60 protein-coding genes (2 of these 60 only partly in view) are annotated in these 55336 nt (G+C 65.0%); 13 read left to right on the top strand and 47 right to left on the bottom strand.

Translation table 11 applies throughout. The features are described 5' to 3' along the window. The 7 genes from AC2FNY_RS13275 to AC2FNY_RS13245 form a co-directional block, all read right to left on the bottom strand. On the bottom strand, window positions 1-306 hold the start of the coding sequence (locus AC2FNY_RS13275) for a peptidoglycan-binding domain-containing protein (RefSeq protein ID WP_496802744.1). Its footprint begins 972 nt before the window's first position; the window shows 306 of its 1278 coding nt (coding positions 1-306); the start codon lies at window positions 304-306; its stop codon lies beyond the left edge, outside the window. A gap of 146 nt (window positions 307-452) precedes the next feature. Further along, a complete protein-coding gene (locus AC2FNY_RS13270) occupies window positions 453-1529 on the bottom strand; it encodes a diguanylate cyclase domain-containing protein (protein ID WP_496802743.1) in 1077 nt (358 codons plus the stop codon). Then, window positions 1526-2113 (bottom strand): heme NO-binding domain-containing protein, encoded by a 588-nt coding sequence (locus AC2FNY_RS13265; protein ID WP_234138999.1) that lies wholly within the window; start codon window positions 2111-2113, stop codon window positions 1526-1528. The genes AC2FNY_RS13270 and AC2FNY_RS13265 overlap by 4 nt, the downstream gene beginning before the upstream one ends. An 87-nt stretch (window positions 2114-2200) precedes the next feature. Next, window positions 2201-3976, bottom strand: coding sequence for a hypothetical protein (locus tag AC2FNY_RS13260; RefSeq protein ID WP_496802742.1), 1776 nt, complete (start codon window positions 3974-3976; stop codon window positions 2201-2203). A gap of 85 nt (window positions 3977-4061) precedes the next feature. After that, window positions 4062-5621, bottom strand: coding sequence for a trimethylamine methyltransferase family protein (locus AC2FNY_RS13255; protein ID WP_234169468.1), 1560 nt, complete (start codon window positions 5619-5621; stop codon window positions 4062-4064). A 116-nt stretch (window positions 5622-5737) separates the two neighbouring features. After that, window positions 5738-6427: an HAD family hydrolase gene (locus AC2FNY_RS13250; RefSeq protein WP_496802741.1), complete on the bottom strand. Its 690-nt coding sequence runs from the start codon at window positions 6425-6427 to the stop codon at window positions 5738-5740. Between the two features lie 24 nt (window positions 6428-6451). Further along, window positions 6452-6733, bottom strand: coding sequence for a DUF3572 domain-containing protein (locus AC2FNY_RS13245; RefSeq protein WP_234143516.1), 282 nt, complete (start codon window positions 6731-6733; stop codon window positions 6452-6454). A 96-nt stretch (window positions 6734-6829) separates the two neighbouring features. On the opposite strand from AC2FNY_RS13245, the gene AC2FNY_RS13240 reads away from it, so the two are divergent. Beyond that, on the top strand, window positions 6830-8218 hold the full coding sequence (locus AC2FNY_RS13240; RefSeq protein ID WP_234166108.1) for a diguanylate cyclase: 1389 nt from the start codon (window positions 6830-6832) through the stop codon (window positions 8216-8218). Window positions 8219-8231: 13 nt separating this feature from the next. Here AC2FNY_RS13240 and AC2FNY_RS13235 read toward each other — a convergent pair whose 3' ends face one another. From AC2FNY_RS13235 to AC2FNY_RS13220, 4 genes are read right to left on the bottom strand one after another with little or no spacing between them, the layout of a single operon-like run. Then, window positions 8232-8702, bottom strand: a complete 471-nt coding sequence (locus AC2FNY_RS13235) for a periplasmic heavy metal sensor (protein WP_234138993.1) — start codon at window positions 8700-8702, stop codon at window positions 8232-8234. Further along, window positions 8703-9068, bottom strand: a complete 366-nt coding sequence (locus AC2FNY_RS13230) for a hypothetical protein (protein ID WP_234138992.1) — start codon at window positions 9066-9068, stop codon at window positions 8703-8705. Then, a complete protein-coding gene (locus tag AC2FNY_RS13225) occupies window positions 9058-9660 on the bottom strand; it encodes an RNA polymerase sigma factor (protein WP_496802740.1) in 603 nt (200 codons plus the stop codon). The genes AC2FNY_RS13230 and AC2FNY_RS13225 overlap by 11 nt, the downstream gene beginning before the upstream one ends. Window positions 9661-9665: 5 nt before the next feature. Further along, window positions 9666-10154 (bottom strand): EF-hand domain-containing protein, encoded by a 489-nt coding sequence (locus tag AC2FNY_RS13220; protein ID WP_234143513.1) that lies wholly within the window; start codon window positions 10152-10154, stop codon window positions 9666-9668. Window positions 10155-10388: 234 nt separating this feature from the next. Here AC2FNY_RS13220 and AC2FNY_RS13215 point away from each other — a divergent pair, with 234 nt between their 5' ends. Together AC2FNY_RS13215 and AC2FNY_RS13210 are read left to right on the top strand one after the other, a co-directional pair. Next, complete coding sequence (locus AC2FNY_RS13215) at window positions 10389-10781, top strand: DUF983 domain-containing protein (protein WP_234138989.1); 393 nt, start codon at window positions 10389-10391, stop codon at window positions 10779-10781. Between the two features lie 23 nt (window positions 10782-10804). Further along, window positions 10805-11512, top strand: a complete 708-nt coding sequence (locus tag AC2FNY_RS13210; protein ID WP_234138988.1) for an NUDIX hydrolase — start codon at window positions 10805-10807, stop codon at window positions 11510-11512. 82 nt (window positions 11513-11594) lie between these two features. Here the strand turns inward: AC2FNY_RS13210 and AC2FNY_RS13205 are convergent, their stop codons facing one another. The 32 genes from AC2FNY_RS13205 to AC2FNY_RS13050 all read right to left on the bottom strand — a co-directional run bounded on the left by AC2FNY_RS13205 (window position 11595) and on the right by AC2FNY_RS13050 (window position 40978). Continuing rightward, a complete protein-coding gene (locus AC2FNY_RS13205) occupies window positions 11595-13262 on the bottom strand; it encodes a ribonuclease J (RefSeq protein WP_496802739.1) in 1668 nt (555 codons plus the stop codon). Continuing rightward, a complete protein-coding gene (locus AC2FNY_RS13200; RefSeq protein WP_234138986.1) occupies window positions 13259-14038 on the bottom strand; it encodes a type III pantothenate kinase in 780 nt (259 codons plus the stop codon). The genes AC2FNY_RS13205 and AC2FNY_RS13200 overlap by 4 nt, the downstream gene beginning before the upstream one ends. Window positions 14039-14051: 13 nt before the next feature. Then, window positions 14052-14801 (bottom strand): biotin--[acetyl-CoA-carboxylase] ligase, encoded by a 750-nt coding sequence (locus AC2FNY_RS13195; RefSeq protein WP_234143511.1) that lies wholly within the window; start codon window positions 14799-14801, stop codon window positions 14052-14054. A gap of 57 nt (window positions 14802-14858) precedes the next feature. Beyond that, the gene (gene nuoN / locus AC2FNY_RS13190; protein ID WP_234138984.1) at window positions 14859-16301 is read right to left on the bottom strand and encodes an NADH-quinone oxidoreductase subunit NuoN; all 1443 of its coding nucleotides are present in this window, start codon (window positions 16299-16301) and stop codon (window positions 14859-14861) included. Window positions 16302-16316: 15 nt separating this feature from the next. Then, entirely contained in the window at window positions 16317-17858 is a 1542-nt protein-coding gene (locus tag AC2FNY_RS13185; protein ID WP_496802738.1) for an NADH-quinone oxidoreductase subunit M, read from the bottom strand. After that, window positions 17858-20002: an NADH-quinone oxidoreductase subunit L gene (nuoL, locus tag AC2FNY_RS13180; protein ID WP_496802737.1), complete on the bottom strand. Its 2145-nt coding sequence runs from the start codon at window positions 20000-20002 to the stop codon at window positions 17858-17860. Before nuoL ends, AC2FNY_RS13185 begins: the two co-directional genes overlap by 1 nt. Before the next feature lie 6 nt (window positions 20003-20008). Further along, complete coding sequence (gene nuoK, locus AC2FNY_RS13175; protein WP_011048465.1) at window positions 20009-20314, bottom strand: NADH-quinone oxidoreductase subunit NuoK; 306 nt, start codon at window positions 20312-20314, stop codon at window positions 20009-20011. A gap of 78 nt (window positions 20315-20392) precedes the next feature. Beyond that, window positions 20393-20995 carry an NADH-quinone oxidoreductase subunit J gene (locus tag AC2FNY_RS13170; RefSeq protein WP_496802736.1) on the bottom strand — a complete coding sequence of 201 codons (603 nt, stop codon included), beginning with the start codon at window positions 20993-20995 and terminating at the stop codon, window positions 20393-20395. Continuing rightward, window positions 20992-21411 carry a carboxymuconolactone decarboxylase family protein gene (locus AC2FNY_RS13165; RefSeq protein WP_011048467.1) on the bottom strand — a complete coding sequence of 140 codons (420 nt, stop codon included), beginning with the start codon at window positions 21409-21411 and terminating at the stop codon, window positions 20992-20994. The genes AC2FNY_RS13170 and AC2FNY_RS13165 overlap by 4 nt, the downstream gene beginning before the upstream one ends. Continuing rightward, on the bottom strand, window positions 21408-22277 hold the full coding sequence (locus AC2FNY_RS13160; protein WP_234138979.1) for a hypothetical protein: 870 nt from the start codon (window positions 22275-22277) through the stop codon (window positions 21408-21410). Before AC2FNY_RS13160 ends, AC2FNY_RS13165 begins: the two co-directional genes overlap by 4 nt. Next, the gene (gene nuoI / locus AC2FNY_RS13155) at window positions 22274-22768 is read right to left on the bottom strand and encodes an NADH-quinone oxidoreductase subunit NuoI (protein WP_234138978.1); all 495 of its coding nucleotides are present in this window, start codon (window positions 22766-22768) and stop codon (window positions 22274-22276) included. Before nuoI ends, AC2FNY_RS13160 begins: the two co-directional genes overlap by 4 nt. Window positions 22769-22770: 2 nt before the next feature. Beyond that, the gene (gene nuoH, locus AC2FNY_RS13150) at window positions 22771-23808 is read right to left on the bottom strand and encodes an NADH-quinone oxidoreductase subunit NuoH (protein WP_234143507.1); all 1038 of its coding nucleotides are present in this window, start codon (window positions 23806-23808) and stop codon (window positions 22771-22773) included. Between the two features lie 6 nt (window positions 23809-23814). Continuing rightward, on the bottom strand, window positions 23815-24201 hold the full coding sequence (locus AC2FNY_RS13145; RefSeq protein WP_164128686.1) for a YNQ4 family lipoprotein: 387 nt from the start codon (window positions 24199-24201) through the stop codon (window positions 23815-23817). Continuing rightward, a complete protein-coding gene (nuoG, locus tag AC2FNY_RS13140; RefSeq protein WP_496802735.1) occupies window positions 24198-26222 on the bottom strand; it encodes an NADH-quinone oxidoreductase subunit NuoG in 2025 nt (674 codons plus the stop codon). The genes AC2FNY_RS13145 and nuoG overlap by 4 nt, the downstream gene beginning before the upstream one ends. A 3-nt stretch (window positions 26223-26225) precedes the next feature. Next, a complete protein-coding gene (locus AC2FNY_RS13135) occupies window positions 26226-26630 on the bottom strand; it encodes a DUF5333 domain-containing protein (protein ID WP_496802734.1) in 405 nt (134 codons plus the stop codon). 98 nt (window positions 26631-26728) lie between these two features. After that, window positions 26729-27103 (bottom strand): hypothetical protein, encoded by a 375-nt coding sequence (locus AC2FNY_RS13130; RefSeq protein WP_234138973.1) that lies wholly within the window; start codon window positions 27101-27103, stop codon window positions 26729-26731. Between the two features lie 5 nt (window positions 27104-27108). Next, the gene (gene nuoF / locus AC2FNY_RS13125; RefSeq protein ID WP_234138972.1) at window positions 27109-28407 is read right to left on the bottom strand and encodes an NADH-quinone oxidoreductase subunit NuoF; all 1299 of its coding nucleotides are present in this window, start codon (window positions 28405-28407) and stop codon (window positions 27109-27111) included. A 9-nt stretch (window positions 28408-28416) separates the two neighbouring features. After that, window positions 28417-28644: a DUF5337 domain-containing protein gene (locus AC2FNY_RS13120; RefSeq protein ID WP_044028549.1), complete on the bottom strand. Its 228-nt coding sequence runs from the start codon at window positions 28642-28644 to the stop codon at window positions 28417-28419. Window positions 28645-28665: 21 nt separating this feature from the next. Further along, window positions 28666-29130 (bottom strand): hypothetical protein, encoded by a 465-nt coding sequence (locus AC2FNY_RS13115; RefSeq protein WP_496802733.1) that lies wholly within the window; start codon window positions 29128-29130, stop codon window positions 28666-28668. A 22-nt stretch (window positions 29131-29152) separates the two neighbouring features. Further along, window positions 29153-30385: an NADH-quinone oxidoreductase subunit E gene (locus AC2FNY_RS13110; protein WP_496802732.1), complete on the bottom strand. Its 1233-nt coding sequence runs from the start codon at window positions 30383-30385 to the stop codon at window positions 29153-29155. Between the two features lie 26 nt (window positions 30386-30411). Then, window positions 30412-30723 (bottom strand): hypothetical protein, encoded by a 312-nt coding sequence (locus tag AC2FNY_RS13105; RefSeq protein WP_496802731.1) that lies wholly within the window; start codon window positions 30721-30723, stop codon window positions 30412-30414. After that, a complete protein-coding gene (locus AC2FNY_RS13100) occupies window positions 30720-31934 on the bottom strand; it encodes an NADH-quinone oxidoreductase subunit D (RefSeq protein WP_234139054.1) in 1215 nt (404 codons plus the stop codon). The genes AC2FNY_RS13105 and AC2FNY_RS13100 overlap by 4 nt, the downstream gene beginning before the upstream one ends. Before the next feature lie 78 nt (window positions 31935-32012). Continuing rightward, window positions 32013-32150 (bottom strand): hypothetical protein, encoded by a 138-nt coding sequence (locus tag AC2FNY_RS13095; protein WP_496802730.1) that lies wholly within the window; start codon window positions 32148-32150, stop codon window positions 32013-32015. Window position 32151: 1 nt separating this feature from the next. Further along, a complete protein-coding gene (locus tag AC2FNY_RS13090) occupies window positions 32152-32325 on the bottom strand; it encodes a hypothetical protein (protein ID WP_234138966.1) in 174 nt (57 codons plus the stop codon). 3 nt (window positions 32326-32328) lie between these two features. Then, the gene (locus AC2FNY_RS13085; RefSeq protein ID WP_496802729.1) at window positions 32329-32931 is read right to left on the bottom strand and encodes an NADH-quinone oxidoreductase subunit C; all 603 of its coding nucleotides are present in this window, start codon (window positions 32929-32931) and stop codon (window positions 32329-32331) included. A gap of 12 nt (window positions 32932-32943) precedes the next feature. Continuing rightward, the gene (locus tag AC2FNY_RS13080) at window positions 32944-33477 is read right to left on the bottom strand and encodes a NuoB/complex I 20 kDa subunit family protein (protein WP_030003237.1); all 534 of its coding nucleotides are present in this window, start codon (window positions 33475-33477) and stop codon (window positions 32944-32946) included. Further along, window positions 33468-33833: an NADH-quinone oxidoreductase subunit A gene (locus AC2FNY_RS13075; protein ID WP_011048485.1), complete on the bottom strand. Its 366-nt coding sequence runs from the start codon at window positions 33831-33833 to the stop codon at window positions 33468-33470. The genes AC2FNY_RS13080 and AC2FNY_RS13075 overlap by 10 nt, the downstream gene beginning before the upstream one ends. Window positions 33834-34024: 191 nt before the next feature. After that, window positions 34025-34807, bottom strand: a complete 783-nt coding sequence (locus AC2FNY_RS13070) for a crotonase/enoyl-CoA hydratase family protein (RefSeq protein WP_234138964.1) — start codon at window positions 34805-34807, stop codon at window positions 34025-34027. Between the two features lie 66 nt (window positions 34808-34873). Next, window positions 34874-35728 carry a hydroxymethylglutaryl-CoA lyase gene (locus tag AC2FNY_RS13065; protein WP_496802728.1) on the bottom strand — a complete coding sequence of 285 codons (855 nt, stop codon included), beginning with the start codon at window positions 35726-35728 and terminating at the stop codon, window positions 34874-34876. A gap of 65 nt (window positions 35729-35793) precedes the next feature. Then, complete coding sequence (locus AC2FNY_RS13060) at window positions 35794-37731, bottom strand: acetyl/propionyl/methylcrotonyl-CoA carboxylase subunit alpha (protein WP_496802727.1); 1938 nt, start codon at window positions 37729-37731, stop codon at window positions 35794-35796. Window positions 37732-37844: 113 nt separating this feature from the next. Continuing rightward, window positions 37845-39449, bottom strand: a complete 1605-nt coding sequence (locus AC2FNY_RS13055; protein ID WP_496802726.1) for a carboxyl transferase domain-containing protein — start codon at window positions 39447-39449, stop codon at window positions 37845-37847. Beyond that, window positions 39446-40978 carry an AMP-binding protein gene (locus AC2FNY_RS13050; protein WP_496802725.1) on the bottom strand — a complete coding sequence of 511 codons (1533 nt, stop codon included), beginning with the start codon at window positions 40976-40978 and terminating at the stop codon, window positions 39446-39448. The genes AC2FNY_RS13055 and AC2FNY_RS13050 overlap by 4 nt, the downstream gene beginning before the upstream one ends. Before the next feature lie 167 nt (window positions 40979-41145). Between AC2FNY_RS13050 and AC2FNY_RS13045 the strand changes: the two genes are divergently transcribed. Further along, window positions 41146-41751, top strand: a complete 606-nt coding sequence (locus tag AC2FNY_RS13045; protein WP_234138959.1) for an OmpW/AlkL family protein — start codon at window positions 41146-41148, stop codon at window positions 41749-41751. 60 nt (window positions 41752-41811) lie between these two features. Here AC2FNY_RS13045 and AC2FNY_RS13040 read toward each other — a convergent pair whose 3' ends face one another. The 3 genes from AC2FNY_RS13040 to AC2FNY_RS13030 form a co-directional block, all read right to left on the bottom strand. After that, window positions 41812-42975 carry an isovaleryl-CoA dehydrogenase gene (locus AC2FNY_RS13040; RefSeq protein ID WP_496802724.1) on the bottom strand — a complete coding sequence of 388 codons (1164 nt, stop codon included), beginning with the start codon at window positions 42973-42975 and terminating at the stop codon, window positions 41812-41814. Between the two features lie 154 nt (window positions 42976-43129). Further along, window positions 43130-44320 carry a DegT/DnrJ/EryC1/StrS family aminotransferase gene (locus AC2FNY_RS13035; protein WP_496802723.1) on the bottom strand — a complete coding sequence of 397 codons (1191 nt, stop codon included), beginning with the start codon at window positions 44318-44320 and terminating at the stop codon, window positions 43130-43132. Between the two features lie 73 nt (window positions 44321-44393). Further along, the gene (locus AC2FNY_RS13030; protein ID WP_496802722.1) at window positions 44394-45056 is read right to left on the bottom strand and encodes an HAD-IA family hydrolase; all 663 of its coding nucleotides are present in this window, start codon (window positions 45054-45056) and stop codon (window positions 44394-44396) included. Between the two features lie 119 nt (window positions 45057-45175). On the opposite strand from AC2FNY_RS13030, the gene glmU reads away from it, so the two are divergent. Both glmU and AC2FNY_RS13020 read left to right on the top strand, forming a co-directional pair. After that, entirely contained in the window at window positions 45176-46528 is a 1353-nt protein-coding gene (gene glmU, locus AC2FNY_RS13025; protein WP_496802721.1) for a bifunctional UDP-N-acetylglucosamine diphosphorylase/glucosamine-1-phosphate N-acetyltransferase GlmU, read from the top strand. Between the two features lie 76 nt (window positions 46529-46604). Further along, window positions 46605-47291: a DNA alkylation repair protein gene (locus tag AC2FNY_RS13020; protein WP_496802720.1), complete on the top strand. Its 687-nt coding sequence runs from the start codon at window positions 46605-46607 to the stop codon at window positions 47289-47291. On the opposite strand, the gene AC2FNY_RS13015 is transcribed toward AC2FNY_RS13020, so the two are convergent. Then, window positions 47279-47731: a hypothetical protein gene (locus tag AC2FNY_RS13015; RefSeq protein ID WP_238904408.1), complete on the bottom strand. Its 453-nt coding sequence runs from the start codon at window positions 47729-47731 to the stop codon at window positions 47279-47281. The two genes, AC2FNY_RS13020 and AC2FNY_RS13015, sit on opposite strands and share 13 nt — an antisense overlap. 91 nt (window positions 47732-47822) lie before the next feature. Between AC2FNY_RS13015 and moaA the strand changes: the two genes are divergently transcribed. From moaA to AC2FNY_RS12980, 7 genes are all read left to right on the top strand, one after another. Next, window positions 47823-48830 (top strand): GTP 3',8-cyclase MoaA, encoded by a 1008-nt coding sequence (moaA, locus tag AC2FNY_RS13010; RefSeq protein ID WP_496802719.1) that lies wholly within the window; start codon window positions 47823-47825, stop codon window positions 48828-48830. 2 nt (window positions 48831-48832) lie between these two features. Then, window positions 48833-50131, top strand: coding sequence for a 3-deoxy-D-manno-octulosonic acid transferase (locus tag AC2FNY_RS13005; RefSeq protein ID WP_496802718.1), 1299 nt, complete (start codon window positions 48833-48835; stop codon window positions 50129-50131). After that, the gene (locus tag AC2FNY_RS13000) at window positions 50131-51186 is read left to right on the top strand and encodes a glycosyltransferase family 4 protein (RefSeq protein WP_496802717.1); all 1056 of its coding nucleotides are present in this window, start codon (window positions 50131-50133) and stop codon (window positions 51184-51186) included. Before AC2FNY_RS13005 ends, AC2FNY_RS13000 begins: the two co-directional genes overlap by 1 nt. Before the next feature lie 128 nt (window positions 51187-51314). Next, entirely contained in the window at window positions 51315-52304 is a 990-nt protein-coding gene (locus AC2FNY_RS12995; protein ID WP_234138949.1) for a BMP family protein, read from the top strand. A gap of 41 nt (window positions 52305-52345) precedes the next feature. After that, window positions 52346-53863: an ABC transporter ATP-binding protein gene (locus AC2FNY_RS12990; protein ID WP_496802716.1), complete on the top strand. Its 1518-nt coding sequence runs from the start codon at window positions 52346-52348 to the stop codon at window positions 53861-53863. Then, window positions 53863-54933 (top strand): ABC transporter permease, encoded by a 1071-nt coding sequence (locus AC2FNY_RS12985; RefSeq protein WP_430539560.1) that lies wholly within the window; start codon window positions 53863-53865, stop codon window positions 54931-54933. Before AC2FNY_RS12990 ends, AC2FNY_RS12985 begins: the two co-directional genes overlap by 1 nt. After that, window positions 54933-55336, top strand: the start of a protein-coding gene (locus AC2FNY_RS12980) for an ABC transporter permease (RefSeq protein ID WP_496802765.1). Its footprint extends 538 nt past the window's final position; only the first 404 of its 942 coding nucleotides appear in the window; its start codon is at window positions 54933-54935; its stop codon lies beyond the right edge, outside the window. The genes AC2FNY_RS12985 and AC2FNY_RS12980 overlap by 1 nt, the downstream gene beginning before the upstream one ends.

Genomic DNA, 55336 nt, shown 5'->3' with positions numbered 1-55336 from the left:
ACCTGCCCGGCTGCGGCGGCCCAGAGACCCGTCAACGGTGCCGACATTATAACCGAAATAGTTCAGCGCGGTCTGCACTTCGCGGTTCTGCTGGCGCTGCGCCGAGGAGACACCGCTCGATTGATAGGTCTTGCGCGTGGTCTGCTGGCGCTGGCGCTGCTTGTTCTTGTGAACCTCGTTCACGATCAGGCCACCCAGCAGGGCGCCCCCGATCAGCGCCGCAGCCTCATCGGCTGCAGCCCGCTGGGCCGGTACCACCACCATGCTGGCAGCCACGAAAGATGCACATAGGCGTCGCTTCATCATGTCAATGACCTTTCCCTCTTGCCATTGACCGCGCGTAGACGGGCGCGCAACGGCCCGGTTTCGAAAATGACCTAAACTGGATCAATGCGACCAAACCCGAAGCACAAAGTCAAGGTCGTTGTGCTGCGGCGCACCTCCGCGGGGCATCAACTTGCCAGATTGCGGGCGGCGCCTTGCCCGGCCGCCGCCTCTTCCTGCGGGCTTGGCGTGGCCGCCCGCTCGAGCGGCTCGACCGAGGTTGAGGACTGGCCGGCCTCATAGAAGCGATGCGTCGCACGCCCGGCGCGCTTGGCAGCGTAAAGCGCCAGATCGGCGGCATGCAACAGGGTCGAGGCATCGGGCCGCGCGAATTGGCTGGACAGGACCGTGCCGACACTGGCCGAGATGTGGCACTCCTCACCGTTGAAGGGGATCGGCTCCTCCAGCCGGTCGATCAGTCGCCGGGCGATGCTGTCGAGCCGTTCACGCTCTTGCAGGTGGTTGAATATCAGCACGAATTCATCGCCACCGATCCGCGCCACGGTATCGTCGCCGCGAGTCTCTTCGACCATCACGCGAGCCACATGTTGCAGCACGTGGTCACCAGCGGCATGGCCCAGCGTATCATTGACCGACTTGAAATAGTCGAGATCCAGATGCATGAGCGCAAACGGTGTCGTCCCGGCCAGCAGCCGCGACAGGATATGATCCATCGCGCGGCGGTTCTTGAGCCCGGTGAGCGTATCGGTAAAGGCCTGCTCCTCGGCAGCGATCATCGCGCCCTGAAGCCGCAGGTTCAGCTTGCGCGAGGCCTCCATCGCCGCCGATTTCGCCTCGACCAGATAGAGCAGTTCGATGGCCAGATCGGTGCCCGAGAAATCGGCGCTGGTCAGTGCATAGTCACGCACCGCGTCCAGGATCGAGATGCCGAAGGACAGGTTGACGATGGCCCCCTGTTCGCCCGGCAGAGGCACGATCAGCCCCTTGAGCGCGGTGCGCGGTTCGTCCCGCAGGCTCAGATGCAGCTTGGCCCCGGAACTGGCCATCAGCGCCGGTACCGTCGCCACCGACCGGGGGCGCAGCAATTCGAAGGTCTCCAGAAACTTCTCGCCCTGCATCGGTTGCTCCGGACGCAGTTTCTGCAAGGTGGGCCCAACGCGGATCATCCGGCCAGAGCGGTCCAGCAGCACAAACATCGGACAGAGCCGTTCCAGCAGAAAGGCAAGGTCTTCCAGGTCAATCATCCCGCGCGCGCCCCCAATTCGAAACTGCGCCCCTCGGCAAAGGCGGTTTCGATCAGCGTGATCTCGATCACCTCGGCCTTGCCTCGGGTACCGGAGTGCTCCAGCATCACCAGCGCGCCGTAATCGTCAGCCATGGCGCGCAATACCCCCATCATCACATTGGCATAGCCCGGCAGACCCGTATGGCAGGTCAGGCTGAACCGGCCGCCCGATTCTTCGCGCAACTCCAGCGCAGGCAGATGCAGATCCGAGACCGCCAGCCGCGCCCGGTCGGGCAGATCATCCAGCGAATGCAGGAATTCCAGATATGTCACGCCGCCGAACCGCAACAGACGGCGCAGCGCCTCGGTATTCGGGTTGGACACCAGATAAGTGCCCAGATCCTCGAGCACCTCTCGCTGCGGGCGGCCCAGTTCCAGGCACAGTTCCTGCAAGACCCGCAACGAGGTCTCGTCATCATAGACAAGCATCGCCTCAAACTCGATAAAACCGAGATGTGCCGCCTCCGTGATCCGGATCCAGCGGCTCTGCCCATAGGTGTTGCATACAAAAGATTGTATGGCCCTGTTGATCAGCCCATGCATGGATGGTCCCCTAACGCTTGTCGGCACTGTCGCATCCGAAACATTAACAAAGCGCCAATAGCGCCCGGTCTTTACCTCGAATTGCTCCTATTCTTGGGGTGATATCAGCGAGCCACCGATATCCAGTGCCCGCTGACCGGAGGGTACGATGGAAAAATCGCCGTCCAGCGCCCGCATCAGCAGCGCCTGCTCGGCAGCGAGGTCATCGCCCTTACGCGGGTCACCTGCCGGGCGCAGAAATAGATCGCCCGCGGTGTTGCGTCGCAGATGGGTGGCGCGGACCAGTCCCAATTCGTCCAGATAAAGCACGATCGCCTGGTTCTCGGCCGATACGACCGGGCTCAACGCGCCGCGTATCAACACGCAGCCCGCCCGCCCGTCAGGCAGAGGGCGGGCGCAACCGTCACGCCAAATTTGCAGTTGATGCTGGGGAACACCATCCAGGTCTGCCTCGCTCAGCCCTTCCTCCTTTGGACGCACCTGCATCCGCGCCACCAATTCCGGCACAAGATCAGCGTTCAGCGGCAGTTCCGGCGTCTCGAAGAGATAGCGGCTGTCCACCTCGCGGGCGCGGTCCAGTGCGCGGATCAACCCGGCATCCCCCCGCGCAACCGCCAAATCGCGCAACTGCGCTAGCCCGGCCTGCCCGGCATGGCCCCAATCATGGGTCATCTCCCAGATCGGCAATTCAGCGCGCTCGGCGCGTGCGTCGGCATAACGCGCAACCTGGCTTGCCGTCGAAATGCGCAGGCTGTCCAAAAGCGGCGTCAGCCACAGGGCGGCGGACACAAGCACCAGAACGGCCATGGTCACGTTGAAACGGCGCAGGCGCGCGGTCCAGTCGCCACCGCGCAGCGCCAGCAGGCAATAGCCCAGGCCATAGATGGCCATCAGCCCCGCGCTGAGCGCCGCGAACAGGCGCGCGGGTGTCCAGCCGTAACCGACCACCCGAATGCCCAGCGCCCAGATCGCCAGCGCGATCGGCAGCGGCAGCAGGATGGCCAGCACCCGCGTGCTGGCCCGCAACCCGGGCGAAGCCACCGCATGCGCCTCATCCCGGTCAAGCGCAGTCGAGATCAGCGTGATCGCAGCGGCGGTGGTAGCCAACAGGATCGCCGCCGAGGACAAATCGCCGAACAACCCGTTCAACCCCCGAAGCGGCAGCGCCGCCAGAAACAGCGCAATCACCGTCAGTAGCAGCGGCAACAGCAGCCGCAACAGCCGCAACACCGGATAGGGAGAGACCCTGCCTCTGACCTCATGGATAACCGCAAGGGCAAAACCCAGCACCGCGCCGCTGAGCGCGTAAAACAGCACCGCCTTTTCCAGGATCAGGTCGATCACCCCGACCCCAACAAGGTCAAGCAGCGCATCCGAGAGCAGCAGCACACCCCAGAACAGGCCGACGAACACCCAGGCCAGCACAAAGCGCAGGGCGGTTTCCCAGGTGGCGGCAAACAGGCTGGCATAGTCGAACACGCGGCCCCGCCCTTCGGCCCGAACCACCAGGAACGGCAGCGCGACAAAGACGAAGCCCGCCAGCGCCAGCACCAATTGCGGATGCTGCAACAGGCGCGAGGCCGGGTCGAACCGGCTGGCCACCGACCAGGTCAGCAGGGTCGCGGGCAGCGACAGCCACAGGCTCATGACCGCGCCCCGCATCAGGCCCACCGGCCCCGCCAACGCCAATGTGGCGCCCGATTGCACCAGAACCAGGCTCAGCAGGCAGAGCCAGACCCTTTCGGGCAGCACCTCGCCACCCCAGACCTCGGCCAGCGCCCAAAGCGCCAGCGCGGCCAGCGTCCCGGCGGCGGCCTGCGCCAGCCGGTCCCGTATCGCAACCGTCACGTCCAGATCCGTCATGCCCGCCTCTTGCACCGCCTGCCCTGCCCCAGTCTACGGGGCGCACGCGGCGAATGCCAACGGCAAAGACGTCCGGGCAACCTGGTCAGAAATCCGTGGGCGCGCCGCCCTCGGCCTTGCGGCGGGCCACGAAATCGGCCAGTTCCTCGCGGATCCCTTCGTCCATCTCCGGCGCCTCGAAACTGCCGATGATCTCCTTGAACAGGTGATGGGCGCGCTCGGGCGTCCAGATGGCCCCTGCCGCCTCCCAGCCCTCGTAATTCTTCCAGTCGCTCAGGAAAGGCTGGTAGAACGCGGTGGTATAGCGGTCCTGGGTGTGCTGGATACCAAAGAAATGCCCGTCATTGCCCACCGCGCGGATCGCCTCCAACGCGATATCGTCCGGCGTGGTGGCATAGGTCGCGGGCTCCATATAGCGCTGGATCTGCTGGAGCACCTCGCAATCCATGATGAACTTCTCGGGGCTGGCGATCAACCCGCCCTCCAGCCACCCGGCGGCGTGATAGACCATGTTGGTCCCCGACTGCACCGCCGCCCAGAGCGAATTCGACGTCTCCCACATGGCCTGGCCATCGGGCACATTGGCGGCGCAGACCCCGGAGGACCGCACCGGCAGGCCGTAGAACCGCGCCATCTGGCCGGTCATCTGGGTGGCGCGCATGTATTCCGGCGTGCCAAAGGCGGGCGCACCGGATTTCATGTCCACGTTCGAGGTAAAGGTGCCGATCACACAGGGAATGCCCGGCCGCACATATTGGAACAGGGCAATGGCGCAAAGCGCCTCGGCCAGCGATTGCGCTACGGCGCCCGCCATGGTCACCGGCGCCATCGCACCCGCCAGCGTAAAGGGCGTAACCACGATCGCCTGGCCGCGCCGGGCCAGCCGCAGGCAGCCGTCGATCATCGGATGGTCGTGTTTCAACGGCGAGGTAGAGTTGATGTTGGTATACATCCGCGGCGTCGCCTCGAACTCCTCGTCACTGAGGCCTCCGGCGATGCGCACCATCTCCATCACGTCCTCGACCCGCTCCTTGCCCAGGCTATAGGCGTGCATGACCTTGTCCGAGATCGTGAGCTTGTCATAGAGCACGTCGAGATGGCGGACCGAGGCGTGGATATCCACCGGCTCGACCGGATAACCGCCCGCGAAATGGATACAGTTGAAATATTGCGTCAGTTTCAAAAGGTTGCGGCATTGCTCGCGATTTCCGGGCACCTTGCGACCGATCTCCATATCCCAATAGTTGGGCGGTGAGGAGACATTGCCGAACAGGATCACATTGCCGCCGATCCTGAGCGTGCGGTCAGGGTTGCGCGGGGTCAGGGTGAACTCGCGCGGCGCCTTGGCCACCATCTCCATCACCCAGTCGCGGCCCATGCGGACGATCTCGCCATCCACGCTGCACCCGGCCTCGCGGAACAGCGCCAATGCCTCTTCGTTGTAAAACGCGACGCCGATCTCTTCGAGGATGCGCATGGCGCCATCATGGATCGCCTCGACCCCCTCGGGGGGCAGCGGCTCGGTCGGGCGGTCGGTATTGACCGGCAGGCGCCACGGCATCTGTTCGATGACGGCCTTGCCCCTGCGGGCGGCGGCGCCGGCGCGGCCTCCGCCGCGGCGTTTGCGGGTATCGGTATCAGCCATGGAACCCTCCTGACATTTTGGTCAGGTTCCCATCTTGTCGGGGCAAAGCCGCTCTATCCACGACACGTCATGTCGCTTTTGGTCAGCGCAGCGGCGTATTGACGCAAATTTTCGCGTCAGTGCCCCAACCAGTCGCCGATATGGCCAATATGGGGCAGAACGACATCGGCATGAGGGGACAGATCCTCGGCCCCGGCCAGACCGGTGAGCACTGCCACCGTGGTCATGCCCGCCGCGCGCCCGGCCATCATGTCATGGGTGCTGTCGCCCACCATCGCCACCCGCGCCGGGTCGAGCCCGATCCGGTCGGCAAAGGCCAACAACTGCCCCGGCCCCGGCTTTGCCCCATGGCCGCTGTCGAACCCGGCGATGAAATCGAACCGGTCCGCCACCCCGACCGAGCCCAGATGCGCCCGCGCCGGGGCCTCGCCATCGTTGGTGGCAACGCCCAGCCTGAGGCCGCGCGCGCGCATCGCATCGAGAAAGGGCGCCAGCGGCACCGCCTGAACCTGCGGCGCGCGGGCGCTTTCCTCGTTGATCATGTCGACCAACGCGCCGTGGCTGACCCCCGGAAGCTCTGGCAGCAAAACCTCTGCGATCTCGCCCGGCGTGCCTGCGATCACCACACTGTCACGGGCATAGCGCGCGGCATCGAAATCGAAACCGATCATGGCGCCCAACTGCGCCGCACGTGCCGCATCGCCATCGCCGATGCGGATCAGAAAGGCACGCCCGAAGGCCCCCCAGGTGGCGGCAAAGTCAAAGAGTGTTCCGTCCTTGTCGAACAAGAGCGCGTCGATCGGCATGTGATATGGCTCCGTCTGTCTGGGTCAGGTCCAATGCATCTCGCCACCACCCAGAACGGCGCGCGCCTGCATCGGCTGATCATAAGCAATGCCCTGTTCATCGCAAAAGGCAATGACCCAGGCGTCGTCCATCGTCAGGAAATCCAGCACCGAGGCCAGAAACTGCCTGTCTCCCGCCCGCGCGCGCAGATCGCCGATATCGGCGCCGGTCGACCCCAGAAACACAGGCAACAGCTCGTCATTGGTCACCAGCCAGGTCAGCGCCTGCAAGGCCAGCGTTTCGGCGGCATCGGCGGAAATTCGCATGCAAGCTCCGGCTGGGAGAGGGTTGGAAAGGGTTTGTTAACCTGTCTCATAAACACTTTGACAAGAATTGGAAACAATAGTCGAAAGGCTGGGACCGTGCAGGGAACGATACTGATCCTCGACGGTGTCTCCACAAACCGGATCATGCTCAAGGTGCAGCTGTCGGCTGCCTGGTACCATGTGGTGCAGAGCGACCGGCTGGAGGGGATAGGCGCGTTGCTGCGCCGGGTGCGCCCGGATCTGATCCTGTGCGCGATGACCCTGCCGGACGGCACCGCGATGGATGCCAAGCGCGCACTGCTGGCAGATGAGAGCCTGGCAGGTATCCCGATGATCGCCATCGCCGGGCACAACGACCATACCGCCCGCCTGCGCGCACTGGAGAGTGGAATCGAGGACGTGCTGTCCCAACCCTATGACGACGTGGTCCTGCTGGCCCGGGTCCGCAGCCTGGTCCGCGCCTATACTGGGATCGAGGAATTGCGCCAGCAAAGTGGTGCGCGCGACATTGGCTTTGCCGAAGGCACTACGACGTTCCGCGGCCTGCCCCGGATCGCCGACATTGCGCTCGTCACCCAGACCCCCGGCACCGGCGCCATCTGGCGCAGTCGCCTCAAGGATCAGGTGGCGCATCGAATCGACCTGCACCGGATGGAGGATATTCAGCACCTGCTGCGCGACCGTGAACCGGATGTGATCGTGGTCGAGCTGAGCGACGGCGTCACCGGGCTGCGCCTGCTAGCCGATCTGCGCGCACGCGGCGCCACCCGCAATGCCGCGATCCTTGCGATTCCCAATCCAGCCAACGCGCACCTGGCCGCCGATGCGCTGGACCGGGGTGCCGATGACGTGATGCCCGGTGGCTTCGCCCTGCGCGAACTGGTGCTGCGGCTGGAAACGCTGCTGCGGCGCAAGGCCCGCTTGGACCGCTACCGCTGCACGCTGAATGCGCGGCTTCAGGCGGCGCTGACCGACCCGATGACGGGGCTTTGGAATCGCCGCCATGCCCTGCCCGAGCTGGATCGCATCCTTCACGAGGCCGGTTTGACCGGAGAACCCTATGCGGTGATGTTAGCCGATCTGGACCATTTCAAGGGCATCAACGACCGTTTTGGCCATCCCGCCGGCGACGCGGTGCTTATCGAGACCGCGCGGCGCCTAATCGGTCAGATGCGCGGCGGTGACCTGCTGGCCCGTATCGGGGGAGAGGAGTTTCTGATCGCGCTGCCCGGTGTCTCGCAAACCCAAGCGCTTGGTGCCGCCTCGCGGCTTTGTGCCCGCATCAATGGGGAACCCTTCGTGGTGCCGGGTCAGGCCCAACCGATCACGGTCACCACCAGTATCGGGCTTGTCACCGTCACCCCCGCCGGGACCGAACCACCGCTCAGCCCCGGCGAATTGATCGCACAGGCGGACCGGGCGCTCTATCGGGCCAAGGATACCGGGCGCAACCGGGTGTCGCTGGCCGATGCCGCAGCGGCCTGAACCACCCTTCGCCCTAATTCCGGTCGCGCCGGGGATGTCCGTGCATCCGCATCCGTTCGATGCGGTCGGCATAGGCGGCACGCGCACCGGTATCCATCGCGGCGATCCGGTCGATCAATGCCGCGCGCATGACCTCATGCCCCTCGGCCCGCCGCATTTCATGCTGTTCCAGAAGCGCTGCGAACCGCGCGGCGTCGAAGGGCGAAGCCCTGAGTGCCGCCGCCAGTTCGGCCATATCCTGCGCGCGGCGTGACTGCCGGGCATCCAGCCGCCCATGCGCATGCTGGCGCAGATAGTCGCGGTCGGCATCCGGCAAGGCCCTGTACAGCGTTGCCGCCATCGGCAGCGGTGGCCGATGACCATGATCGCCGCCAAAGCGCCAGATGGCCCCCACCGCCAGACCGATCACCAGCAGGTTGAGGGCCAGCGAGCCCAGCAACAACAGGCGGAGCGGCCAGCCCAGCGTCTTTTTCTCCTCTGTCATTCACCCATCCTCGCTGATGATGTCGGCCAGGTCGTAGAACCCCAGCGTCTCGGTTTCGGTCTGCGCACCCAGCACCAGCTGCGCCGGATCCGGCAGGAATTCAGGCGGTGCGACGCCGATCCAGACCCCCGCCGCGCAGGCGGTGGCCAGCCCGCCCATGCCGCGCCAGCCCCCCAGCGCCGCCAGCAGAGCACGCCAGGCGCCATGCGCATGCAGATCGCGCCCCGGCACGGGTCGTGGGGTCAGGCTGGCCTGTACCCCGGCCGCGTCGGCCAGCATCCGCTGCGCCAGCGCCTCGGGCAGGTCGTCCCGCCCGGCGCGCGCCGCGTGCAGCATCCGGTCCAGATCGGTCATGTCATCCGTCATCGTCATACCCCAAAGCTGCGCGCTGACCGGCCAGTTGCCCGGCAAGCGCCCGTTTCCCCCGTGCTGTCAGGCTTTCCACCGCCTCGACCCCGATCCCCATGATCTCGGCGATCTCGGGGTTCGCGAGTTCCTCGATATGGCGCAGGACCACCGCCTGCCGCTGCCGGTCCGGCAGGTGCATCAATGCCGCCTGCAACGCATCGACCCGCGCCGCCTGTTGCAGCACCTCGATCGCTGGTGGCGCGTCGTCGGGCGGTTCGGGCACGGTGTCCAGATCGACCGCCTGCGCCCGCCGCTTGCGGTCAAGGCACAGGTTCAGCGTCACACGGTAGAGCCATGTACTCACCCGCGCCCGGCCCGGCTCCCACTCGGGCGCCATCCGCCACAGGCGCAGCATCGCCTCTTGCGCCACGTCCTCGGCCTCGGCCCGGTTGCCCAGCACCCTGAGCGCCACGGAGAAGGCCCGAGGCCCCAGGCGACCGGTCAGATCCCGCGCCGCCTGGGGATCGCCCTTGGCAAACAGTCGCAACAGCGCCTCGTCCGCCGGGCCGGCGGCCTCTGCCGGCCCGTCTGTCGAAGCGCGTCGCTCCATCGGTCTCAGTTTTTCCGTTTACCGTCGCAACCGTGTTTCATGCCATGGCCGCCATGGCGGTCATGCCCCCGAGCCTGCATTTCCGAGAACTCCTGCTCCGAGATCGCCCCGTCGCCATCGGCATCCATATGTTCGAACATACGCATCGATTTGCCCTCTTTCTGGTGCTTAGGCATCTCGTCCTGGCTCAGTGCTCCGTCCTTGTTCGCATCATGCCGCTCCAGCATCCACGCGACCCGCGCCTTGGCATGGGCCATGGCCTGCGCCTCTAGCTCGGCCTGGCTCAGCTTGCCGTCGCCATCGGAATCGGCACCGGTGAACATGGCGGCACGGTGGCCTTGCATCTCCTCTGGCGTGATCTTGCCATCGCCATCGGCATCGATCTCGGAGAAGTTATGGCGCATGCCGCCCCCCGGACCCATCGCCAGCGCCGAGGTGGCGGTGACCGCGACACCGGTCAAAAGGAGGGCTGCGATAAAGCCTGCATGTTTCATATCGGTTTCCCTTGCTCGCCAGCGGCCCCGTGCCGCCGTTCGTATCCTTGTAACGGCCGGGCGGTGAAACTCCGTCGCGGGCGGCGACAATATTTTGCCATTGCTGGCGCGCCGGGGTAAAGATGCCCTGAGCCCGCCCCTTTTTGCGACATGCCGACGCAAGGCCCGCAAGTGGCCTTTTCCCGGCGACGAAACAGGCCCAGATTGACGGGCAATCCTAGACCGAGAGACCCCATGACCGATCAAGCCCTCTGCGCCGAGACCGACCGCCCGACCTGGCCCGCCATCCTGACGGGTTTTCGCGGGCGTTGCCCCAATTGCGGCGAGGGGCGGCTGCTGCATTCCTATCTCAAGGTGAACGACCATTGCAGCGAATGCGGCGAAGAATACATGCATCACCGTGCCGATGACGGCCCGGCCTATCTGACCATCCTGCTGGTGGGCCACCTGATGGCACCGCTGTTGCTGGTGGTCTTCGAGACCTGGCGGCCCAGCCCGATGACGCTGTTCACCATTTTTGCGCTTGGATGCCTGAGCCTCTCGCTCTACCTTTTGCCTCGGCTGAAGGGGATGGTGGTCGCCTATCAATGGGCACGCCGTATGCACGGGTTCGACAAGAACCGCTGATCCCCGGCCCGGCAGGAGGGGACATGACAGAGCAGCAGGACAAGACGGCAATCCGCAATGCGGCCACGGTAATCGTGCTGCGCGACCGGCTGGACAATCCCGCCATCCTGATGGGGCAGCGTGGCGCCAAGGCGGCGTTCATGCCCAACAAGTTCGTATTCCCCGGTGGCGCGGTGGATGCAGAGGACGCGCAGGTTCCGCTGGCAAGCCCCCTGCCACCTGTCTGCGCCGACCGGCTGACCGAAAAGGCGCCTCAGGGCTTGGGTCATGCGCTGGCGGTGGCCGCGGTGCGCGAGTTGTGGGAAGAGACCGGCCTGATCCTGGGCCGCCCCGGTGACTGGCCCGGCGCGGTGCCCGCCGATTGGCAAAGCTTTGCGGCGACCGGCCACCTGCCGGCGGCCGAGGCGCTGCAATTCGTGTTCCGGGCTCTCACCCCACCCGGCAGACCGCGCCGGTTCGACGCGCGGTTCTTTCTGGTCGATGCCGGGGCGATCTCGGGCGACCTGGACGATTTCACCCATGCCTCGGACGAGCTGTCACACCTGCAATGGATCCCGCTGAAAGACGCGCGCCGGTTCGATCTGCCCTTCATCACCGAAGTGGTGCTGGCAGAGGTCGCGGGCCGGGTGGCCGACCCGGAACCGCCCGCCTCGGTGCCCTATTTCCACAACAACGAAGAGGCGAGCCTGTTCCTGCGCCTGCGCGGCTATCCGATGCCCGAGACCGGGTAACCCGGCCTTGGCCTGGCGCGGCAAGATTTGAAGTCAAATCTTGCCCACAAGGTCTTTTTCAAGACCTTGTCCCGCGCCCGGCTCAGCGCATCCGGCTGATTACCACCGTCACTTCCGGCTTCTTGCCGATCTCCGCCTGAGCAGTCTGGCGTGCGATGCGGCGCAGCGCCTCTTCCAACCGATCGTCGTCGCGCAGCGTCTTCTGGTTCGAGCGCATGAGGAACTGGTTCAGGTCCTCCTCCAACACATCGACCAGCGGCGCCTTGGAGCTGCCGATCTCGGGCAGACCCATGATGTCGCACCAGGGTTCGCCCAGCGGTTCGTCCTCTTCGTCCAGGATCACCGTGACCGTCACATGCCCGTTCAGGGCCATCCGGATCCGGTTGCGGATCACCCCGTCCAGCGCGCCCACCTGCACCGTGCCGTCCAGATAGGTGCGCCCGGTCTCGATATGGGCGGCGACCACCGGCGCATTGCCGCTGAGGTCCAGCATGGTACCGTTCACCGCCACCACGCCCTGACGTCCGCCCGCCTCGGCCACGCGCGCATGTTCGCGCAGATGCCGGTGCTCGCCATGCATCGGGATCACCATCTGCGGGTCGATCAGCGCATGTACCCGCTCCAGATCAGGTCGGTTGGCATGGCCCGAAACGTGATACCGGCCCGAGCTGTCGTCGACCACGTCCACGCCCTTTTCGCTGAGCTGGTTGATGATACGGATGACTTCCTTTTCGTTGCCCGGGATGGTCTTGGACGAGAACAGGAACAGATCGCCCTCGGCCAGTTCCAGCCCGCGATACTTGCCGCGCGCCAGCTGCGCGCTGGCGGCGCGCCGTTCGCCCTGACTGCCGGTCACGATCAGCATCAGGTGATCGCGCGGGATGTCCTGCGCCTCTTCCGGGCTGATCACAGGCGGAAACTCGGTCAGCACGCCGGTTTCCATCGAGGCCTCGATCATCCGCCGCATCGCGCGACCGAGCAGCACCACCGAGCGCCCGGCCCGGGCGCCCGCCTCGGCCAGGGTCCGCACCCGCGCCACGTTCGAGGCGAAGGTGGTTGCCACCACCATGCCGGTGGCGCCCGCCACCAGTTTCTCGATCTCGGGGCCGACTTCGGATTCCGAGCGGCCCGGATTGGGCGAGAATACATTGGTCGAGTCGCAGACCAGCGCCCGCACCCCGCTTTTGCCCACCGAGCCCCACAGATCGGGGTCAAAGGCCTCGCCCACCACCGGGCTGGGGTCGAGCTTGAAATCGCCGCTATGCACGATCCGTCCTGCCGGCGTGTCGATGACCAGCGCGGCGCTTTCCGGGATCGAATGCGACACCGGCAGGAACCCGACGGTAAAGGGTCCGGCCTGCACCTGCTCGGGCCAGGCCGAAACCGTCTGTACCGCCTCCTCGGGCAGGCCCAGTTCGGACATCTTGCGCCGGGCGATATTGGCGGAAAAGGCGCGCGCGTGGATCGGTTTGCGCAACTGGTCATAGGTATGGGCGACCGCGCCCACGTGATCCTCATGCGCATGGGTGATGAACACCGCCTCAAGCCGGTCGACATTCTCGCGCAGCCACGAGATGTCGGCCCAGATCAGATCCACCCCCGGCGTGGTGTCCATATCGGAGAAGGCAACACCGATATCGACCAGGATCAGCCGCTCCTTCCCCGGCTGGCCATAGCCATAGACATAGGCGTTCATGCCGATCTCGCCGGCGCCCCCCAATGGAAGGTAGATCAATCTCTCACGGCTCATACGGTTCCGTTTTCCTTGTTATAGCGATGGATCACGGTCAGCCCGTGCATCGTCAGATCGTCTTCGAAGATATCGAACAGAATTTCGCTTTGCTGAAACAGCGCCGCCAGCCCACCGGTCGCGATCACCTGCATATCCCGGTCGCGTTCACCCTTGATCCGGGCGCAGATCTCCTTGACCAGACCGACATAGCCCCAGAACACGCCCGATTGCATGCAGGCGACCGTATTGGTGCCGATCACCGCCTGCGGCTTGGCGATATCCACATGCGGCAACGCCGCCGCCGCCATATGCAGCGCCTCGAGGCTGAGGTTCACGCCGGGCGCGATCACGCCACCCACATAGGCGCCATCGTCATCGACCACGTCGAATGTGGTGGCGGTGCCGAAATCGACCACGATCTTGTTGCCGCCATGCCGGTCATAGGCACCGGCGGCATTGACCAGACGGTCGGGGCCGACGGCGGTGCCCGCATCGACGCGCGGTTGAACCGGCAACAGGCAGTCGGGCTTGCCCACCACCAGCGGACGGCAGCCAAAGAACCGGTCGGCAAAGACGCGCAGGTTGAACACCACCCGCGGCACCGTGGACGAGATGATCACATCGGTGATGTCGGTCTCGATCCCGTAATGTTTGATCAGGGTGGAATACCAGGTGAAATAGGCATCCGCCGTGCGCGCGTGATGGGTCGAGGTCCTGAGCGTGCACAGGAATTTCTCGCCATCCCAGATCGAGAAGACGGTATTGGTATTGCCGCAGTCAATGGCCAGAAGCATGGCCCTGTCTCCCCTAGAAATAGACCTCTGCCGCCGGGATGCTGACCCGGCCCTGGGCGGTGTTTAGGACAAGGTTGCCGTCCGCGTCCACCGTTTCAAAGGTGCCCACGGTTTGCGACGTTGCGGTGCGGGCGGTGATCACCTCGCCCAGGCGCGCGGCGCGGGCCAGCCAGGCACTGCGGATGGGGGCAAAGCCATAGGTCAGGAATTGAGCCTCGTAGCGGGCAAAGGCGGCGGCCAGTTCGGTCAGGAACAACTCGGGCTCGACCTGCGCACCGGTCTCTGACAACAGCGAGACCGGGCGGACAGCGCCCGGCTCGACCGCGTCGGCGCCGGGGGCATCGGCCAGGTTGACCCCGACACCTATGGCCAGGTGCGCCACACCACTGCCGTGGCCGGTGCTTTCCAGCAGGATACCCGCCAGCTTGCCGCCGTTCAACAGCACGTCATTGGGCCATTTCAGCGACAGCCCCTCGGCCCGTCCGGTCACCGCCACACAGGCATCGAACAGCGCCAGCGCCGCGACAAAACTGCGCAGCGCGGCCTGCTTGGCCTCGCCCACCGGGCGCATCACCAATGTTGCCGCCAGATTGCCCTGCGCTTGCACCCAGGCCCTGCCCCGCCGCCCTCGGGCGGCGGTCTGGCGCCGCGCCATGATCCATTCCGGACCCGACAGCGTGGGCGCGATCCGGCCTGCCTCGTTCAGGGTACTGTCGACCTCGTCCAGCACCCGCTTGCCATAGCCTTGGGGCCAATCACTCATTGCGCAAAAAGGCCCGGTCCACGGACCGAGCCCCCCTTTGTCGGTTGTGTTGCAGGATCAGTTGACAAGCGTCGCCGCCGCGGCGGCAGCCGCCCCTTCGACGCCGAACTGATAGAACAGCCCCACCAGCATCATCGCGGCAGACCCCATCAGTGCCACCCAGAGCACGGGCGAGGAATGGGTGTCGATCGGTTCCTCGTTCTCGGCCCCGAAATACATGTAGAACACAATGCGCAGATAGTAGAAGGCACCAATGACCGACGCGATGGCCGAGGCCACGACCAGCCCCATCAGCCCGGCATCGATACCGGCCTGCCAGACGCCCAGCTTGGCGAAGAAGCCCAGCATCGGCGGCACGCCCGCCAGGCTGAACATCAGGATCAGCACCGCCAGCGCCTTGCCCGGATCACGACGCGAGAACTGGCGCAGGGCGTCGATATCCACCACCGGCTGGCCGTCCCGCTCCATCATCAGGATAAAGGCAAAGGTGCCCACGTTCATGGTGACGTAGATTGCCAGATAGACCAGCATCGCCTGAACACCCGCCTGGGTGCCCGCCGCCAGACCGATCAGGGCATAGCCCATGTGCGCGATGGACGAGAACGCCATCAGCCGCTTGATGTTGCGCTGGCCGATCGCGGCAACCGCGCCCAGGAACATGCTGAGCACCGAGAGCACCACCAGAACCTGTTGCCAGTCGCTGACCGCGTTGCCGAAGGCATCGAACATCAGCCGCGCGAACAGGCCCATCGCCGCCACCTTGGGTGCGGTGGCAAAGAAAGCTGTGATCGGGGTGGGCGAGCCTTCGTAGACGTCGGGGGTCCACATGTGGAAGGGCACCGCCGAGACCTTGAACGCCAGACCCGAGATCAGGAAGATCAGGCCAAAGAGCAACCCGATCGAGACCTCGCCGTGATGGGCGCTGGTCAGGATGCCCGAGAACAGCGTGGTGCCGGTATAGCCGTATACCAGCGAGGCGCCATAAAGCAGCAGGCCGGAACTCAGCGCACCCAGCACGAAGTATTTCAGACCCGCCTCGGTCGATTTCACGCTGTCGCGACGCAGCGAGGCCACGACGTAGAGCGCCAGCGATTGCAGTTCGAGACCCATGTAGAGAGACATCAGGTCGCCGGCGCTGACCATCATCATCATGCCGACAGCGGCCAGCGCCACCAACAGCGGATATTCGAACCGCAGCAATCCGCGCCGCGCCATGTAGTCCTGGCTCATCAGCAGGACGGCACCGGCCGACAGCAGGATCGCCACCTTGGCAAAGCGGGCAAACGCGTCATCAACGAACATGCCGCCGAATGCCACGCGGGTGCCGCTGTCCTGGGTCGCGATCCAGATCGCCAGCACCGCCATCAGTGCCGCCGTGGCCCAGACCAGCGCCGGGCCCATCCCGTCCTTGGTCGTATAGACCGCCCCCAGCAACGCCGCCATCGCATAGAGCGCCAGAACGATCTCGGGCAGGATAATGTACAGATCAGCCTGGATCATGTTCCCAAAGCTCCCTTAATGCGATGCGACCTGGGTCGCGGCTTCAGCCGCGGCCAGGGCCGTGTCAAAGTTCGAAATCAGCGCGGCGGTCGACGGCCCGATGATATCGGTGACCAGCGCGGGGTAGACCCCCAGCAGGATGGTCATCACGATCAGCGGCGCAAAGATGGCGCGCTCGCGCGAGGTCATGTCGGTGATCGCCTTCAGGCTTTCCTTGATCAGATCCCCGAACACCACCCGGCGATAAAGCCACAGCGCATAGCCCGCCGAGAAGATCACGCCCGAGGCGGCGACCGCCGCGACCCAGGTGTTCTTCTGGAAGGTGCCCATCAGGGTCAGGAACTCACCGATGAACCCACTAGTGCCCGGCAGGCCGACATTGGCCATGGTGAACAGCATGAACACACGGGCATAGGTCGGCATCCGGTTCACCAGACCGCCATAGGCGTCGATGTCGCGGGTATGCATCCGGTCATAGATCACGCCCACGCACAGGAACAGCGCCGCCGAGATGAAGCCGTGGCTGAGCATCTGGAAGATGGCCCCGTCGACACCCTGCTGGTTGGCGGCAAAGATGCCCATGGTGACAAAGCCCATATGCGCGACCGAGGAATAGGCGATCAGCTTCTTCATGTCCTCCTGCACCATCGCCACCAGCGAGGTGTAGACAACCGCGATGGCCGAGAGCCACAGGATCAGGTCGGTCATCACTTCTGCCCCCACGGGGAACATCGGCAGGCTGAAGCGCAGGAAGCCATAGCCGCCCATCTTCAACAGGATCGCGGCCAGCACCACCGAACCGGCGGTCGGCGCCTGCACGTGCGCGTCCGGCAACCAGGTATGCACCGGCCACATCGGCATCTTGACCGCAAAGCTGGCGAAGAAGGCCAGGAACATCAGGGTTTGCGCCCCGCCCAGCACGTGCACGCCCAGCACGCTGAAGCTTTCGGACGAGAACTGATGCTTCATCAGCAGCGCGATATCGGTGGTACCGGCATCCACATACATGGACACCATCGCGACCAGCATCAGCACCGAGCCGAGGAAAGTATAGAGGAAGAATTTGAAGGACGCATAGATGCGCTCCTTGCCGCCCCAGATACCGATGATCAGGAACATCGGGATCAGCCCGGCCTCGAAGAACAGGTAGAACAGCACCAGGTCGAGCGCCATGAACACGCCCAGCATGAGCGTTTCCAAGAGCAGGAAGGCAATCATGTATTCCTTGACGCGGGTCGTCACCTCCCAGCTGGCCAGGATGGTCAGCGGCATGATGAAGGTGGTGAGCAGCACGAAGAGAACGCTGATCCCGTCAACGCCCATCTTGTATTTCAGACCCATCAGCCATTCACCCTCTTCCACCATCTGGAAGCCGGTGTCGGCCGGATCAAAGCCGGTATAGATGCCGATGGACACAAGGAAGGTCACGGTCGTCGCAAACAGCGCCACCCATTTGGCATTGCGCTGGGCTGCGGCGTCCTCGCCCCGCAGGAACACGGCCAGGATTGCCGCGGCCAGGGCCGGGATGAAGGTGACAATGGAAAGGATGTTGTCCATCAGTGTGCGCCCCCGCCGATCGACATCCAGGTGACCAGGGCAGCGATGCCCAGGACCATCCAGAAAGCGTAAGTGAAGATGTAGCCCGACTGAGCCTTGCCCGCGAGGCGGGTGAAATAGGGCACCACGCCCATGGCGACGCCGTTCAGGAAGCCGTCGATCGTGCCGCCGTCACCGCGTTTCCACAACAGCCGGCCCAGGGCCAGCGCCGGGCGGACGAAGATGGCGTCGTAGATCTCGTCGAAATACCACTTGTTCTTGAGGAACAGGTAAAGCGGACGCTGATTGGCCGCCAGCCGCTTGGGCAGCTCGGGATTGACGATGTAGAACAGGTAGGCCAGCGCCAGACCCAGCACCATGGCGATGAAGGGCGAGACCTTGACCCATTTCGGAGCCGCGTGGGCATCGTCCAGCACATGGTTGTCGGGACCGAAGTAAAGCGCCCCCTCGCCCGGTGCCCCGGCAAAGGCTGCGTGATGCTCGCCCTCGCTCTTGCCATGCGTCGCGTCATCGCCGTGACCGGCGTCCGCGTTGCCATGGCTTGCATCGCTGCCACTGACCGTGTCGCTGTCCGAGGCGCCATGGGCCGCGTCCTGACCACCCGCAGCGGCCTCGGCCACCGGGATGCCGTAGAACTTGCCCACCTGATCGGCATGGCCAAAGAAGTTGCCGTACCAGATCATGCCCGCAAACACCGCGCCCAGGCTGAGCACGCCCAGCGGCACCAGCATCACCTTGGGGCTTTCATGGGCGTGGTCATGGGTATGCTTGTCGCCCCGCGCCTCGCCATAGAAGGTCAGGAAAATGAGCCGCCAGCTGTAGAACGAGGTCATGAACGCAGCGATCACCAGCAGCCAGAACCCATAGGCGGACCCACCCGCATAGGCGCTTTCGATGATCGCGTCCTTGGACAGGAACCCGGCAAAGCCGATGGTGGTCAGCGGGATGCCGACCCCGGTGATGGCCAGCGTGCCGATCATCATTGCCCAGAACGTATAGGGGATCTTCTTGCGCAGCGCGCCATAGTTCATCATGTCCTGCTCGTGATGCATCGCATGGATGACCGAACCGGCACCAAGGAACAGAAGCGCCTTGAAGAAGGCATGTGTGAACAGGTGGAACATCGCCGCCGAATACATGCCCACGCCAGCGGCCACGAACATGTAGCCCAGCTGCGAACAGGTCGAATAGGCGATCACCCGCTTGATGTCGGTCTGCACCAGACCCACGGTCGCGGCAAAGAACGCGGTGGTGGCGCCCAGCACGGTGATGAACCCGGCAGCCCCCGGTGCAAATTCGTAAAGCGGCGACATCCGGCAGACCAGGAACACGCCCGCCGTCACCATGGTGGCCGCGTGGATCAGCGCCGACACGGGCGTCGGGCCTTCCATCGCGTCGGGCAACCAGGTGTGCAGGATCAGCTGCGCCGATTTGCCCATTGCGCCGATGAAGAGCAGAACGCCGATCACCTCGGCCGCGTTCCACTCACGCCAGAGGAAGGTCATCTGCGTCTCGGCCAGCGTCGGCACGGCGGCGAAGATGTCCGAGAAGTTGATGCTGTCGACCAGGAAGAACAGGGCAAAGATACCCAGGGCAAAGCCGAAATCGCCCACCCGGTTGACGATGAACGCCTTCATCGCCGCCGCATTGGCGCTGGGTTTGCGATAGTAGAACCCGATCAGCAGGTACGAGGCGACGCCCACGCCCTCCCAGCCAAAGAACATCTGTACCAGGTTATCCGCCGTCACCAGCATCAGCATGGCGAAGGTGAAGAAGGACAGATAGGCAAAGAAGCGCGGCTTGTAGCTTTCGCCGGTGCGCCATTGCGGGTCGTGATCCATGTAGCCGAAGCTGTAGAGATGCACGAGCGCCGAGACGGTCGTCACCACGATCAGCATGATCGCGGTCAGCCGGTCCAGGCGGATCGACCACGAGGTCGAGAGCGACCCGCTCTCGATCCAGCGCAGGATCTCGATCTGCTGGGTGTGCCCGTCAAAGCCCAGGAACACGATCCAGCTGAGCGCGCAGGCCAGGAACAAGAGGCCCGTGGCGGTCCACATGGCGGCTTTCTCGCCGATGAACTTCCAGCCGAACCCGCACAGGATGGCGCCCACAAGCGGGGCAAAGAGAATGGTTGTTTCCATGATCCCTTACCCCTTCATCACGTTGACGTCTTCGACGTCGATGGTGCCGCGGTTGCGGAAGAAACAGACGAGGATGGCCAGACCAATGGCGGCCTCGGCGGCGGCGACGGTCAGCACGAAGAGCGTAAAGACCTGCCCGACCAGATCGCCCAGGAACGAGGAGAAGGCCACAAGGTTGATGTTCACCGCCAGCAGCATCAGTTCGATGCTCATCAGCAGCACGATCACGTTCTTGCGGTTCAGGAACAGACCGAAGATGCCGATGACGAACAGCGTCGCCGCGACCGTTAGATAATGTTCAAGTCCGATCATTCGTCCATCCTGTCCTTCGCGCGGCACCGAAATCTTGCAAAGATTTCGGGCCGATTTTTTTGCAAAAAATCGGGTCGCTCACAGCCCCTGCCCCGGTTTCACATCCTTGAGTTCCATTGCCTTGGCAGGGTCGCGCATCATCTGAGCGATGACGTCCTGACGCTTGACGTCCTGGCGGTGGCGCAAGGTCAGCACGATCGCACCGATCATCGCCACCAGCAGGATCAGACCGGCAAGCTGGAACAGAAGGAAATACTGGTCATAGATGATGAGGCCCAGAGCCTCGGTATTGTGGCGATCCGCCGGCACCGGCTGGGCCAGATGTCCGGCAGCGCCCTCGGCGGTTTCCCAGGCGCCATAGGCCATGACGAACTGCATCAGGATCACCAGCCCGATCAGCAAGGCCAGCGGCATATAGCGCGCCATCTCGGCCTTCAGCTCGGCGAAATCCACATCCAGCATCATCACGACGAAGAGGAACAGAACCGCGACCGCGCCGACATAGACGATGACCAGCAGCATGGCCACAAACTCGGCCCCCAAGAGCACGAACAGCCCCGCCGAAGAGATGAAGGCCAGGATCAGCCACAGCACCGAATGCACCGGCTGGCGGCTGATCACCGTGAACAGCCCGCCGGTGATGGCGCTGACGGCAAAGAGGTAAAAGGCAAACACGCTCATTGATCATCGTCCCCATTATCGCCCATGACCTCTTGCGCCAGGTTCAGCGCGCGAGTCATGGCGGGAATGCCGGCAAAGACCGACATCTGTCCGATCGTTTCCACGATCTCTTGTTTTCTCGCCCCCGCTTCCAGCGCGTGGCGCACGGTCTGGCGCACGGCCGTATCGGCCTGGGCGCCCTGGCAGGTCAACCCCGCCAGCGTCAGCAGCAGCCGGGTCTTGGCATCCAGCCCGTCCTTGTTGACGGTATTGCCGAACATCAGCTCCATCACCTCTTTGGGCATGGTGGGCCACATCGCCTCGAACCCCTTGAAGGCCTCGGAGGGAGAGAAATTCTCGAAGCCCGGGTTGACCGCTTTGGCCATGGCCTGGCTCTGCTCAATCAACTGTTCGAACAGTTTCGACATGTCGGTCATGCAACACCTCTTTTGGCTTGTGGTTTGCCCATCCCGACCTCGGCCAGAAAATACCCCAGGAACGATCCCGGATCGGCCTCGCGCTCTTCCATCTGACCGCGAATTCTGCTGCCCCAGAGATGCACCGCCCAGGTGCGCTCGCTGAAGGCACGCGTGGCTACCTCGTAGGGGTCCCAGAACTGGCTCTTGTTCGAATACTGGATCGGAAAGATCACATCCTCGGCCAGCGCCTCGCCGGTCCGGTTATGGATCTGCAACAGATGCCGCAGCACGAAGGGGCCGCTATAGCGGCGCGCATGCATCTGGCCGCGATGCATCGGCGTGTCAGTGCGGCGCAACTCGCGGATACGGGCATTGACCTGTGCGCCATAGAACGGCTGCGGCTCGGGGAATTCGTCTTCGACAGCGGCGATATAGTCGAGCAAGACCGGATCGTCGGGCGCGAAATACATTGTCGTGTTGGCGGGCAGATTGTCGTTGACCGCAAAGAACGAGCGTCGGATGTCCGGGAACCGGTCCGAAACGGGCAGGAAATCGCTGTCGACCCAGGCCATGTTTTCCTGCCGGATCATGTGCAGACGGAAGATATCTGCCGCCATGGCACCCGGCAGGGCGCGCGCGCCTTCGACGGCGCGGTCCGAGAGGTCCCGCTCCATCACCTCACGAGCATCCCGGAATGGGATGTCCGAAGGCAGGTTTTCCGGTCTCTGATACCCGAACAGGGTCACATCCCAACCGGCCCGGACCATGTTCAGCATGCACATGGTCTCCATCCGCGGCAGGCGCGGGCCAAGCCAGAGCGTCCCCAGCGGCGGGGTCGTCTTGCCAGGGGCAATGGAAAGGGTATCCGGCAGGACGGGTTTCATCGGTAAGGCGCGTCCAGTTCCAGGTTGCGGGCGATCTCGGCCTCCCAGCGGTCGCCGTTCGACAGGAGTTTCTCCTTGTCATAGAACAGCTCTTCGCGGGTCTCGGTGGCGAACTCGAAATTCGGGCCTTCGACGATGGCATCGACCGGGCAGGCCTCCTGGCAGAAACCGCAATAGATGCATTTCGTCATGTCGATGTCATAACGCGTGGTGCGGCGGCTGCCGTCCTCGCGCGGTTCGGCGTCGATGGTGATGGCCTGCGCCGGGCAGATCGCCTCGCAAAGCTTGCAGGCGATACAGCGTTCCTCGCCATTGGGGTAACGACGCAGCGCGTGTTCACCGCGGAACCGGGGCGACAGCGGCCCCTTTTCATGCGGATAGTTCACGGTCGCCTTGGGGGCGAAGAAATACTTCAGCCCCAGCTTCATGCCGCCCCAGAAATCCTGAAGCAGGAAGTACTTGGCGGCGCGGGTATAGTCGATATTCGCCATGATCAGCCCCCCACGGTCCAGCGGGCAAATAGGCCCCAGAACCAGTCGAATTTCGCCGCAAAGGCCACGAAGACCACCCAGACCAGGCTGAACGGCAGGAAGACTTTCCAGCCCAGCCGCATCAGCTGGTCATACCGGTAGCGGGGCGTGATCGCCTTGACCATTGCAAAGAGGAAGAAGAAGAACGCCATCTTGGCGACCATCCACAGCACCCCGTCGGGCAGGCCGGGAATGGGCGACAGCCAGCCGCCGAAGAACAAGAGCGAGGTCAGCGCGCACATCAGGAAGATGGCGATATATTCCCCGGCCATGAACAGCAGGAAGGGCGTGGCGGAATATTCCACCTGATAGCCGGCCACCAGTTCCGATTCCGCCTCGGGCAGGTCAAAGGGCGGGCGGTTGGTCTCGGCCAGAGCCGAGATGAAGAACAGGAAGACCATCGGAAAATGCGGCAGCCAGTACCAACCGAAAAAGCCCCAGCCGGTATCCTGCGCCCGCACGATATCGCCAAAGTTCATCGAGCCGGTCGACAGGATCACCCCGATGATGATCAGACCGATCGAGACCTCGTAAGAGATCATCTGAGCGGCAGATCGGAGCGAGCCCAGGAACGGATATTTCGAGTTCGAGGCCCAGCCGCCCATGATCACGCCGTAAACCTCAAGCGAGGAGACGGCAAAGACATAGAGGATGGCGACGTTGATATCGCTCAGCACCCAGCCGTCGTTGAACGGAATCACCGCCCAGGCGATCATCGCCAGCACGAAGGAGGTCATCGGCGCGAGGATGAACACCGTCCGGTCGGCGCCGGCGGGAATGACCACTTCCTTGACCACGTATTTCAGCGCGTCGGCCACCGATTGCAGCAGGCCATAGACGCCCACCACGTTGGGGCCCCGGCGCATCTGGACCGCGGCCCAGATCTTGCGGTCGCCATAGACGAGGAAGAGAAGCGAGATCATCACAAAGGCAACGACCGCAAGCACTTGTGCCAGGATGATCAGGGCTATGCCGCCTGGGGTGTCAAAGAATTCAGCCATAGGTCCTCACACCGTGGGTATTCCGTTTTCGGCGCAGTGCGCGACCACGACTTCGGCGTCGATGGTCTTTGCCCCGCGCGGCAGGGATGGCGAGATGGTGTAAACAGCATCCGCCGCCCACACGCCACCCTTTTCATTCACATTCGTGCGCAAATGACGCGCAAAGCCATAGCCCCGGATCAGGGCATACTGGGCCGCCGCGCATTCGGCATAGTCGTCCAGATCGGCGGCGCTGCGCGCGCCGCTCATCCGAACCCCGAATTGCACCAGATCACCTTCCAGCAGCGCGGTTTCGACGCCCATGTATTGGGGCGCGAAACGCGACACCTGATCCTGCGCCGGCTCGGCGCAGGCCATCAGGGCCAGGGGCGATATGAGCGCGAGGCGGGTCATTCTGCGGCGATCTTCTCCGCCCGGCGCTCCTTGGCGGCGGCCGACAGTTCCGCCATCAGGGCGCTGGCCCGGGCAATCGGGTTGGACAGATAGAAATCGTCTACCGCGTTGCGGAAGCTGGCCGCGCCCAGCGGTCCCTGTTCCAGCGCCTCGACCGTGTTTTCCGGCACCTGGTCGATCTGTGCCAGATGCGGCACCTCTGCCACCAGTGCCTGACGCAACTGCGCCAGCGAATCGTAGGGCAGCGTGGCGTCCAGCTCGGCGCTCAGCGCCCGCAGGATGGCCCAGTTTTCCTTGGCCTCGCCCGGAGCAAAGCCCGCGCGCATGGCCAGTTGCGGTCGGCCTTCGGTGTTGACGAACAGGCCGTTTTCCTCGGTATAGGCGGCTCCCGGCAGGATCACGTCGGCACGATGCGCGCCCCGGTCACCATGGCTGCCCTGATAAATGACGAATGCACCGGCGTCGATTTCGACCTCGTCGGCACCCAGGTTATAGATCACCTCGGCCCCGTCGATGGCGGCCTCGATGCCGCCCTCGGTCGCAGCCCCGATATCCATGGCCCCCACGCGGCCCGCCGCGCTGTGCAGCACCAGCAGGCCCGAGCCCGAGATTTCGGCCATCTTCTGCGCCGCGGCCAGAACCGCCAGACCATCGGCCTCGCGCAGGGCGCCCTGCCCCACGATGACCAGTGTTTTCTTGTTCTCGCGGGTCTCGTCCGAAACGCCCTCGGCGATCATGTCGGCCAGCGCCTTACGGTCGGTGCCCGCATGGAAATAGTCATAGGTCAGATCGGCGGCGGGCCCGATCAGCGCCACTTCGGCGCCCCGGGTCCAGGCCTTGCGGATACGTGCGTTCAGCACCGGCGCCTCGTCGCGCGGGTTGGTGCCGATCAGCAGGATCATATCCGCGTCGTCGATATACTCGATGGCGGCGGTGCCGACATAGGCGCCCCGATTACCGATCGGCAGGCGGGCATTGTCGACGCGGCATTCCACCTTGCCGCCCTGCCCTTCGACCAGCTGTTTCAGGGCAAACGCGGCCTCGACCGGGACCAGATCGCCGATCAGGCCAGCGAGTTTCTTGCCCTTCATCGCGGTGGCGGCGGCACTCAGCGCCTCGGGCCAGGTCGCGGGCTTCAGCTTGCCATCGACGCGCACATAGGGGCGGTCAAGCCGCTGGCGGCGCAGCCCGTCCCAGACAAAGCGGGTCTTGTCGCTGATCCACTCTTCGTTCACGCCGTCATGGTTGCGCGGCAAGATACGCATCACCTCGCGCCCCTTGGTGTCGACCCGGATGTTCGACCCCAGCGCATCCATCACGTCGATGCTCTCGGTCTTGGTCAGTTCCCAGGGACGGGCGGTGAATGCATAGGGTTTCGAGGTCAGCGCACCCACCGGGCACAGGTCGATGATATTGCCCTGAAGGTTCGAATCCAGCGTCTGGTTCAGGTAGCTGGTGATCTCGGCATCCTCGCCCCGGCCGGTCTGGCCCATCTGGGTGATGCCCGCCACCTCGGTGGTGAAGCGCACGCAGCGGGTGCAGGAAATGCAGCGGGTCATCGCGGTACCGACCAGCGGGCCCAGGTTCAGATCGTCCACCGCGCGCTTGGCCTCGCGGAAACGGCTGAAGTCGACGCCATAAGCCATTGCCTGGTCTTGCAGATCGCACTCGCCGCCCTGGTCGCAGATCGGGCAATCCAGCGGGTGGTTGATCAGCAGGAACTCCATCACGCCTTCGCGGGCCTTCTTGACCATGGGCGAGTTGGTCTTGACCACCGGCGGCTGGCCTTCCGGCCCCGGGCGCAGGTCGCGCACCTGCATCGCGCAGGAGGCCGCCGGTTTCGGCGGACCGCCCACGACCTCGACCAGGCACATCCGGCAATTGCCCGCGATCGACAGACGCTCGTGATAGCAGAAGCGCGGCACCTCGATCCCGGCCACTTCGCAGGCCTGGATCAGGGTCATTGCGCCCTCGACTTCGATCTCGTGCCCGTCGATGTTGATCTTGCGGAGGTCAGACATGATCTAATTCGCCCTCAGTAGCGCGCCGATTGCGCTGTTGTTCGAAATTTCCAGCCGGCCCAGTCGGCACAGGTCGCCCGGCGTGTCATAGTTGAGGCCCAGTTCGGCCATGTACTTGCGGCCACGGTCGCGGAACCGTTCCTTTTCGACGTCGCTGTCCAGCACGGCGCGGATCTCGCTGTCGGAATAGCCCAACTCGTTGGCACGGGCGCGCAGGCGGCGGATCTCGCCGATCCCCTTGAACAGGCGCCCGTCGATATCGTCGCAATTCTTGCGGATCTCGTTGGCCACCACGATGGTAAAGATGCCGTCGGCGATCTCGGGCACCTCGCGCAGCGGCGGTTTGGCCGCAGCGGTCGAGGCCACGATGGCCAGGCTGGCGGCGGCGGTCAGGATGGATTTGATCATGACATGTCCTTTCGGTCTGGAAGATCCAGACCGAAGCATGCCGGGCCTGTTATGCAATAACAGCGCGCCCGACCGGCAGGGATATGCCGACCGTCCGCTCATGGCCGCTGACAGGTGCCTTGAAAGGTCATCTTGTCGCCCTCGATCCGCAGTTGCGCGGGGTCGCTGTCGGGGCCGACCTGCCAGTCGATCCTGGAGTTGCCGTAATTGGCGATACAGTACGAGACACCACCGTGCCGCCCCGCCTCGCGCGCGTCGTCAAAGGACTGGCTGACCTTGTCCACCGTCACCGTGAACACCGACAGCGTCGCCTTCTTGTCGACCGGCTTGGCCTTGACCGGAAAGTAATGCCCGCCGAACAGAAGCCGATTTTCGCGCTTGGTGCTGTTGCAGGCCGCCGTCACGGCAACCGCACCGATCAGCAGGGCCAGCGCGGCCCGTTGGGGGAAACGAGAGGCAGTGGGTTTGCTCATCGCGTTCACTCCGCCGCCATCGCGCCCATGCGGCCCGATTTCTGCGCCTTGATGCGATCCTCGATCTCTTCGCGGAAGTTGCGGATCAGGCCCTGGATCGGCCAGGCCGCCGCGTCGCCAAGGGCGCAGATGGTGTGGCCCTCGACCTGCTTGGTCACGTCCCACAGCATGTCGATCTCTTCCAGTTCCGCCTCGCCGCGCACCAGGCGGTCCATCACCCGCATCATCCAGCCGGTGCCTTCGCGGCAGGGGGTGCACTGGCCGCAGCTCTCATGCTTGTAGAACTTGCTCAGCCGCCAGATCGCCTTCACGATGTCGGTGGATTTGTCCATCACGATCACCGCCGCCGTGCCCAGGCCCGAGCCCAGTTCGCCGCGCAGGTAATCGAAATCCATGATCGCGTCCTTCATCTTTTCCCCGCGCACGCAGGGAACCGAGGAGCCACCCGGGATCACCGCCAGCAGGTTGTCCCAGCCGCCGCGAATGCCGCCGCAATGGGTCTCGATCAGTTCCTGGAACGAGATCGACATCGCCTCTTCGACCACGCAGGGGTTGTTCACATGACCCGAGATGGCAAACAGCTTGGTGCCCGCGTTGTTCTGGCGGCCAAAGCCTGCGAACCATTCCGGCCCGCGCCGCAGGATGGTGGGCACCACGGCGATGGATTCGACGTTGTTGACCGTGGTCGGGCAACCATAAAGCCCCGCGCCCGCCGGGAACGGCGGCTTCATCCGGGGCATGCCCTTCTTGCCTTCGAGACTTTCGATCAGGGCGGTTTCCTCGCCGCAGATATAGGCGCCCGCGCCGTGATGCAGATAGAGGTCGAAATCCCAGCCCGACTTGGCGGCGTTCTTGCCCAACAGGCCCGCGTCATAGGCCTCGTCAATCGCGGCTTGCAGCGCCTCGCGCTCGCGGATGTATTCGCCGCGAATGTAGATATAGCAGGCGTTTGCGTTCATCGCGAAGCTGGCGATCAGGCAGCCTTCGATCAGCGTGTGCGGATCGTGGCGCATGATCTCGCGGTCCTTGCAGGTGCCCGGCTCGGATTCGTCGGCATTGACCACCAGATAGGACGGGCGGCCATCGCTTTCCTTGGGCATGAAGGACCATTTCAGACCGGTGGGAAAGCCCGCGCCGCCGCGCCCGCGCAGTCCGCTGTCCTTCATCTGCTGGATGATCCAGTCCCGCCCCTTGGCGATGATTCCGGCGGTTCCGTCCCAATGGCCGCGTGCCATCGCGCCTTTCAGCGTGCGGTCGTGCATCCCGTAGAGATTGGTAAAGATCCGGTCCTGATCCTTCAGCATGCTTCCTGCCTACCTTTGGCTATCCTGACGCAGGCGCCAGAGTTGAAAAATGTTGATCACCGCATAGATGAAACCGGCAAGCGCTGCGAAATCTATCAGCAGCGCATACCGGCCCGGCAGCCCCAGCGCCGGACCGATGAACATCGACAGGACAAGCCACAGCACCATGGTCACGGCGATGACCAAGGCGATGTGGCGACCCTTGCGGGCAATGACCTGTTCCAGTTTCTCGTCCATGTTTCCAGTGCGCGCCACGGATCATGCCGTGGCGCTGTTTCCTTCGTATCGCCACGTGCCCTTGCGCGCGGCAAGTTCAGCTTCGCCCGGCAAGACCTTGGAAGGCTGAACCAATTTCATCTCTTCTTCTGCCTCGGGCTCTGCCACGGTCGCGACCGGCGCAGGCTCTGCCACGGTCTCAACCGGCTCGGGCTCTGCCACGACGTTGACCACCTCAGGTTCCGCCATCGGCGCCGGCGCACTCTGGGCGACATCGGCACGAATGTCCTCGGCGAGATTGCCCCGCGCCTCGGCCTGCTGCGCGGCCGCGGTCATTCTGCCCCCCAGGTAGCCGCCCGCGGCAAAGGCCACCAGTCCGGCGACAACAGCTGTCACGAAGCTTGTCTGACCGAATACCAGGATCACACCCGCGACCACGAGCCCGCCATAGGCCGCCCGTTTCCAGACACGCGCCGTGTCTGCCGATTTGTCCGTTGAGGTCGTCATGATGTGGTCTCCCTGTTGTCGGTTATTCGTCGTAAATTCCGTCCTTCTTCGCCCGTTTGGCAAATTCCGTTTCTTCACCCGCCGCCAGTTGGCGGGCCTGTTCGATCCATCCGTCGCGTTCGATCCGGCCCTTGAATGTCAGCCGTGCATCGACCCAGGCCACCTGGGCCGGGGTCCAGGCCGCGACCTGGTCGAAATGGTAGAATCCCAGCTCGTTGAGCAGACCTTCGAGCTTGGGCCCAACGCCCTTGAGCAACTTGAGGTCATCGGCCCCACCTTCGCGCGCCGCGCTCAGGGTCAGCGGCTGTTCCTCGCCCGCCTCGTCGGTCGTGGTCTCGGCACCCTCGGCCTCATAACGCCATGTACCCTTGCGGCTGGCCAGTTCCTCCTGCCCCGGCAGTGCGGTCGAGGGTTTCAGCACCGGCTCAGCTGCGGGCTTGGGCGCAGGTTTCGTCTCGGCCTTGGGGGTCTGCTTGACCGCCGGTTTCGGCGCGGCGGGTGCGGGCGGCGGGCTGACCTTGCCCGCGCGGCTGGCAACCGTGCCATCCTTGCCGATCCAGGGGGTCAGCAGCGGCACCTCGGTGCCGTCGATCCGCTTGACCGTGTCACCGATATCGGTGGCCAGTTGCACGCTGGCATTATAGCGGGTCTTGCCGCTGTCATATTCAGTCAGGCTGGTCAGCCCCTTGAGAGGCTCGGACGCGTAACGCCCATTCTGCGGGCCGGGTACCGGCACCTTGCCAGCGGCCAGCTCGTCCAGCAGCTCGCCGAACCGCTTGGCGGTCAGATCCTCGTAATAATCCTTGCCGATCTGCGCCATGGGCGCATTGGTGCAGGAACCGAGGCATTCCACCTCTTCCCAGCTGAACTTGCCATCGGCGGACAGGGTATGCGGTTTATCGGCGATCTTTTCCTTGCAGACCGCGATCAGATCCTCGGCGCCGCAGATCATGCAGGAGGTGGTGCCGCAGATCTGGATATGAGCCACGGTTCCAACCGGTTGCAGCTGAAACATGAAGTAGAACGAAGCCACTTCGAGAACCCGGATATAGGCCATGCCCAGCATGTCGGCGACGACTTCGATGGCGGGCCGGGTCAGCCAGCCCTCCTGCTCTTGCGCGCGCCAGAGCAGCGGAATAACCGCGCTGGCCTGGCGGCCTTCGGGAAACTTGGTGACCTGCGCCTCGGCCCAGGCCTGATTGGCGGGCGTAAAGGCAAAGCTGTCGGGCTGTTCGGGATGCAGACGGCGTAGCATTGGTGTTCTTGTCCTTCTCGTTCCCGTTACGCGGCACAGGGCCCGGTGTTGATCCGGATGGAGTTCCCATCCCCCACCCGTTCGGCCTTGCCTCTCGACAGATAATTCGCGGTGATCGCCAGCGTCTGCTCGCGGCTCAGACCGGCCTGAAAATCGACCGCGCCATACTGACGCTCGTCCCGCAGCACGCAACCGACGCTGGCCACGGCATCCAGATAGTCGGCGCGCATTTCACCGGTGATCACGCCGGTGCTGCCGTCGCCCGTCGGCGCAACGTCACAAGCGGCCAGAGCGGCCAGCCCCATCATTCCGATCAAAGTGGATCGCATCGGGCTCATCTGTCGATCTCCCCGAACACAACGTCCATCGTGCCGATGATGGCGGCGACGTCGGCCAGTTGGTGGCCCTTGGCGACATGGTCCATCGCCTGAAGATGCAGATAGCCCGGCGCCCGGATCTTGGAGCGATAGGGTTTGTTGGTGCCATCGGCCACCAGATAGACGCCAAACTCGCCCTTGGGCGCCTCGACGGCGGCATAGACCTCGCCCGCGGGCACATGGAACCCTTCGGTATACAGCTTGAAGTGATGGATCAGGCTTTCCATCGAGGTTTTCATGTCGCCGCGCTTGGGTGGCGTCAGCTTGCCGCGCGCCAGCACGTCGCCGGGGCAATCGCGCAACTTGGCAATTGCCTGACGGATGATCGAGATCGACTGGCGCATCTCTTCCATCCGGCAGAGGTAACGGTCGTAACAGTCGCCGTTCTTGCCCACCGGCACCTGGAATTCGAATTCGTCATAACATTCATAGGGTTGTGCACGGCGCAAATCCCAGGCCAGGCCCGAGCCACGCACCATCACGCCCGAGAATCCGTATTGCAGGATCTCTTCCTCGTTCACCACGCCGATATCGCAGTTGCGCTGCTTGAAGATACGGTTCTCGGTCAGCAGGCCGTCGATATCGTCGAGCACCTTGGGGAAGGTATGGCTCCACGCCTCGATATCGTCCAACAGCGCGTCGGGCAGGTCCTGATGCACGCCGCCGGGCCGGAAATAGGCCGCGTGCAGACGCGCACCACAGGCCCGCTCGTAAAAGATCATCAGTTTTTCGCGCTCTTCGAACCCCCAGAGCGGCGGCGTCAGCGCGCCCACGTCCATCGCCTGGGTGGTCACGTTCAACAGGTGGTTCAGGATGCGCCCGATCTCGGAATACAGCACCCGGATCAGGCTGGCGCGGCGCGGCACCTCGACACCGGTCAGCTTTTCGATGGCCAGGCACCAGGCGTGCTCCTGGTTCATCGGCGCCACGTAATCGAGCCGGTCGAAATAGGGCAGGTTCTGCAGATAGGTGCGGCTTTCCATCAGCTTTTCGGTGCCGCGGTGCAACAGGCCGATATGCGGATCGCAGCGTTCGACGATCTCGCCGTCCAGCTCCAGCACCATCCGCAGCACGCCATGCGCCGCCGGGTGCTGGGGACCGAAATTGATGTTGAAGTTGCGGATCTTCTGCTCGCCTGTCAGCGCGTCCTCGAAGCCCTTGCCGCCATCCATCATCTGTCTCTCCTGTCCGGGCGCCCTGCCCGGCTTGTCGTGTCGTACCGGCCCGTCAGGGCGCGGCCCATGCGGGCGTCAGCGACGCGCCCGCGCATTCCGTTTTGCCGTGGCCCGCACGCGGGCACGTTCCGCCTGCGCCGCCTTGGCCGCAGCCCCCGCCAGGACCAGTCCCAGAGCCGCCAGCGCGGCCAGTTCCCCCAGGATCGTCAGCATGTCAGCGCCGCTCCATCTCTTGCAGCTTCATGGCCATGATCCACAGCAGCACGATGACCACCGGCGAGATCACGCAGGCAAAGGCCCAGTTCCGGTTGATCCCGAAATGCGGCAGCAGCTTGATCATCGGAATGATCGTCGCAGCCGCCAATGCAATCCAGATCAGGAACTCCATGGCTTAACCCTCTTTCTTCTCGTCTCCCGGAAGGATGTAATCGGCGCCTTCCCAGGGGGACATGAAATCGAACTGTCGGTATTCCTGCACCAGGCTCACGGGTTCATAGACAACCCGCTTTTCCGCCTCGTCATAGCGGACCTCGGTATAGCCGGTGGTCGGGAAATCCTTGCGCAGCGGATAGCCCCGGAACCCGTAATCCGTCAGGATGCGGCGCAGGTCCGGGTGGCCGGTGAACAGGATGCCGAACATGTCGAACACCTCGCGCTCGAACCAGTTGGCCGAGGGGTGCACATCGGTGATCGAGGGCACCATATCCTCTTCGCGGATCGAGACCCGCAGGCGGATGCGCTGGTTCTGATACATGCTGAGCAGGTGATAGACCACGTCGAACCGCTTGGCTCGTTCGGGGTAATCGACAGCGGTGATATCGACCAGCGTCGAAAAGCGGCAGCTGCTGTCCGAGCGCAGGAAATCCACGAAATCGACCAGGTTCGACGGCGCCACATCGACATTCAACTCGCCATAGGTCACATCCCAGGACAGGATGCAGTCGGCGCGTTTCAGCTCCAGATGGGTGCCCAGTTCTCTGAGTGCGTCGCTCATTTGGCTCTCTCCTCAGCGCACGATGGTGCCGGTGCGGCGGATCTTGCGTTGCAACTGCAACAGACCGTAGAGCAGCGCTTCGGCGGTCGGCGGGCAGCCCGGCACGTAGATATCCACCGGCACGATCCGGTCACAGCCGCGCACCACGGAATAGCTGTAGTGGTAATAGCCGCCGCCATTGGCGCAGGAACCCATCGAGATCACGTAGCGCGGCTCGGGCATCTGGTCATAGACCTTGCGCAGGGCGGGCGCCATCTTGTTGGTCAGCGTACCGGCCACGATCATCACGTCCGACTGGCGCGGAGAGGCGCGCGGCGCGATGCCGAACCGTTCGGCGTCATAGCGCGGCATCGAGGTATGCATCATCTCGACCGCGCAGCAGGCCAGACCGAATGTCATCCAGTGCAGCGAGCCGGTGCGCGCCCAGTTGATGATGTCCTCGGTCGAGGTCAGCAGGAACCCCTTGTCCTGCAATTCGGCATTCAGGGCCTGGGTGGCGACTTCCTTGTCGACGCCCGCGGTATTGGCACCCGTCATCACTGCCATTCCAGCGCCCCTTTCTTCCATTCATAGGCAAAGCCGATGGTCAGCACGCCCAGGAACACCATCATCGACCAGAATCCCACATCGCTCATGTCCTTGAAGCCGACGGCCCAGGGAAACAGGAAGGCGATCTCCAGGTCGAAGATGATGAACAGGATCGACACCAGATAGAACCGGACGTCGAATTTCATCCGCGCATCGTCGAATGCGTTGAAGCCGCATTCATAGGCGCTGACCTTTTCGGGATCGGGATTGCGGACCGCCAGCACGACGGCGGCGAGAATCAGGACAAGTCCAAGGCCAGCGGCGACGGCCAGAAACACCAGGATCGGGAGGTATTCCCGCAACAGCTCTTCCACGAGTGGCTCCTTTCCTGCGCGCCCGCCTCGGGACGCGCCGTCAATTGGCGTGTTGACTGGACCTTCTCTACCCGCGCCCGCTCAGAGGGTCAACTGAACGAACGCGTCCTGCCACGCATATTTCGACGCAGCAGGTATCGGTTTTCAGGCATATTTTCGGTCAGACACCGGTGATCGACAGGAGATCAAACCTAAGTGTTCCATGCAGGTTTGCGCTTGTCGAAAAAGGCGCCGATTCCCTCGCGGGCCTCATCCGTCTCCCAACGGTCGACCAGCGCCCGGATGGTGCGGTCGATGACCGCGTCATCGACGCGCGGCCCCAGATCGCGGATCAGCGCCTTGGCCGAGGCAACCGCGCCGGGCGCGCAGGCCAGATAGGGTGCGACCTCGGCCTCGATCGCGGCGGCGAGATCTTCGGCAGGCACCGCGCGGGCGAGCAGACCCAGTTCCACCGCTTCGGCGGCCCCGAAGAGACGCCCCGACATGAAGACCCGGCGCGCGCGCGCCTCGCCCATGCGGGCAATGACATAGGGGCCGATGGTGGCGGGGATGATGCCCAGCCGGGTCTCGGTCAGGCCCATCTTGAGCGTGTCGACACCGATCGCGATATCGCAGACGCTGGCCATGCCGACGCCGCCGCCAAAGGCGTTGCCCTGCACCGCGCCGATCAGCGGCTTGGGCAGGCTGTTGAGCGCCTGCAACATCTCGGCCAGCTTGCGCGCCTCGACAAAGCGGGTTTCGGCATCGGCGGCCATCTGCGCCTGCATCCAGCCCAGATCGCCACCGGCGCAAAAGCTTTTGCCCGCACCGGTCAGCACCACGACCCGTACCGCGTCGTCAGCGGCCAGTTGCGCTGCGGCGGCGCTGAGATCGGCCAGCATCTGCGCCGACATGGCATTGTGTTTCTCCGCCCGGTCAAGCGTCAGGGTGGCAACCCCGCGCGCATCCGTGTCGATGGTGATGGTTTCGTACATGACCTCTCCTTCAGAACCGTTTTCCGGCACGGAAAACGGGCCGGAATTCTTGCAGAATTCCGGGTCTCACCCGGTGCGCATGGCGCGCGCCATCTCTGCCGCTTCGGCGATCACATCCATGTCGAGCCCGGTCTGGTAGCCCAGCCGCTCCAGATGCGCGGCAACCGCCTCGGTCGCCACATTGCCCGCCGCGCCCGGCGCATAGGGACACCCGCCCAAGCCGCCCACGGCAGCATCGAAGACCCGCACGCCCAGCGCCAGCGAGGCGTCGATATTGGCCAGCGCCCGGCCCTCCGTATCGTGGTAATGCCCCGCCAGCCGCGAGACCGGCACCCGCTCGCGCACTGCCAGCAGCATGCGCGCGATCTTGTCCGGGGTCGCCTGCCCGATCGTGTCGCCCAGCGAGATCTCGTAGCAGCCCAGCGAGAACAGCCGGTCAGCCACTTCGGCCACCTTCTCGGGCGCCACCGCGCCATCATAGGGGCAGTCGGTCACGCAAGAGACGTAGCCCCGCACCGGCAGATCGATATGGCGCGCGGCCTCCAGGATCGGCTCGAACCGCGCGATGCTCTCTTCGATGGTGGCGTTGATATTGGCCTTGGAAAAGCCCTCGGACGCCGAAGCAAAGACCGCAATCTCGTCTGCACGCGCCGCCAGCGCATCCTCGTAGCCGCGCATGTTCGGGGTCAGCGCCGCATAGCGCACCCCCTCGACCCGGGTGATCCCGGCCAGCACCTCGGCAGACCCGGCCATCTGCGGCACCCATTTGGGCGAGACAAAGCTGGCCACCTCGATCCGGCGGAACCCGGCCCGGCTGAGGCAATCGACCAGCGCCACCTTCTCGGCCACCGGTATCTCGCGTTTCTCGTTCTGAAGCCCGTCGCGCGGCCCCATCTCGAAGATTTCGACCCAATCGCCCATCGCCGCACTCCTGTCCCGTTGCGCTCAGTTCACCTGCCCCACCGCCGCATGTCCGCGGCGGCGCGTCAAGCCTCTTCCTCTTCCAGACGCACCAGCGCGGCACCGGCCTCGACCTGGGCGCCGGCCTCGGCCAGAACCTCGGCCACCACCCCGTCACGGGCGGCCAGCAGCGAATGCTCCATCTTCATCGCCTCCAGGATGGCGAGGCGGTCGCCCTCCTTCACCGACTGACCGGCGCTGGCAAAGACCGCCTTGACCAGACCCGGCATCGGAGCCAGCACCACGTTTGTATCGCCACCCGCGCTGCTGTCGCGATCAAGCGGGTCGATGATGTCAAAGGGCAGACCATAGCCGTCGAACACGGTGGCCACGCCCCCCGCGACCGAGACATCGGGCATCGCCCGCCCGCCGATGCGCCAGCGCCCGTCGCGCCGTTCGGCCACCACCTGATCCGCGCCGATCTGCCAGAGCTGGCGGTCACGTCCCTCGACCTGCACATCGACGGCAATCTCCTCGCCCTGCCAGCCAAGCGTGATCGCCCGGTGCAGCGGCGCCCAGAGGGTAAAGCCCTGCTCGGCCTGATCCTCGTCCAGTCCCAGCACCGCCATGGCGGCGGCGGCCACATGGCGCGGCTCGGGCGCGGGGGCCGCGACCAGCGCGTCGATATCGCGGCCAATGAGGCCGGTATCCACGTCACCGGCGGCAAAGCCCGCATGCCGGGTCAGCGCACCAAGGAAGGCCAGATTGGTGACGGTGCCGCCCACCTGTGTCCCCGCCAGCGCCCGGTCGAGCCGTGACAGCGCCACCGCGCGGGTCGGGCCGTGCACGATGACCTTCGAGATCATCGGATCGTACCAGGGGCTGATGGTGTCGCCCGCACGCACGCCGCTATCGGCGCGGCAGCCTTCGGGAAAGGCCAGATGGCTGAGCGTGCCGGTGGCGGGCAGAAAGCCCTTGGGCACATCCTCGGCATAGAGCCGCGCCTCGAAGGCATGGCCGGTGATGCTCAGATCCTCCTGCCGGGCGGGCAGGCTCTCACCCGATGCGACGCGCAGCTGCCATTCCACCAGATCGACGCCGGTGATCGCCTCGGTCACAGGATGTTCGACCTGCAGGCGCGTGTTCATCTCCATGAACCAGAACCGGTCGGCGCGCAGCCCTTCGGAGGCGTCGACGATGAATTCCACGGTCCCCGCGCCCTTGTAGCCGATGGCCTCGGCGGCACGCACGCCCGCCTGCCCCATCGCGGCGCGCATCTCCTCGGTCATGCCGGGCGCGGGCGCTTCTTCGATCACCTTCTGGTGGCGACGTTGCAGCGAGCAGTCGCGTTCGAACAGATGCACCGCATGGGTGCCGTCGCCGAATACCTGCACCTCGATATGACGCGGCTTGGACACGAATTTCTCGACCAGCACCGCGTCATTGCCAAAGGCGGTCTTGGCCTCCCCTCGGGCGCTGTCGAGCGCGGCGGCGAAATCCTGTGGCCGCTCGACCAGGCGCATGCCCTTGCCGCCGCCGCCCGCGACCGCCTTGATCAGCACCGGATAGCCGATGGTATCGGCGGCCCCCGCCAGATGTTCGGGATCCTGGTTGTCGCCGTGATAGCCGGGCACCACAGGCACGCCCGCCTCGTGCATCAGCGCCTTGGCGGCGTCCTTGAGGCCCATGGCCCGGATCGCGCTGGCCGAGGGACCGATAAAGGTCAGGCCCGCCGCCTCGACCGCATCCACGAAATCGGGGTTCTCGGACAGGAAGCCATAGCCGGGATGAATGGCCTGCGCACCGGTTTCCAGCGCGGCGGCAATGATCACTTCACCCTTGAGGTAGCTGTCGGCGGGAGCCGGACCGCCGATATGCACCGCCTCGTCCGCCATCGCCACATGTTTGGCGCCGGCATCGGCATCGGAATAGACCGCAACACAGGCGACGCCCATGCGCTGCGCAGTTTCCATCACGCGGCAGGCGATCTCGCCGCGATTGGCAATCAGGATCTTGTCGAACATGGGGTCGGTCCTTTTGACTCAAGGGTCGGTTCGGGGGCGCTGCCCGTCGCCATTGGGGGCACCCCCAATGGCGCGGCACTGGCGCCCCCGGAATATTTTCTGCGAAACGAGGATCACATGCGGAACACGCCGAACCGCGTGTCCTCGATCGGTGCGTTGAGCGCGGCGCTGAGCGACAGGGCCAGCACATCGCGGCTCTTGCGGGGGTCGATGATGCCGTCATCCCAAAGCCGGGCGCTGGCATAAAGCGGGTGCGACTGGCGCTCGAACATCTCGAGCGTCGGGCGCTTGAACTCGGCCTCTTCCTCGGCCGACCAGCTGCCGCCCTGCCGTTCGATCCCGTCGCGCTTGACGGTGGCCAGAACGCCCGCCGCCTGTTCGCCGCCCATCACCGAGATGCGGCTGTTGGGCCAGGTCCACAGGAACCGCGGCTGATAGGCGCGGCCCGCCATGCCATAGTTGCCAGCGCCAAACGAGCCACCCACCAGCATGGTGATCTTGGGCACGGCTGTCGTGGCGACCGCCGTCACCATCTTGGCACCATGGCGCGCGATGCCTTCGTTTTCGTATTTGCGGCCCACCATGAAACCGGTGATGTTCTGCAGGAACACCAGCGGGATCTTGCGCTGGCTGCACAGTTCCACGAAATGCGCCGCCTTCTGCGCCGCCTCGCTGAAGATCACGCCATTGTTGGCGATGATGCCGATCGGGCAGCCCTTGAGATGGGCAAAGCCGCAGACGATGGTCTCGCCAAAGCGCGGCTTGAACTCGTCAAAGCGCGAGCCGTCGACCAGCCGCGCGATCACCTCGCGGATGTCATAGGGGGTTTTCAGATCGGCGGGCACCACGCCCAGGATTTCCTCGGGGTCGTATGCCGGTTCCTCGGGGCTGGCCCAGTCCACCGTCAGCGGCTTGCGGCGGTTGAGCGAGCGCACCGCGCGGCGCGCCAGCGCCAGCGCGTGGGCGTCATCCTCGGCCAGGTAATCGGCCACGCCCGACAGGCGGGTGTGCACGTCACCGCCGCCGAGGTCTTCGGCGCTGACAACCTCGCCCGTCGCGGCCTTGACCAGCGGCGGACCGGCCAGAAAGATGGTGCCCTGTTCCTTGACGATGATGGTGACGTCGGACATGGCGGGAACATAGGCGCCACCTGCGGTGCAGGATCCCATGACGACCGCGATCTGCGGGATGCCCTTGGCGCTCATCCGCGCCTGATTATAGAAGATGCGGCCAAAGTGGTCGCGATCCGGGAACACCTCGTCCTGGTTGGGCAGGTTGGCGCCGCCACTATCCACCAGATAGATGCAGGGCAGGTTGTTTTCCTCGGCGATCTCCTGCGCGCGCAGGTGCTTCTTGACCGTCATCGGGTAATAGGTGCCGCCCTTTACCGTGGCATCGTTGCAGACCACCATGACCTCCTGCCCCTCGACCCGGCCGATCCCGGCGACGACACCGGCAGCGGGGGCCGCGTTATCATACATGTCATGGGCTGCGGTGGCGCCGATTTCCAGGAAGGGAGAGCCCGCGTCGAGCAGGTTGGCCACCCGGCGGCGCGGCAGCATCTTGCCCCGGCTTTCATGGCGCGCTCGCGATTTTTCACCGCCGCCCAGACGCGCGGCCTCGGCCGCCGCCCCGATCTGCGCCAGCGCCTCCAGATGCGCGGCGCGGTTCGCCTTGAAGCCCTCGGAGGCGGGCATGGCCTTGGATGTGAGTTTCATGGATTGGCCTCCAGTTCTGCCGCTGCGCGGCGCTTCAATTCCTTGCGGATCACTTTGCCTGTCACCGTCATCGGCAGCGCGTCCAGAAACGCCACCTCGCGGGGATAGGAATATTGGGCGAGCCGGTCCTTGACCCAGGCCTGCAGTTCTTCGGCGCTGGCCCGGGCGCCCGGTTTCAGCACCACATAGGCCTTGACGATCTCGGTTCTGAGCGGGTCGGGCTTGCCGACCACGCCTACGGTTGCGACGGACGGGTGGGTCAACAGGCAATCCTCGATCTCGGCCGGGCCGATGCGGTAGCCGGCCGAGGTGATCACGTCATCCTCGCGCCCCACGAAACGGAGGTACTCGCCCTCCCACACGCCCCGGTCACCGGTCACCAGCCAGTCGCCCCGGAACTTCTCGGCGGTGGCGGCCGGGTTGCGCCAGTATTCCAGCAGCATCGAGGCAGAGCCGCGCCGCACGGCGACATCGCCCTCTTCTGTCGTGGGCTGACCCGCATCGTCGATCACCGCCACCTCGTGCCCCGGCACCGGCTTGCCGATACAGCCCGGACGCACCGGGAAATCGGCGGCGCAGGACGACACGGTCATGTTGCATTCGGTCTGGCCGTAGAATTCGTTGATCGTCAGGCCAAAGGCGCCCTCGCCCCAGGCCAGCATCTCGGCCCCCAGCGGCTCGCCGCCCGAGGCGACCGAACGCAGGCCGGGAATGGCCTGATCCGCCGCTTTCAGCATCCTGAGCGCGGTGGGCGGAAAGAACACGTTCCGGACCCCGCCGCGCGCGATCACATCGGCGCAGGCCCCTGCGCTGAACTTGTCGAGCCGCGCGGCCACCACCGGAATGCCCAGCGCCAGCCCCGGCATCAGCACGTCGAACAGGCCACCGATCCAGGCCCAGTCGGCAGGCGTCCACAGGCAATCGTCCGGGCGCAGGTGATTGTGGCTGATCGAGACGCCCGGCAGGTGCCCGGTCAGCACCCGGTGACCATGCAGCGCCCCCTTGGCCCGGCCGGTGGTGCCCGAGGTATAGATCAGCACCGCCGGATCCTCAGGCCTTGTATCGGCTTGCGGCACCGGTTCGCCGGGCACCCCGATCTCGGCCGCCATCAGCGGGGTCGCCAGATCGCCCAGCAGGGCGGCGCCCTCGGCATCGGTCAACACCAGCCGGGCACCGGAATCCTCCAGCCTGCTGCGCAATGCGTCCTGCTGAAACAGCTTGAACAGCGGCACCGAAATGGCGCCGATATGCCAGAGCGCCAGATGCGCCGCGGCGCACCAGGGCGATTGGCTGAGCAGCACGCCGACCCGGTCCCCCGGCGCCACGCGCCGCATCAGCGCCCGCGCCAGCCCCTGCACCATTTCGCTCAGGTCGCCATGAGTAATGTCGCGCCGCGCGGGTCCGGTCAGGTCGATGATCGCCAGCGCATCGGCAGGTTGCGACAGGCATTGGCGCGCCATGTTCAGACGCGCGGGCAGGTCCCAGCCGCCATCAGGGCGCAACCCCGGTATGCGCGCCGCGAATGTCATTGGACGCGACCCCCGGAAACCCCTTGAACAAAAGGGGCTATAAAGGTGTTTTGTAAATAAATATAATTCGTTACGCGGCGGAAGATAAACAAATTTTGATCCAGATCAGGGAATTCGCATCTGTCCGGGCGCAGAAACGGGTCGTCAACTAAACCAAAGGTACCCACATGACACGTATCGCTGCTGCCTTGGCGCTTTCCACAGCTCTCGTCACCCTTGCCGGACCACTCGCGGCCCAATCTCAGGGCGATTGGACCGTTGGTGTCGGTGTGGGCTATGTGAACCCAAAATCCAACAACGGCACCCTGGCCGGTGGCGCGGCCACGGTGGATGACAACACCCAGGGGATCTTTACCGTCGAATACTTCATCCGTGACAATCTGGGCATCGAACTGCTGGCCGCGACACCGTTCAAGCATGACGTCTCGATCAGCGGGATCGGCTACGCCGGGACTGTCAAACACCTTCCGCCCACCTTGTCGCTGAACTATCACTTCCCGACCAACTCGGCCTGGAAGCCCTATCTGGGTATCGGCGTGAACTATACCACCTTCTTCGAGGAAAGCTCGCCGCTGGGCACGCTCAAGCTGGATGACAGTTTCGGTGTCGCCGTCAACGCGGGCCTCGACTATCAGATCAGCGACCGCGGCGCTCTGCGTCTGAACGCGCGCTGGATCAACATCGAAACCGACGCCACCCTGAACGGTGCCGCCATCGGCACGGCCGAGATCGACCCGCTGGTGATCGGCGTCCAGTACGTGCATCGGTTCTGATCCCTCCTCGGCAAGACAGGCGGCCCGCAAGTTCCCTCGGCTTGCGGGCCGTTTGCGTTTTCAGAGCACCGTGTTCATCAGCTCGCGGCCGATCAGCATGCGGCGGATCTCCGAGGTGCCGGCGCCGATCTCCATCAGCTTGGCATCGCGGAAGATGCGGCTGACCGCGCTGTCGGACAGGAACCCGGCACCGCCCATCGCCTGCACCGCCTGATGCGCCTGCACCATCGCCTGTTCGCTGGCATAAAGACAGCAGGCGGCGGCGTCTTGACGGGTCACGTCGCCCCGGTCACAGGCCTTGGCGACCTCATAGATATAGGCGCGGGCCGAATTCATCGCCGTGTACATGTCGGCGATCTTGCCCTGCATCAGCTGGAAGGTTCCGATCGGTTTGCCGAACTGCTTGCGCTCGGCCATATAGGGCATGATCTCGTCCAGGCAGGCGGCCATGATGCCGGTGCCGATGCCCGCAAGCACCACGCGTTCATAATCGAGGCCCGACATCAGAACGGCAACGCCGCGCCCCTCCTGGCCCAGCACGTTTTCAAACGGCACTTCGACATCCTCGAACACCAACTCGGCCGTGTTCGAGCCGCGCATGCCCAGCTTGTCGAAATGCTTGGAGGTCGAGAAACCCTTCATCGACTTTTCGATCAGGAAGGCGGTGATGCCCTTGCTGCCCGCCTCGGGGTCGGTCTTGGCATAGACCACCAGCGTATCGGCGTCGGGGCCGTTGGTGATCCAGTACTTGTTGCCGTTCAGGCGATAGTGGTCGTTGCGCTTTTCGGCGCGCAGCTTCATCGACACCACGTCTGATCCGGCGCCCGCCTCGGACATGGCCAGCGCGCCCACATGCTTGCCCGAGACCAGGCCCGGCAGGTATTTGCGCTTTTGCTCGTCATTGCCGTTCAGCTTGATCTGGTTGACGCAGAGGTTGGAATGCGCGCCGTAGCTGAGGCTGACCGAGGCGCTGGCGCGCGCGATCTCTTCGACCGCCACCACATGCGCCAGATAGGACATGCCGGCGCCGCCGAACTCCTCGGGCACGGTGATGCCCAAGAGGCCCAGATCGCCCATCTCGCGCCACAGCTCGTTGGGAAACTCGTTGGTCTGGTCGATCTCGGCGGCCATCGGGCGAACCCGCTCCTGCGCCCAGCGATGCACCATATCGCGCAGCGCGTTCACATCCTCGCCCAGATCGAATTGCATGGTAGCTGCGAACATCGCGCTCTCCTCTCCGCATTAATGAACAACTGTTCAATAAAGGCGATACCAGCGTTTTCCTCATCCGTCAACGATTCCTGCATATGAAGCATGACGGCAAAGGCGCCGTCCCTTGCGGAACGGCGCCTTTGCGGCTTTGCGGCGTTTCGCGATGTCAGGACTGGTGGACCGCCCCCACCTCGGCCCGGATGATGCGCGCGATCAGATCGCAATCCTCGAGGCTGAAGGTCAGCGGCACCCGCATGTCGACGATCCCGGCCAGCACCCTATCGCTGGCAGGCATCGGCGCGCTCTCGGCATAGCGCCAGCTGTCATAGCGTGAGGTAAAGCCCACAGGTTCAGGCGTGCCGAACCATTTCAGCTCGACCCCCCGCGCCGCGCAGCGGCGCAGCACCTCCTGCACCTTGTCCGCCGCCCAGTCGAGCAGCAGGAACTGGATGGACGAGCCGACATAGGTCTCGGCCTCGGGCCGCTCGATCACCGTGAGGCCCGGCGTGCCGCGCAAGCCCGCCTCGATGCGCTGATAGCGTTCGTTCCAGCGCGTCACCTGTGTGTCCAGCGCGCGCAGCTGCGGCCGCAGGATCGCGGCGCGCAGATTGTCCATCCGGCCCGAGATATTGGGGGTGTGATACTTGATCCGCTCGAACACCTCAGGCCCCGGCGCCGCCAGGTGGCGTTCATAGAGCATGTAGGAGCCCGACAGCATCACCGCCCGCGCCGCGATCTCCTCGTCATCGGTGACCAGCAGCCCGCCCTCGCCCGAGTTCACATGCTTGTAGGTCTGGCAGGAGTAACAGCCGACCGCGCCCTGACGGCCCGAGGGCACGCCGTTCCACGCCGCGCCCATCGTATGGGCGCAATCCTCGATCACGATAATCCCGGCGTCGTCGCAGATCTGCATCAGCCGGTCCATGTCGCACAGATGCCCGCGCATATGGCTCAGCATCAGCACCCGCGCCGTGCCCGCCTTGGCCTCCAGATCATCCAGGTCGATGGTCAGGCTTTCGGTCACCCCCACAAACACCGGCCGCGCCCCCACCGAGGCGATGGCGCCGGGCACCGGTGCCAGCGTAAAGGCGTTGGTCAGCACCGCATCGCCGGGCCCCACCCCCACAGCGCGCAACGCGGTGGCCATCGCATAGCCGCCCGAGGCCACCGCCAGACAATAGCGCGCGCCGGTCTGGGCGGCGAATTCCTGCTCCAGCAGGGCGGTCTCGCCCAACTCGCCCTTGGCCAGATTGTACCGGTGCAACCGGCCATGACGCAGCACCGCCAGTGCCGCCTCGATCGCCTCGTCCGGAATGGGTTCCTGCTGGGTGAAACTACCCGAGAATGTCTCTGTCATGACTGGTATCTGAGGCGGCGCCCGACAGGTGGTCAAGAGCCGAGATGCAGTTTTGCAAAGGCCAAATCGGGTTTTATCCGATCAGCCGGGTCACCACCTGCGGCAGGTCCTCGAACCGGTCCAGCAGCGCCTCGGGTTCCAGCGCCGCCATATCGGCCCCCGAAGGGCCGAAGGTGACAAGGATCGAGGGCACGCCAGCGGCGCGCGCGGTGTTGCGGTCGGTATCGCTGTCACCCACCAGGACGCAGGCCGCCGGATCGCCCCCCGCCGCCCGCGCGGCGGCGCGCAGCGGTTCGGGGTCGGGCTTGCGCACCGGCAGCGTATCGGCGCCGATCAGCGCGGCAAAGACGTCGCGTACCCCCAGCCGTTGCAAAAGCAGGTCGGCCAGCGCCTCGGGCTTGTTGGTGCAGATGCCGACGCCGTAGCCCAGACCGCGCAGGTCCTCGACCGCCTCCATCGCGCCGGGATAGAGGAAACTGTGATGGTCGATCGCGCCGCGATAGGCCTCCAGCAGCACCGGGTAATAGCGGTCAACCGTCGCCGCATCATAAGCGCCCGCGCGCTCCAGCCCGCGCGTCAGCATCATCCGCCCGCCCCGCAGTGCGATGCCTGCATCCTGCCCCGGCACCAGCACATCGCCCAGCCCCATGTCACGGAAACAGTGATTGGCCGCGGCCAGCAGGTCGCCCGAGGTATCGGCCAGCGTTCCGTCCAGATCGAAGATCACCGTGCGCATCGCGCCCCTTTCCGGGCGATGTTGCGCCCCTGCCTGTCTCTGCCCGTCCGCACAATCGCTTGCGCCCGTGCCCCCAGCGGATAAAACGGGCGCAAGCAAAACGAAAGAGAAAACGCATCATGAGCACCGCACTGGTCATTCTCGCCGCTGGCAAGGGAACCCGGATGAACTCCGAGCTGCCCAAGGTTCTGCACCCGATCGCCCAGGTGCCGATGCTGGTGCATGCGATGCGCGCCGGCGCCGTGCTGGAGCCTGAGCGCACCGTAATCGTGGCAGGCCATGGTGCCGAAGCCGTGCGCGCCGCCGCTCTGGACGAGGATGAGGGCGCAACGGTCGTCCTGCAAGAGGAACAGCTGGGCACCGCCCATGCCGTCGATCAGGCGCGTGCAGCGCTGGAGGGGTTCGCGGGCGATGTGGTCGTGCTCTATGGCGACACGCCCTTTCTGCAACCCGACACGCTGGAGCGGATGCTGGCCGCCCGCAAGACCCACGACCTGGTCATCCTCGGGTTCGAGGCCGCCGACCCCGCCCGGTATGGTCGCCTCGTGATGCAGGGCGACAGCCTGGAACGGATCGTCGAGTTCAAGGATGCCACCGAAACCGAGCGCGCGATCCGCTTCTGCAACTCGGGCCTTTTGGCCTGCAACGCGGAAACCCTGTTCGGCCTCATCGCGGCGGTGGGCAATGACAATGCCTCGGGCGAGTATTACCTGACCGACGTGGTCGAGATCGCGCGCAAACAGGGGCTGGCCGTGACCGCGGTGGCCTGTGACGAGGCGCAGACGTTGGGCGTCAACTCGCGCGCCGATCTGGCAGCGGCAGACGCGATCTTTCAGGAGCGCGCCCGGGCCGAGTTGCTGGATCTGGGCGTCACCCTAATGGCGCCGGACACCGTTTATCTTGCCGCCGATACGGTGATCGGACGCGACACGGTGATCGAGCCCAACGTGGTGTTCGGCCCCGGCGTCTCGGTGGAAAGCGGTGCCACCATCCGCGCATTCTCGCATCTCGAGGGCTGCCATGTCAGCCAGGGCGCGGTGGTCGGCCCCTATGCCCGCCTGCGCCCCGGTGCCGAACTGGCCGAAAATGCCCGCATCGGCAATTTCGTCGAGATCAAGAATGCCGAGATCGGCGAAGGTGCCAAGGTCAACCACCTGACCTATATCGGCGATGCCAGCATCGGCGCGAACAGCAATATCGGCGCCGGGACCATCACCTGCAATTATGACGGCGTGATGAAGCACCGCACCACCATCGGCGCCAATGTCTTTATCGGCTCGAACACGATGCTGGTGGCGCCGGTCACCTTGGGCGACGGTGCGATGACCGCGACCGGCACCGTGGTGACCCGCGATGTCGAACCCGACGCGCTGGCCGTTGCCCGCACCAAGCAGGAGAACAAGCCCGACCGCGCGCGCAAGCTGTTTGACATGCTGCGCGCCAAGAAGGCCCGCAAGCAGAAAGACACCTGACGCGCCTCTGCCTGCGACAGGTTCACGACAACCGGCGCCCGCGCCGGTTGTCACTACCCCGCCCGTGGAGGACGCCATGCTCAGCCCCTATCTCGACCAGATCCGCGACCATGCCGACACCGAACGCGCCGCCGAGATGGCCGCCTATCACAAGGCTCCGCGCGTCTATCTGGGGGTCGCCAACCCGGTGCTGAACGATCTGAGCCGGGCCTGGCGGCAACAGTTGGCTGTTCCCGACCGGGTGGCGCTGGCCAAGGCGCTTTGGCAGACCGATATCCACGAGGCGCGGGTGGCCGCCGCCAAGCTTTTGACCCAGGCCCGCATCCGCCCTGACGACGCGGTCTGGGACCTGCTGCTGTCGTGGCTGCCCGATTTCGATGCCTGGGCAATTGCCGATCATGCGGCGATGGCGATGCAGAAACGGCTGGTGGCCGATCCGGCGCGGCTGGACCAGGTCGAAGACTGGACCCGCTCGGACCACATGTGGACCCGGCGCGCCGCGCTGGTGACCACCCTGCCCTGGGCCAAGATGAGCAACCCCAAACCCGCCGATACCGCCGCGCGCGACCGCATCCTGGGCTGGGCGGCGGATTATGTGCCCGACCGCGACTGGTTCATCCAGAAATCGGTGGCCTGGTGGCTGCGCGACCATTCCAAGCACGATCCCGAAGCGGTGCGCGCCTTTCTGGCCGAACACGGCCCCGCCATGAAGGCATTTGCCCGCAAGGAGGCGGGCAAATACCTGAAAGCTCAGTTGGAATAGACGTCGAGTTCCACCAGCTCGTCGATCGGCGCCAGCAGCGCCCGCATCGCCTCAAGTGACAGGCGGCTGCCGCTGCCCGGATCGCCGCCGCCAGGAATCAGGGTGACATGGGCGATGGCGCCCGTCTTGCGCACCACTACGCGGCCATTGCGCTCCTGTTCGACTAGCGCGGTCTCCATCCAGCGCCCCGGAATCGTGGGATCGCCCAGACCGGCCACGGTCTGGCGCGCGCCCTCCCATCCGGGAAGGATGTCGGCAGGTGGCGCGGCCGTTTCGGCCTCGGGCGTTGCGGCCTCGGCGGCCTCTTCGGGCGCGGTTTCGGCCTGCGGCGCGGCGGTGGTTTCCGGGGCCTTGTCGCCCCCGAACAGCTTGTCGGTGGTGGTGCGCACGCGGTCACAGCCCGCCAGCGCCACGAGGGAAATCAGAACCAGGTATCTCATGGCCCGACCCTAGCGCCAGAGAGCGGGCCTGCGCCAGCCCAAACCCACATCGCCCTTGCCGCTGGCAGCGACCCGCTTTACCTATGTCGCCATGACAGCTCCGCTTATCGACCCGTTCCAGCGCGCCATCACCTATCTGCGCGTCTCCGTCACAGACCGCTGCGATTTCCGCTGCGTCTATTGCATGTCGGAAAGCATGACCTTTCTGCCGAAGAAAGAGCTGCTGACGCTGGAAGAGCTGGACCGCATGTGCTCGACCTTTGTCCGCATGGGAGTGGAGAAGCTGCGCATCACCGGTGGCGAGCCGCTGGTGCGTCGCGACATCATGACCTTTTTCAACCGCATGACACGGCATCTGGACAGCGGCGCGCTGAAAGAACTGACGCTGACCACCAATGGCTCGCAGCTGGAACGCTTTGCCGATCAGCTTTATGCCGCAGGCGTGCGCCGGGTGAATGTCTCGCTTGATACGCTGGACGATCAGAAATTCGCCGACATCACCCGCTGGGGCCGCCTGCCGCAGGTGCTGCGCGGCATCGACGCGGCCCAGCGCGCGGGCCTCAGGATCAAGATCAACGCGGTCGCGCTCAAGGGCTTCAACGAGGAAGAACTGCCGCGCATCACCGAATGGTGCGCCGAACGCGGCATGGACCTGACCTGGATCGAGGTCATGCCGATGGGCGATATCGGCAACGAGAACCGTCTTGGCCAATTCTGGTCGCTCAAGGACGTGCGCGCGGAGTATGAAAACCACTACCGTGTCACCGACCTGTCCGAACGCACCGGTGGCCCGGCGCGCTATGTGCGGCTGGAGGAGACCGGGCAAAAGATCGGCTTCATCACCCCGCTCAGCCATAATTTCTGCGAAAGCTGCAACCGGGTGCGCCTGACCTGCACCGGCGAGCTGTATATGTGCCTCGGACAAGAGGACATGGCCGACCTGCGCAAGCCCCTTCGCGACCATCCGGGCAGCGAGGAACCGCTGGAGCAGGCGATCCGTGCCGCTATCGGGCTGAAACCCAAGGGCCATGATTTCGACTATTCCCGCCAGCAGGTCGACGGCAGGATGTCCCGGCACATGAGCCACACGGGCGGCTGACCGTGTCCGGCCCCGGCCTGTCGCCGACCCCGCTCTATCATCTTTATCGCGCGGCCTCGTCGGTGCTGGTTCCGTTTGCGTGGCGCGCGGTCCGCAAAAAGCTGCGCCGCGCCGATGTACCGCTGGAGCGCCAGCACGAACGTCTGGGCCACGCGAGCCTGCCACGCCCTGCCGGGCGGCTCGTTTGGTTCCATGCCGCCAGCGTCGGCGAGAGCCTGTCGGTGCTGCGCCTGATCACCCGCATGGGCGAGCGGCTGCCGAACCTCGAGTTCCTGATCACCTCGGGTACGCCCACCTCGGCCGATCTGATCGCGCGGCGGATGCCGCCGCGCTGCCGTCACCAGTTCGCCCCGCTCGACGGGCCCGGCCCGGTGGCGCGCTTCTATCGCCACTGGCGCCCCGACGCGGCGGTGTTTGTCGAAAGCGAGTTCTGGCCGCGCATGATCGTCGAGGGCGCGCGCGCCGGAGTGCCGCTGGCCCTCTTGAATGCCCGCCTGTCGGAGAAATCGGTGCGCGGCTGGCAACGGTTCCCCTCGACTGCGCGCTTTCTCCTCGATCGCTTTCGCCTGTTCCTGACCCAGAACCGGCAGACCGCCGACAACCTGATCGCCATGGGCGCCGACCCGGCGCGGGTCACGCCCGGCACCAACCTCAAGGCTATGGCCGGGCCGCTGCCGGTCGATGCCGCCCTGCTGGCAGAGATGCGTGCCGCCATCGGTCCCCGCCCGATCTGGGTCGCCAGTTCCACCCATCCGGGCGAGGAAGAGGTGGTGCTGGAAGCGCATCGCCAATTGCTGGCCGACCACCCTGACCTGTTGCTCTTGCTGATCCCGCGCCACCCCGAGCGCGGCACTGAAGTGTCGACGCTGATAACAGGTGCCGGACTCACATCCGCCCGCCGCAGCATCGGCGAGAGCATCACCCCCGGCACGCAGGTCTATCTGGCCGACACGCTGGGCGAGACCGGCACCTGGTACGCGCTTTGCCCGCTGGTCTTTCTCGGCGGCTCCCTGCGCGAGATCGGCGGCCACAACCCGTTCGAACCGGCCCAGGCAGGCGCGGCGGTGATTACCGGGCCGGGCTATTTCAACTTTGCCGAAACCTTTCAGCCATTGATTGCGAGCGGTGGCGCCATAGAGGTAACAGGCGCCGCTCCGCTGGCCCGCGCCGTCCGCCGCTGGCTGGACGATACAGAGGCGTTTGACACCGCCCGCACCCAGGCGCGCGCACTGGTCGCCGCGCAGGAAACCGCGCTTGAGGGGGTCATCGACACCCTGACAACCCGGCTGGGACTGGATTGATGCCCGATCTCTTCGTCACCAATTTCAACCGCAACTTCACCGGCGTCTCGGCCACGGCGGCGAATGTGATCCGCCAGCAGGTCGCGACGCACGATCTGGCGCTGGTGGGCCATGCCCTGCCCGGCTGCCCCACACCGATCAGCGCCCGCGCCGCCCGCGCGCTGTCACGCACGCCACCCCCGGGCAAGCCCTTTGCCATCTGGCACGTGCGCCGCAACCCCGAGATGCAGACCGCGATCTGGGCGCGCGATGTGCTGCGCCTGCCGATCCGTATCGTCTTTACCTCGGCCGCGATCCGGCGGCATTCGGCCTTTCCGCGCTGGCTGATCAACCGCATGGACGCGGTGGTGGCCACATCCGACGCGGCGGCAAGCTTTGTCCCGCATGTGCGCGCGGTGGTGCCCCATGGCGTCGATACAGATCGCTTCACCCCCGCCCCCGACCGCCCCGCCGCCTGGGCGGCGCAGGGCTATGGCGGCACATTCGGCATTGCCACCATCGGTCGGGTGCGCCTGGAAAAGGGCACCGATCTCTTTGTCGAGGCGATGCTGCGCCTCTTGCCCGAGATGCCGGGCGCGGTGGCGCTGGTGGTGGGACGCGCCACCAAAGAGCACCAGAAATTCGCCCTGACCCTCAAGGACAAGGTGCAGCGCGCCGGCATGATCGACCGCATTCGTTTCATCGACGAGGTTGCGCCGGACCGCCTGCCGGACCTGATGCGCGCCCTGTCGCTGGTGGTGCAACTGCCCCGCTACGAGGGCTATGGCATGGTCCCGCTCGAGGCGATGGCCTCGGGCGTGCCCTTTGTCGGCTCGGACACCGGCTTCTTTCGCGAGTTCTCGGCCCAGGGCCGCACCGGGCGGGTGGTGCCGCTGGAAAATCCGAGCCAAGGGGCCGAGGTTGCCCGTGCGCTGCTGGTTGACGAGGATATCCACGGTGCCGCCGCCCTTGCCGCCCGTGAGATCGCGGTCGAGAGTTTCAGCGCCGCGCGCGAGGCCGCGGGGATCGAGGAAGTCTATCAACAGCTCTGGTCGCAGGCTGCCCCCAAGGCCTGACCCGGCCAGATGCGCAAACCGGAGGCAGGACGGCCGAATTCAAGCCCCGTTTACACAGGTGCCTGCGTGAAAAAATTGACTAATCGGTAAAATAATGCTCCGCTTCCTGAAAAAAGCAGGAGAGGATCATGAAGAACACATCAATCACGCGCAGGGTCATGCTTGCTGCGGCAGTCGCAGCTTCGGCCCTGATGACGGCGGGGGCTGCCGCCGCCGAAAAGGTCAAGGTCGCGGCCATCTACACGCTGCCGGTCGAACAGCAATGGATCAGCCGCATTCACAAGGCGTTGAACACCGCCGCCGACCGCGGCGATATCGACTATACCTTCTCGGAGAATGTCGCAAATACCGATTATGAAAGGGTAATGCGCGAATATGCCGAACAGGGTGCACAACTGATCGTGGGCGAGGTGTTCGGTCTGGAACGCGCCGCACGCAAGGTGGCCAAGGACTATCCCGACACCGCCTTTCTGATGGGATCGTCCTTCGGGCCGGTGGCGCCGAATTTCTCGGTCTTCGACAACTGGATCCACGAACCCAGCTATCTGACCGGCATGGTGGCCGGTGCCGCCACCGAATCGAACGTGATCGGCATGGTCGGCGGCTATGCCATCCCCGAGGTGAACCGGCTGATGCATGCGTTCATGGACGGCGCGCGCTCGGTCAACCCCGATGTCAAGTTCATCGTCAATTTCATCGACAGCTGGTATGACCCGCCCAAGGCCAAGGAAAGCGCCTTTGCGATGATGGATGCGGGCGCGGACGTGATGTATGCCGAACGCTTTGGCGTCTCTGACGCCGCGGTCGAGCGCGGCGTCAAGGCGGTCGGCAACGTGATCGACACCTCGGGCGATTATCCCGGCACCATCGTCGCCTCGGCGCTGTGGCACATGGAGGCCACCATCGACAAGGCGATCGAGAATGTCGCGGGTGGCAGTTTCGAGGCCGCCGATTATGGCCAGTACAGTTTCATGGCCTATGGCGGGGGTTCGCTGGTGATGGACGAGACCCTGGTCGCACCGGAAACGGTCACGGCGGTCAAGGCCAAGGAAGCCGAGATTCTGGACGGTCTGTTCCGTGTCAACGTGAACGACGACCGCCCGGTCTCGGACAACTGATGAAAGCGGGGCTGGCGGGGTGACCGCCAGCCCGTTTCCCCATGACGGATAGAACGGTTCTCAGGCTGAACGGGCTCAGCAAGCGCTTTGGCCCGGTGGTGGCCAATGACGATGTCAGCCTGTCGCTGGCGCGCGGCGAGGTGCTGGCGCTGCTGGGCGAAAACGGCGCGGGCAAGACCACGCTGATGAACATGCTGTTCGGGCATTACCTGCCCGACGCGGGAACGGTCGAGGTGGCGGACGAGGCCGGGCATCTTGCGCCCCTGCCGCTGGGCCATCCGCAGGCGGCGCTGGCCGCCGGCGTGGGCATGGTGCACCAGCATTTCACCCTGGCCGAGAACCTCAATGCGCTGGACAATATCACGCTGGGCGCTGAACCGCTGCGCGCGATCCGCCGCGACCGGCGTGGCGCGCGGACACGGATCGAGGCGATCATGGCCCATAGCGGGCTCAAGGCCCCGCTGAACGTGCCGGTGGGCCGCCTTTCCGTGGGCGAGCGGCAGAGGGTCGAGATCCTCAAGGCGCTCTACCGCGACGCCCGCATTCTGGTGCTGGACGAACCCACCGCGGTGCTGACCCCGCAAGAGGCCGATACGCTGTTTGCCAGCATCAAGGCGATGACGACCGAGGGCCTGTCGGTGATCTTCATCTCGCACAAGCTGCGCGAGGTGCTGGCCTTTTCCGACCGGATCGCGGTGCTGCGCCATGGGCGCAAGGTGGGAGAAATGGCCACATCCGAGGCCGACGAGGCGGCGATTGCCCGGATGATGGTGGGCGCCGACACCCCCCGCATCGCCCGCAGCGCCATGGCGCCGGGTGCCCCGGTTCTGCATTTGCAGGGGGTTTCGGTCGCGGGCCGGTCCCAGCGCGACAGCCTGAAACAGGCCGATCTGACGGTACATGCCCATGAGATCCTTGGCGTTGCGGGTATCTCGGGCAACGGGCAAAGCGCGCTGGCCAACGTGATCTCGGGCCTTTCCGTCCCCACCGCCGGGCATATCCGGGTGGATGGGAGCGAGGTCCCCCGCCCCTCTCCCGCCAGGATGGTGCGCGCCGGTGTCGGGCGCATCCCCGAGGACCGCCATCACGAGGGCATCGTCGGCGCCATGAGCGTGGCCGAGAACATGGTGATCGAGAGGCTGGACGACCCGCAGGTGCAATCGCGCGGGCTGCTCCGGCGCGAGGCGATCGCGACCCATGCCGAGGAACTGGCCCGTGCCTATGACGTGCGCGGTCCGGGCGTGACGGCACCTGCGCGGCTGCTTTCGGGCGGCAATATCCAGAAACTGATCCTGGCGCGGGTGTTCGAACGCTCGCCCCGCCTGATCCTGGCCAACCAGCCGACACGCGGTCTGGACATGGGGGCGGCGGCCGAGGTCGGGCGGCGCCTGCTCGAGGCCCGCGAACGCGGCGCCGGGATCGTGCTCATCTCGGAGGATCTGGACGAGATCCTGGGCCTGGCCGACCGGGTCGTGGTGATCCGCGACGGCCAGATTGTCGAGACCGGCAGCCATGACCGCGAGCGGATTGGATTGATGATGGCAGGAGAGGCGGCATGATCCGGATTGAACCGCGCCAACACAGGTCGCGCACCATGGACCTGGGCATTCCGGTGCTTTCGGCCGTGATCGCGCTGGCCTTTGCCGCCATTCCGCTGATGGCGGCGGGCGCCAACCCGATCACGGCCTATGGCGAGATGGTCAAGGGCGTCTTTGGCTCGGTCTTTGCCCTGTCCGAGATGCTGACCCGCGCGACACCGCTGATCTTTACCGGGCTGGCCGCCGCGCTGGCCTTTCGCGCCAAGCTCTGGAACATCGGGGCCGAGGGGCAGCTTTACCTTGGCGCCATGGCGGCGGTGGCGGTCGGCGCCGGCTGGCTCGACCTGCCGGGGCTGGTGCTGGTGCCGCTGATCGTGATCCTTGGTGCTGCGGCCGGGGCGGCGGGCATGGCGGTGCCGACCTACCTGAAATCGCGCTTTGGCGCCGACGAGGTGGTGACCACGCTTCTGTTGAACTTCATCATCCTGATTTTCCTGCAAATGATGCTCGAAGGACCGCTCAAGGATCCAATGGGGCTGGGCTGGCCGCAATCGGCGCCGATCCTCGACCAGGGCATGCTGCCGCCACTGATGGACCGGATGCGGGTGCATTCCGGACTGATCCTGGCGCTGGTTCTGGCCGCGGTGGCGCAGTTCATGCTGGCGCGCTCGGTCTGGGGGTTCCGGCTGCGCGCGGTGGGCGAGAACGCCGCCGCCGCCCGCCATGCCGGGATCAACGTCAACCGTTCGCTGTTTGGCGTGGCGATCATCTCGGGCGGGCTGGCCGGGCTGGCGGGTGTCAGCGAGGTCGCGGGCCTCAAGGGTTATCTGACCGCCGACCTGTCGCCCGGTTTCGGCTATACCGGCATCGTGGTGGCCATGCTGGCGGGCCTGTCGCCGGTGGGGGTGGTCATCGCCGCCCTGTTCATCGCCTCGGTCTTTGTCGGAGCTGACAGCATGAGCCGGGCGATGGGAGTATCGTCCTTTCTGGCCGATCTGGTGGTGTCGATGTCGCTGCTCTGCGTTCTGGTGGGCGGCTTCATCGCCCGCTACCGGATCATCCGCTCGGGCACGGGAAGGGCCGCGTCATGATGGACATCTTGAACATCCTGCTCAGCGAAAGCTTCTGGGCCGCAAGCCTGCGGATTGCGACCCCGCTGATATTCGGCGTGCTGGGCGCACTGATCTGTGAACGCGCGGGCGTGCTGAACCTTGGTATCGAGGGGATATTCGTGGTCGGCGCCATGTGCGGCTGGATGGCGGTCTGGCTGGGCGCGGGCCTGTGGGGCGGCGTGCTGGTGGCGGCGCTGGCGGGGGCCTTCTTTGGCCTGCTGCACGCGATCCTGACCGTGCCGCTGGGCCTGTCGCAACATGTCTCGGGCCTTGGCATCACCCTGTTTGCCACCTCGGTCAGTTATTTCACCTATCGCACCGCGCTGCCCAATGTCTCGTCCCCGCCCCGGATCGAGCCGTTTCAGCCGCTGGACCTGCCGGT

The sequence above is a fragment of the Ruegeria sp. BHSC223 genome (assembly GCF_059613025.1).
The sequence above is the reverse complement of the archived record's forward strand: the minus strand, read 5'-3'. Positions and strand labels throughout refer to the sequence as shown.

Coding starts and splice junctions, on each gene's coding strand:
- AC2FNY_RS13145 (WP_164128686.1), bottom strand. CDS start 24,201: ATGACCCGCCTCGCGCTCATATCGCCCCTGGCCCTGATGGCCTGCGCC.
- AC2FNY_RS13255 (WP_234169468.1), bottom strand. CDS start 5,621: ATGGCTGATACCGATACCCGCAAACGCCGCGGCGGAGGCCGCGCCGGC.
- AC2FNY_RS13055 (WP_496802726.1), bottom strand. CDS start 39,449: ATGAAACTCACATCCAAGGCCATGCCCGCCTCCGAGGGCTTCAAGGCG.
- moaA (WP_496802719.1), top strand. CDS start 47,823: ATGACAGCTCCGCTTATCGACCCGTTCCAGCGCGCCATCACCTATCTG.
- AC2FNY_RS13105 (WP_496802731.1), bottom strand. CDS start 30,723: ATGAGCCCGATGCGATCCACTTTGATCGGAATGATGGGGCTGGCCGCT.
- AC2FNY_RS13210 (WP_234138988.1), top strand. CDS start 10,805: ATGACAGAGCAGCAGGACAAGACGGCAATCCGCAATGCGGCCACGGTA.
- AC2FNY_RS13205 (WP_496802739.1), bottom strand. CDS start 13,262: ATGAGCCGTGAGAGATTGATCTACCTTCCATTGGGGGGCGCCGGCGAG.
- AC2FNY_RS13235 (WP_234138993.1), bottom strand. CDS start 8,702: ATGACAGAGGAGAAAAAGACGCTGGGCTGGCCGCTCCGCCTGTTGTTG.
- AC2FNY_RS13080 (WP_030003237.1), bottom strand. CDS start 33,477: ATGGCAGTGATGACGGGTGCCAATACCGCGGGCGTCGACAAGGAAGTC.
- AC2FNY_RS13030 (WP_496802722.1), bottom strand. CDS start 45,056: ATGCGCACGGTGATCTTCGATCTGGACGGAACGCTGGCCGATACCTCG.
- nuoL (WP_496802737.1), bottom strand. CDS start 20,002: ATGGAAACAACCATTCTCTTTGCCCCGCTTGTGGGCGCCATCCTGTGC.
- AC2FNY_RS13165 (WP_011048467.1), bottom strand. CDS start 21,411: ATGACCGACATGTCGAAACTGTTCGAACAGTTGATTGAGCAGAGCCAG.
- AC2FNY_RS13115 (WP_496802733.1), bottom strand. CDS start 29,130: ATGACGACCTCAACGGACAAATCGGCAGACACGGCGCGTGTCTGGAAA.
- AC2FNY_RS13225 (WP_496802740.1), bottom strand. CDS start 9,660: ATGGAGCGACGCGCTTCGACAGACGGGCCGGCAGAGGCCGCCGGCCCG.
- AC2FNY_RS13050 (WP_496802725.1), bottom strand. CDS start 40,978: ATGACATTCGCGGCGCGCATACCGGGGTTGCGCCCTGATGGCGGCTGG.
- AC2FNY_RS12990 (WP_496802716.1), top strand. CDS start 52,346: ATGACGGATAGAACGGTTCTCAGGCTGAACGGGCTCAGCAAGCGCTTT.
- AC2FNY_RS13100 (WP_234139054.1), bottom strand. CDS start 31,934: ATGGATGGCGGCAAGGGCTTCGAGGACGCGCTGACAGGCGAGCAGAAG.
- nuoH (WP_234143507.1), bottom strand. CDS start 23,808: ATGGCTGAATTCTTTGACACCCCAGGCGGCATAGCCCTGATCATCCTG.
- AC2FNY_RS13200 (WP_234138986.1), bottom strand. CDS start 14,038: ATGCTTCTGGCCATTGACTGCGGCAATACCAATACCGTCTTCTCGATC.
- AC2FNY_RS13060 (WP_496802727.1), bottom strand. CDS start 37,731: ATGTTCGACAAGATCCTGATTGCCAATCGCGGCGAGATCGCCTGCCGC.
- AC2FNY_RS13120 (WP_044028549.1), bottom strand. CDS start 28,644: ATGGACGAGAAACTGGAACAGGTCATTGCCCGCAAGGGTCGCCACATC.
- AC2FNY_RS12995 (WP_234138949.1), top strand. CDS start 51,315: ATGAAGAACACATCAATCACGCGCAGGGTCATGCTTGCTGCGGCAGTC.
- nuoG (WP_496802735.1), bottom strand. CDS start 26,222: ATGTCTGACCTCCGCAAGATCAACATCGACGGGCACGAGATCGAAGTC.
- AC2FNY_RS13020 (WP_496802720.1), top strand. CDS start 46,605: ATGCTCAGCCCCTATCTCGACCAGATCCGCGACCATGCCGACACCGAA.
- nuoI (WP_234138978.1), bottom strand. CDS start 22,768: ATGGCGAATATCGACTATACCCGCGCCGCCAAGTACTTCCTGCTTCAG.
- AC2FNY_RS13250 (WP_496802741.1), bottom strand. CDS start 6,427: ATGCCGATCGACGCGCTCTTGTTCGACAAGGACGGAACACTCTTTGAC.
- AC2FNY_RS13135 (WP_496802734.1), bottom strand. CDS start 26,630: ATGATCAAATCCATCCTGACCGCCGCCGCCAGCCTGGCCATCGTGGCC.
- AC2FNY_RS13130 (WP_234138973.1), bottom strand. CDS start 27,103: ATGAGCAAACCCACTGCCTCTCGTTTCCCCCAACGGGCCGCGCTGGCC.
- AC2FNY_RS13015 (WP_238904408.1), bottom strand. CDS start 47,731: ATGAGATACCTGGTTCTGATTTCCCTCGTGGCGCTGGCGGGCTGTGAC.
- AC2FNY_RS13000 (WP_496802717.1), top strand. CDS start 50,131: ATGCCCGATCTCTTCGTCACCAATTTCAACCGCAACTTCACCGGCGTC.
- nuoK (WP_011048465.1), bottom strand. CDS start 20,314: ATGATCGGACTTGAACATTATCTAACGGTCGCGGCGACGCTGTTCGTC.
- AC2FNY_RS13090 (WP_234138966.1), bottom strand. CDS start 32,325: ATGGAGTTCCTGATCTGGATTGCATTGGCGGCTGCGACGATCATTCCG.
- AC2FNY_RS13035 (WP_496802723.1), bottom strand. CDS start 44,320: ATGACAGAGACATTCTCGGGTAGTTTCACCCAGCAGGAACCCATTCCG.
- AC2FNY_RS13215 (WP_234138989.1), top strand. CDS start 10,389: ATGACCGATCAAGCCCTCTGCGCCGAGACCGACCGCCCGACCTGGCCC.
- AC2FNY_RS13185 (WP_496802738.1), bottom strand. CDS start 17,858: ATGGACAACATCCTTTCCATTGTCACCTTCATCCCGGCCCTGGCCGCG.
- AC2FNY_RS13170 (WP_496802736.1), bottom strand. CDS start 20,995: ATGAGCGTGTTTGCCTTTTACCTCTTTGCCGTCAGCGCCATCACCGGC.
- AC2FNY_RS13045 (WP_234138959.1), top strand. CDS start 41,146: ATGACACGTATCGCTGCTGCCTTGGCGCTTTCCACAGCTCTCGTCACC.
- AC2FNY_RS13220 (WP_234143513.1), bottom strand. CDS start 10,154: ATGAAACATGCAGGCTTTATCGCAGCCCTCCTTTTGACCGGTGTCGCG.
- AC2FNY_RS13260 (WP_496802742.1), bottom strand. CDS start 3,976: ATGACGGATCTGGACGTGACGGTTGCGATACGGGACCGGCTGGCGCAG.
- glmU (WP_496802721.1), top strand. CDS start 45,176: ATGAGCACCGCACTGGTCATTCTCGCCGCTGGCAAGGGAACCCGGATG.
- AC2FNY_RS13095 (WP_496802730.1), bottom strand. CDS start 32,150: ATGCTGACGATCCTGGGGGAACTGGCCGCGCTGGCGGCTCTGGGACTG.
- AC2FNY_RS13265 (WP_234138999.1), bottom strand. CDS start 2,113: ATGCATGGGCTGATCAACAGGGCCATACAATCTTTTGTATGCAACACC.
- AC2FNY_RS13040 (WP_496802724.1), bottom strand. CDS start 42,975: ATGTTCGCAGCTACCATGCAATTCGATCTGGGCGAGGATGTGAACGCG.
- nuoF (WP_234138972.1), bottom strand. CDS start 28,407: ATGCTGAAGGATCAGGACCGGATCTTTACCAATCTCTACGGGATGCAC.
- AC2FNY_RS13195 (WP_234143511.1), bottom strand. CDS start 14,801: ATGAGTGATTGGCCCCAAGGCTATGGCAAGCGGGTGCTGGACGAGGTC.
- AC2FNY_RS13245 (WP_234143516.1), bottom strand. CDS start 6,733: ATGCGAATTTCCGCCGATGCCGCCGAAACGCTGGCCTTGCAGGCGCTG.
- AC2FNY_RS13230 (WP_234138992.1), bottom strand. CDS start 9,068: ATGACGGATGACATGACCGATCTGGACCGGATGCTGCACGCGGCGCGC.
- nuoN (WP_234138984.1), bottom strand. CDS start 16,301: ATGATCCAGGCTGATCTGTACATTATCCTGCCCGAGATCGTTCTGGCG.
- AC2FNY_RS13065 (WP_496802728.1), bottom strand. CDS start 35,728: ATGGGCGATTGGGTCGAAATCTTCGAGATGGGGCCGCGCGACGGGCTT.
- AC2FNY_RS13270 (WP_496802743.1), bottom strand. CDS start 1,529: ATGATTGACCTGGAAGACCTTGCCTTTCTGCTGGAACGGCTCTGTCCG.
- AC2FNY_RS13085 (WP_496802729.1), bottom strand. CDS start 32,931: ATGAGCGACGCACTCAGAGAACTGGGCACCCATCTGGAGCTGAAACGC.
- AC2FNY_RS13160 (WP_234138979.1), bottom strand. CDS start 22,277: ATGAAACCCGTCCTGCCGGATACCCTTTCCATTGCCCCTGGCAAGACG.
- AC2FNY_RS13070 (WP_234138964.1), bottom strand. CDS start 34,807: ATGTACGAAACCATCACCATCGACACGGATGCGCGCGGGGTTGCCACC.
- AC2FNY_RS13110 (WP_496802732.1), bottom strand. CDS start 30,385: ATGCTACGCCGTCTGCATCCCGAACAGCCCGACAGCTTTGCCTTTACG.